Here is a 57,671-nt window from a genome sequence, read left to right as displayed (position 1 = left end):
TTCTGGCTCTCCAGTTCGGCCAGTTCCCTGAGTAGTGCCTCATGCCGCTGCTCGAGCGAGGTGTCACCTTTCTTCTTTGTCATGGGTTTTAGGGGCACTTTGCCAAGTAATCGATGCTGCCAGTTATACAACGTTGGTCGCGATACACCGACAGTGTCGGCCACATCCTTTGCCGAACCTACGCGCAGGTTCAGTGCAATGACGGCTTGCTGCTTCTCGAGGCGAGAGCGGGCGACTGTGGGAGCGCTGCTGCCGACGACCGTCCTAGCGAATTCAGGGCGTAAATCACGGATCCAGGCACGCAAGGCCTCGCGGCTTGGGTAGCCCAGGCTTCGGATTGTGTGACTCAGGCAGTAGCCTTGTTCGATATAGTGATCTACTGCCCGTTGCTTTTGCTCATCGGTGTACTGCCGTTTTATCCGTTGATAGCCTCGGCGAAGATCCTGATTCCGTTCGAATTCTGCCAACCAGGCCTTCAGCGAGTTCTTGGTGGGGTATCCCAGCTGCCGTAGTGTGGCGCTCATCCGGCGCCCAAGCTTCAGGTACAACCTCACGGCTCGAAGGCGATCTTCATACGAATACATGAACTACTCCTAAAGTAGTCCAAGATTTTGTCCGCACCCCAACTTAGGGTAAAGATTTGCGTCGAAATTTGACCCACGTATGACACTGTTTCCCGTCTGGATATGGCGGGAGAAATCAAGGAGTGATAAACGTGGCGATATTGAGCGCAATTCGACGCTGGCATTTTCGCGATGGTGCGTCGATTCGGGAAATAGCCCGACGAAGCGGCCTGTCCAGGAACACCGTTCGCAAGTATTTGCAAAGCAAGGTGGTTGAACCGCAGTACCCAGCGCGAGACAGCGTTGGCAAGTTAAGTCCTTTTGAGCCCAAGTTAAGGCAGTGGCTCTCCACCGAGCACAAAAAGACAAAGAAGCTGCGCAGAAACCTGCGCAGCATGTACCGGGATTTGGTCGCTTTGGGCTTTACCGGGTCTTATGACCGAGTGTGTGCCTTTGCCCGACAGTGGAAAGATTCCGAACAGTTCAAGGCGCAAACCTCGGGCAAGGGTTGTTTCATCCCCTTGCGCTTTGCTTGTGGCGAAGCCTTCCAATTCGATTGGAGTGAGGACTTTGCCCGCATAGCGGGCAAACAGGTCAAACTTCAGATTGCCCAGTTTAAGTTGGCCCACAGCCGGGCCTTTGTGCTTCGGGCTTACTACCAGCAAAAACATGAAATGCTGTTTGATGCCCACTGGCATGCCTTTCAAATCTTCGGTGGCATTCCCAAGCGCGGCATCTACGACAACATGAAGACCGCTGTGGATTCGGTGGGGCGTGGCAAAGAGCGCAGGGTCAATCAGCGGTTCACTGCCATGGTCAGCCACTACCTGTTTGATGCGCAGTTCTGTAATCCAGCATCGGGTTGGGAGAAAGGCCAGATTGAGAAGAACGTGCAGGATTCCCGCCAACGCCTGTGGCAAGGGGCACCAGACTTTCAAAGCCTTGCTGATTTGAATGTGTGGCTTGAGCATCGCTGCAAAGCGCTGTGGTCTGAGCTGCGCCACCCCGAATTGGACCAAACCGTGCAAGAGGCCTTTGCCGATGAACAAGGCGAGTTGATGGCGCTACCCAATGCCTTTGATGCATTCGTGGAGCAAACCAAGCGAGTCACTTCAACCTGCCTTGTTCACCACGAGGGCAATCGCTACAGCGTTCCTGCCAGTTACGCCAACAGGGCCATCAGCCTTCGGATTTATGCAGACAAGCTGGTGATGGCTGCCGAAGGCCAACACATTGCCGAGCATCCAAGATTGTTTGGCAGTGGCCACGCTCGGCGTGGCCACACACAATACGACTGGCACCATTACTTGTCTGTGCTTCAGAAGAAACCTGGGGCGTTGCGCAATGGTGCGCCATTTGCTGAATTGCCACCCGCGTTCAAGAAGCTTCAATCCATCTTGCTGCAACGCCCCGGCGGTGACCGTGACATGGTGGAAATTCTGGCCCTTGTATTGCACCACGATGAAGGTGCGGTACTCAGTGCTGTGGAATTGGCATTGGAGTGTGGCAAGCCATCGAAGGAGCATGTGCTTAATCTGTTGGGACGTTTGACCGAAGAACCTCCACCCAAACCGATTCCAATTCCCAAGGGGTTAAGGCTGACATTGGAACCACAGGCCAACGTGAACCGCTATGACAGTTTAAGGAGAGCCCATGATGCAGCATGAAGGCCATGTGAGAATCCTCAAATCCTTGAAACTCTTTGGCATGGCACACGCCATTGAGGAGTTGGGCAATCAGAATTCACCAGCATTTAATCAAGCCTTGCCCATGCTGGACAGCTTGATTAAAGCTGAAGTGGCAGAGCGTGAAGTACGTTCGGTGAACTATCAATTGCGGGTGGCCAAGTTCCCCGTGTATCGGGACTTGGTGGGCTTTGACTTCAGTCAAAGCCTGGTTAATGAGGCCACGGTCAAACAATTGCACCGGTGCGACTTCATGGAACAAGCCCAGAACGTGGTGCTGATTGGTGGGCCAGGCACAGGCAAGACTCACCTGGCCACAGCCATTGGTACACAAGCAGTGATGCACTTGAACCGACGGGTGCGTTTCTTCTCCACCGTGGATTTGGTCAATGCACTGGAGCAAGAGAAATCATCTGGGCGTCAGGGACAAATCGCAAACCGTCTGTTGTATGCCGATTTGGTGATTCTGGATGAGCTGGGATATTTGCCTTTTAGCCAAACCGGTGGGGCACTGCTGTTTCACCTGCTCTCAAAGCTGTACGAAAAAACCAGCGTGATACTGACCACCAACTTGAGCTTCTCGGAATGGAGCCGAGTGTTTGGCGATGAAAAGATGACAACAGCGTTGTTGGACCGACTAACCCACCACTGCCACATCCTGGAAACCGGCAATGAAAGTTACCGCTTCAAACACAGTTCAACTCAGAATAAGCAGGAGGAAAAACAGACCCGCAAACTGAAAATCGAGACATAATTCTGACAACAAGGGGTGGGTCAAAATTCAATGCAAATCCCGGGTCAAATTTGGGTGCAAATCAACAGATATCGACAACCTCTCGCGCAACCAAGACATCGCGGTCGGACTGCAAGTGATCTTGAAGCCACGGGCCCGTCCCACCCCGACATGGACCTCGATGCCCGAACGGACGTTAGATTTCGAGTTCTAGGCGTTCTGCGATGAAGGTTGGATCCCAGCCGGGATTGAAAGTGTCGACGTGGGTGAATCCGAGCCGCTCGTATAGGCCACGCAGGTTCGGGTGGCAGTCGAGCCGCAGCTTGGCGCACCCCTGCGTTCGCGCGGCATGGCGGCAAGCCTCGATCAGCGCGGAGCTGACACCCCGGCCCGCATGTGTCCGTCGCACCGCGAGCTTGTGCAGATATGCGGCCTCCCCCTTGAGGGCGTCGGGCCAGAACTCGGGATCCTCGGCCGACAAGGTGCAACAGCCGACGATGCCGTCGCTGCAACTCGCGACTAGGAGCTCGGATCTCAGGACGAAGGTCTCCGCGAATGTCCGGTCGATCCGCGCGACGTCCCAGGCGGGCGTTCCCTTGGCGGACATCCACGCCGCAGCGTCGTGCATCAGCCGCACAACCTCGTCGATATCACCCGAGCAGGCGACCCGAACGTTCGGAGGCTCCTCGCTGTCCATTCGCTCCCCTGGCGCGGTATGAACCGCCGCCTCATAGTGCAGTTTGATCCTGACGAGCCCAGCATGTCTGCGCCCACCTTCGCGGAACCTGACCAGGGTCCGCTAGCGGGCGGCCGGAAGGTGAATGCTAGGCATGATCTAACCCTCGGTCTCTGGCGTCGCGACTGCGAAATTTCGCGAGGGTTTCCGAGAAGGTGATTGCGCTTCGCAGATCTCCAGGCGCGTGGGTGCGGACGTAGTCAGCGCCATTGCCGATCGCGTGAAGTTCCGCCGCAAGGCTCGCTGGACCCAGATCCTTTACAGGAAGGCCAACGGTGGCGCCCAAGAAGGATTTCCGCGACACCGAGACCAATAGCGGAAGCCCCAACGCCGACTTCAGCTTTTGAAGGTTCGACAGCACGTGCAGCGATGTTTCCGGTGCGGGGCTCAAGAAAAATCCCATCCCCGGATCGAGGATGAGCCGGTCGGCAGCGACCCCGCTCCGTCGCAAGGCGGAAACCCGCGCCTCGAAGAACCGCACAATCTCGTCGAGCGCGTCTTCGGGTCGAAGGTGACCGGTGCGGGTGGCGATGCCATCCCGCTGCGCTGAGTGCATAACCACCAGCCTGCAGTCCGCCTCAGCAATATCGGGATAGAGCGCAGGGTCAGGAAATCCTTGGATATCGTTCAGGTAGCCCACGCCGCGCTTGAGCGCATAGCGCTGGGTTTCCGGTTGGAAGCTGTCGATTGAAACACGGTGCATCTGATCGGACAGGGCGTCTAAGAGCGGCGCAATACGTCTGATCTCATCGGCCGGCGATACAGGCCTCGCGTCCGGATGGCTGGCGGCCGGTCCGACATCCACGACGTCTGATCCGACTCGCAGCATTTCGATCGCCGCGGTGACAGCGCCGGCGGGGTCTAGCCGCCGGCTCTCATCGAAGAAGGAGTCCTCGGTGAGATTCAGAATGCCGAACACCGTCACCATGGCGTCGGCCTCCGCAGCGACTTCCACGATGGGGATCGGGCGAGCAAAAAGGCAGCAATTATGAGCCCCATACCTACAAAGCCCCACGCATCAAGCTTTTGCCCATGAAGCAACCAGGCAATGGCTGTAATTATGACGACGCCGAGTCCCGACCAGACTGCATAAGCAACACCGACAGGGATGGATTTCAGAACCAGAGAAAGAAAATAAAATGCGATGCCATAACCGATTATGACAACGGCGGAAGGGGCAAGCTTAGTAAAGCCCTCGGTACATTTGTTTTCTGATTTAGTGACAATGGTAAGGAACAGTTATGCAAATCAACTTAAATACTCCGGGCACAGCGGCTACATCAACAATACAAACTGTTGCTCCTGCTGCTCAGGCTAAAACCACCACTACAACAGCACCCTCTACTGCAGACACTGTCACCTTATCTGCTGAAGCAAAGGCGAAGCTGGCTGCAGAGCAGCAAGAATCTAAAGCAATAAATCCAACACTGACTACATTAGGTGGTGGCTGGGGTAATGAACCACCAAAATAAGAGGTAGTTTGTGGGGACATTTATTACGACTCTTGCTGAGTACTTATGGGTGTTGTGCATAGGTTCTCTACTGCTGTCCTTAGTCTGGTCGGCCAGTAAATCTGCACGAATAACCATATTGATACTCACTTTATCGGGATTAGCTCAAGACAGGATTGCTCCTTTGCTGATGGGGATATCTGAAACATCTCCTGAGCTCGCTCGCTTACTTTGGTACCCAAGTTGGGTGATATGTCAAACATTGACGCTTGGTATCATCTGGGTTATTCATAGAAAATTCGTATGGGCGGTTGAACAAATCACTCAATTCATTTGTTTAAGCATCTTGATGCACTCTGTTCTGCAGGTAGCGAGATTCACAGACAGAGTCATATTTGGCACTGATCTATTGGGTGGTATATACAAATATGGAATACCAGCTATAAATATCGCAGCAATTTTAGCGATATTTTTATGGTCCATATCAGGAGCCGTCAAGCACAGAAAGGAACTTCAGGAATGCTGACTTTTGTTATGTCTGCAATTACGTTTGGCTTTTTACTGTTAAGTCTGTTTTTCTACAAGAAGTTGATTGGAATGTCAGATGCATTAAACATTATCGAAAAGCAGGTGGCCGCTGATATGGAGATCCGGGCGCATAGATTATGCCTGCTTGCATACGAAGCGCAACGGTTCGGTAACTCTGTGGATAGACGTGCTTTGGATGAAGAGTTTAAAGATTTTTTGCACCTGTACATTGAAGACTACCAAGCAGAAGTCGCAAAAAAGATCAGAGAACATAAGCTCAGCGAGATTTCTGCCTACGGATTTATTAAATTAGATAAGTAGTCATAACAACAAAGCTGTGGACAAGATCTGTCTTGTCTTATTTTAAATGCCCCCCACTGCTTCTCATAGTGATGCACGCCAGCTTTGGCCACCTTTAGATTTGACTGATGCTGCTTGTTAAGAAAATTCTGAATATCTTGCTGAACCTGATGCACAGCATCCAGTAATTGGGCTAAAGCAAACTCCTCGGCATGAAACACAAAGGTTTTACTGGCAGGTTCAAGCCAGCAAAACATGGCTTCATTATCCATCCAGGTGATCACCTGATTAAAACCGGTTAAATGATGCGCTTGATAACGACGCAGAGCAGTATTATCCCGCACTGAATGATCCAGCTCATCTGCATGACGCCATAACGCCTCATTCCGCAGTGGATGGTTTAGATCAGGCAGGTTGATTTCACTTCGCAGCGCCATGGCTCTATGACACAAATCCAGCCCCAGTTCTCCGCAACACTTGGCGGGCCAGAAAATCCGGGATAATTGATAGCTATGGATCAGAATTAAATGCACGGCATCGTACATATCTTCACAAGCCCGGCGCTGACAATCCCAGTCTTCAGACCAGTCATGTAATTGTTTGATGGCTCTGTCCAGTTGCTGACCAGCCTCAACGACTAACTCAGCTTGCAGTTCTGCCTGCTTCATGTAGACCAATAATTCTTTGGCATCCATTTCAACACTCCTGTAAGACGAGACAACACCCTGATTCGGGTACTCTGTATTTTCAGTGTAGAAAGCAAAAAGTCCTTTGCAAGCTGACAAAACAGAAGCTAAGTTATAGATTTTCCAGTTATTACCTATTAACGGTCCTTCAATAAATCTAAGCTGCTGAGTTCATGTGATATAGCATCTTTTGGATTTTTCAGATTTTTTGTATTTATTTTCAACAATCTGCTGTTCTGTTCAGCAAAAAAGCGAGTCACAAGCTATCGGTTATAAAATAAGATGGCCGTTCTAAACCGGGCTTTCATCAAATAGTTACATCTGTTTTTTAAACTTTGACGTACAATAACTGCCTTTTTCGTTGCTGCAGAGGAATTTTATGCTGGGCTTTTTTGAACGCTTAACCAACCCTTTCCCTGATAAAGAGCCAACTCAGCCACCTCAAGGCCTGTTTGCATTTTGTTTGCATTACAGTCAAGGCATGGTGTTGCCTCTGATCCTGATGTCTATTGCGACAGCCTTACTGGCCGCATTAGAAGTGTCCTTATTTGGCTATATGGGGCAATTAGTCGATTGGTTGGTAACCAAGAATCCGGCTACTTTCTGGCAGGAAGAGCAGGATACCTTGATCACTATGGCCATAGTGATGTTGCTGGTGTTGCCTGGTTTGGTATTTTTTCACTCAGCCCTGATCCACCAAACTATATTGGGTAACTACCCTATGTCGATCCGCTGGCTGGCGCATCGTTATTTACTGAAACAAAGTTTGGGTTTCTACCAGAATGAATTCGCTGGTCGCATCGCCACTAAAGTGATGCAAACGGCTTTGGCAGTGCGCGAAACGGCCACCAAGCTGCTGGATGTGATGGTGTATGTGGTGGTGTATTTTGGCTCTATGTTGTATCTGATCGCCGATGCAGATTGGCGCTTGGTACTGCCGATGATTGCCTGGTTAGTCATATACACCGGCTTGCAGTTTTATTTTGTGCCGAGACTGAAACAAGTTGCAACAGAACAAGCCGATGCCCGTTCAGAAATGACAGGCCGTATTGTCGACAGCTACACCAATATCAGCACTATTAAACTGTTTTCACACACGGCTCGTGAGTCAGAATACGCCCGCGATAGCATGCAGCTGTTTCTGGTGCCTGTGTACAGACAAATGCGACTGGCTACCTGGCTCAATATTTGTGTGCAGGGTCTGAACTATCTGTTGGTGTTCTCTATTGCCACGCTGGCGATATGGCTTTGGTCTGTCAATGCCGTCACTGTGGGCTCTATTGCCATCGCAGTCAGTCTGGCGCTGCGTTTAAATGGTATGTCGCAGTGGATCATGTGGGAAGTCAGTGCACTGTTTGAAAACATAGGTACTGTGGCAGATGGTATTGCGACTTTGTCTCAGCCTCAGCAAATCATCGACAAAGCTGATGCGAAGCCGCTTGAAGTGCCACAAGGTCAGATTGAGTTTAAGCAACTGAACTTTAACTACGGCAAAGCAGCAGGTGAACATGGTCCTGTGATTGATGGTCTGGACTTGTCGATTAAACCCGGTGAAAAAGTAGGTTTAGTCGGCCGTTCTGGTGCTGGTAAATCCACGCTGGTGAACTTACTGCTGCGCTTTTATGATGTCAATTCAGGCCAGATTTTGATAGACGGTCAGGACATCAAAACTGTATCACAGGAAAGTCTTCGCGCTCATATAGCTATGGTGACCCAGGATACCTCCCTGCTACACCGTACTGTAAGGGAAAATATTTTATATGGTCGTCCTGGCGCTACCGAAGCGGAAATGATTGAAGCAGCCCGTTTAGCCGAAGCCGATGCTTTTATTCAGGAGCTTACCGATCCTAAAGGCAACAGTGGCTACGACGCTCAGGTGGGCGAACGTGGAGTCAAGCTTTCTGGTGGTCAACGTCAACGTATTGCAATAGCTCGGGTTTTACTGAAAAACGCCCCTATTCTGATTTTGGATGAAGCCACCTCAGCGCTGGACTCCGAAGTAGAATCAGCTATTCAGCATAGTCTGACTCAGTTGATGATAGGCAAAACGGTTATAGCCATTGCACACCGTTTATCTACCATAGCAGCTATGGACAGGCTGATCGTTCTGGATCAAGGTCGTATTGTGGAACAAGGCAGTCATCAGGAACTGATCGCCAAAGGCGGTATTTACGCTCAATTATGGGCGCATCAAACCGGCGGCTTTATTGGTGTGGAATAAATAATAAAGGTCAGAGTCTTGGCTCTGACCTGTTGTTTTTAGCTTAAACGCGGGTCGGTTTCAGCGACCATCGGCCGGTTTAAATGCGCATTTCTGAACTGTAATAATACAGGGAAGGGTTTTAAGTCGACTAAATCGCGGAACAATATCCAGTCGATTAAAGTGAACAGACTGATACCAGGATAGTCCCAGTCACCGAAATGCCCTGCCCTGATTTGTTGCTCAAGTGCCTCTAGCGTCGCCTGAATTCGCTCATGCTGAAGATTAAAAAACAATTTATCTTCAGTCACGTCAAAACCTGAGCGCTTACAAAGCAGTAATTCAACCAAGGAGTCTGTGCAGGCATTGATGGTCGTCAGACCGTTTTCCTGATCCCAGCTCAATGGTTTGAATTTCAGTTTCGAAGCCAAATAACGATAAATTACGCCTGAATCAAAAATAACCTGCTCTCCATCCACTAACACAGGCACTTTGCGTGCCGGATTATGTTGTACCAACACTGAACGGCCTTCAGACTCAAAAATATTAAGCGCTACAAACTGATAAGGTTGCCCTGCCAGTACTAAACGTAAACGACGAACAAAAGGGGAAGCCACTGAACCTAATAACTGCATAACCTACTCCAATTTCAAACCATAGCTTTAGTGTACAACCAGAGTCAGCGGCTTAGATAGTGCTGATAGTCTGTTAATTTGGGCTTAGGGCAGAAAGCTTTTTCAATTCAAATTGATACGCAGTCTGAGCAACCTGCGCAATGATAGCTTCATTGGTTCGGCTTGACTCGGCTGAGTCTTTCACAAAAACAGCAACCAGCAAGGGCCGTCCATCAGGCAACAGAATGATACCTAAATCATTAGTGGCCGCAGTTTTTCCGGCTTTGATACCCGAAGTACCAGTTTTATGTGCGACCACAGTACCAGCTGGTAACAAACCTTTTAACCGCTCTGGTCCTGTGGTGGTTTCGACCATCCACTTCCATAACAAAGCCTGCGAGGTTTCAGACAGCTGTGTTTTTTGCTCAAACTTTTTCAGGATCTCTGCAGCACCTTTCATCGAGGTCCAGTTTTGATACTGCACCTGATCATCGGCGTGCATCTGCGCTTCATTTGCGACCACAGCGGTCTCCTTTATACCCATAGACTGGATATAGTCATGCAAAGCAGCTGGTCCACCAACCAGTTCAAATAACAAATCACAGGCCACGTTATCGCTGTGCGAGACCGAGTATTGCAGCAGTTGCTGCACTGGAACACTAAACTCGTCTCCCTGATACGCTTTCATTATCGGAGCCCAGGTATTCTGTAAAACCTTAGCCCTGTTTACGATAACGGTCTGATTTAAATCCAACTTTCCCTGATCAACCTGATGCAGTACCAACATAGCTAAATGCAATTTAAATACACTTTGCATTGGGAATTTTTCAAAAGGATTAATCAGTAAAGGTTCCAGATCGTCAGGCCCCCACACTGCAACGCCTACAGTGGCTTTTTTTCCAATGACTATGGATTCAATTTGCTCTTTTAACAGTGGGGATTGCGCTGAGGTTTCGAATGAACTAAAAGATACCATCAGTAGCGTCGAGGCAGTAACTACAGCTTTTATAATGACATTCATCGGATTGTCCTTTTGATAAGTCGATATGAATTATACAAAAGGCAGCCAAAGCTGCCTTTTTAGGGTATAGGAAGTATAAACCGGGTATAGGGGGTATAGGAAGTATAAACCACCTTTTTGCTCCTCATCCGAAGTATCTTACCTGAAATTCCCTCACTCGTTTACCGCTCAAGCCCCAATTTTAACTGCCGGTCCAGCCTAAACCGCTCTAATAAGGTTCGATTTGGCGGTAAAATCTCTAGCCTGATAGCTCGAGAGATACAAACTGCCCCACCGCCCCGTTTAAAAGTTGGCAGTGTTGAGCAGTGTTGGATTTGGGGTCGTCAGTCAAAGAGACGACTCTGTGATGGATCGAACAGGCTGGGAGTCAGTGGCGGCGCTCGTTCTGGTGGCAGCTCACGCTGCTTGGCGGCATTCGCCTTGGCTGTTTTCTGTTTCAGATGCTTGAGAATCTGCTCAATGACCTTCGGATCTTCGATGCTGGCAATCACTTTGACGTGACCGCCGCAGTGTTCGCAGACTTCAATATCAATATTGAAGACTCGCTTGAGGCGTTGCATCCAGGTCATGGCGCGGTGGCGCTCTGCAGGACTCTTGTCACGCCAGTTAGTATCGAGACCTTCCGATTTGTCGGGCTTCTTGCCCCGCTTGGCGGGTGTTACTTGAACTCGGTGTTTGCTGTTCGGTGCAAAGACGCCGTGGAAGCGTGTGAGGTTGACTCGCGGCTTAGGTACCAACGCAGCGAGTTTGGCGATGAAGTCCAGCGGCTCGAAGATCACATGGGTGGTGCCATTGCGGTACGGAGTTTTGAGCTCGTAACGCACCTGCCCATTGGCGGTTAATGCCAGACGTTTTTCTGAAACCGCTGGCCGACTAATGTAGCGACACAAGCGCTCAAGCTTATCCCGCTGATGCGCTTCGGCCATCACACCGGCGTGTAGCGAGAAACCAGCATGGTTGGCTACTCGACTGCTTGAGTCGGCTTTATCCTCACGCCCTGGCAAGGTTTGCAGGGTGAAGACTTTGCGCCCTTGCTGGGGGCCGACGGCAATGCGATACGTAACCGAAGCACCATGTAATTGAGTCAGCGTATCGTCTTCGCCCTCTTCCAGTGTCAACCACGTATTCTCGGCATCACGCTCCAAAATCCCACGCTTTTCCATGCAGCGAGCGATGCGATGGCTGAGGGTGTGAGCGAGCGTATTCAGCTCATCGTAAGTGGGTGCCTTGACACGATGGAAGCGTTGCTTGCCATAGTCATCTTCGGCATAGACACCATCGAGAAACAGCATGTGGTAGTGGACATTGAGATTTAGCGCGGACCAAAGCGTTGGATAAGAGTCACTGAGCCAGTTTGTGCAGAGGCTTTGGTGTAACCGGCTTTTTTGATCAGATGAGTTGAGAGTGTACGATAGACGATACTCAAGACCTGGCCCATCAGCTGGGGATGGCGAGCCAGCAAAAAGCGTAGCTGGAAAGGAAAGCTGAGCACCCACTGGCGAATGGGCTCCTTGGGGAAGACTTCGTCTATCAGCAGCGCCGCACTCTCGGCCATCCGGCGGGCACCGCAGCTAGGGCAAAAGCCGCGTCGTTTACAGCTGAAGGCGACCAGACGCTCGTGATGACAATCCTCGCAGCGAACCCGCATGAAACCATACTCCAGACGGCCACATTGGAGGAGGTCGTTGAATTCTTGTTGGATGTAGCGAGGCAGGTGTTGACCTTGGGCTTCGAGTGAGGCTTTGAAGGCTGGGTAGTGCTGCTCAACCAGCTGGTAGAGCAGCGTCTGGTCGGGTTGGTGGCGTTCGTAACCGTTTGTTTGAGTGGGCGATTGACTCGCCGTGGCGTTCCTTGCCAGCGACATGGGTATCCTCCGCTGATACTGTGGTTATGTACAGTATCAGCGGCTTGCGTTCAGACGTCCAGTCTGGCCCTAGACATCGCTAAATGCTTAACCCGCAATAGCCCTCACGAGTTGTTATCAGCCACTACCGGTTGAGCGAGAAGGTTTTGGGTTCAGGGTGCTATTGCTCCACCAATCACAATACTGAAGCCCCAACTGTTATCAGTTGGGGCTTTTTCTTGTCTGTTTGCGGCGGTTGCGTTTTATCGGTAGTCGTCGAGCTCTGCACCATCCCACATAAGAGCTTAACGGTGCGATCTTCAACGCCATCACACAAAACTTTCTTTTTCACGCACAGTCAACTTATTGGATGTTTTATTAACAACCCAAAAGGAGATATTTAGCGGGCGGCCGGAAGGTGAATGCTAGGCATGATCTAACCCTCGGTCTCTGGCGTCGCGACTGCGAAATTTCGCGAGGGTTTCCGAGAAGGTGATTGCGCTTCGCAGATCTCCAGGCGCGTGGGTGCGGACGTAGTCAGCGCCATTGCCGATCGCGTGAAGTTCCGCCGCAAGGCTCGCTGGACCCAGATCCTTTACAGGAAGGCCAACGGTGGCGCCCAAGAAGGATTTCCGCGACACCGAGACCAATAGCGGAAGCCCCAACGCCGACTTCAGCTTTTGAAGGTTCGACAGCACGTGCAGCGATGTTTCCGGTGCGGGGCTCAAGAAAAATCCCATCCCCGGATCGAGGATGAGCCGGTCGGCAGCGACCCCGCTCCGTCGCAAGGCGGAAACCCGCGCCTCGAAGAACCGCACAATCTCGTCGAGCGCGTCTTCGGGTCGAAGGTGACCGGTGCGGGTGGCGATGCCATCCCGCTGCGCTGAGTGCATAACCACCAGCCTGCAGTCCGCCTCAGCAATATCGGGATAGAGCGCAGGGTCAGGAAATCCTTGGATATCGTTCAGGTAGCCCACGCCGCGCTTGAGCGCATAGCGCTGGGTTTCCGGTTGGAAGCTGTCGATTGAAACACGGTGCATCTGATCGGACAGGGCGTCTAAGAGCGGCGCAATACGTCTGATCTCATCGGCCGGCGATACAGGCCTCGCGTCCGGATGGCTGGCGGCCGGTCCGACATCCACGACGTCTGATCCGACTCGCAGCATTTCGATCGCCGCGGTGACAGCGCCGGCGGGGTCTAGCCGCCGGCTCTCATCGAAGAAGGAGTCCTCGGTGAGATTCAGAATGCCGAACACCGTCACCATGGCGTCGGCCTCCGCAGCGACTTCCACGATGGGGATCGGGCGAGCAAAAAGGCAGCAATTATGAGCCCCATACCTACAAAGCCCCACGCATCAAGCTTTTGCCCATGAAGCAACCAGGCAATGGCTGTAATTATGACGACGCCGAGTCCCGACCAGACTGCATAAGCAACACCGACAGGGATGGATTTCAGAACCAGAGAAAGAAAATAAAATGCGATGCCATAACCGATTATGACAACGGCGGAAGGGGCAAGCTTAGTAAAGCCCTCGCTAGATTTTAATGCGGATGTTGCGATTACTTCGCCAACTATTGCGATAACAAGAAAAAGCCAGCCTTTCATGATATATCTCCCAATTTGTGTAGGGCTTATTATGCACGCTTAAAAATAATAAAAGCAGACTTGACCTGATAGTTTGGCTGTGAGCAATTATGTGCTTAGTGCATCTAACGCTTGAGTTAAGCCGCGCCGCGAAGCGGCGTCGGCTTGAACGAATTGTTAGACATTATTTGCCGACTACCTTGGTGATCTCGTCTTTCACGTAGTGAACAAATTCTTCCAACTGATCTGCGCGCGAGGCCAAGCGATCTTCTTCTTGTCCAAGATAAGCCTGTCTAGCTTCAAGTATGACGGGCTGATACTGGGCCGGCAGGCGCTCCATTGCCCAGTCGGCAGCGACATCCTTCGGCGCGATTTTGCCGGTTACTGCGCTGTACCAAATGCGGGACAACGTAAGCACTACATTTCGCTCATCGCCAGCCCAGTCGGGCGGCGAGTTCCATAGCGTTAAGGTTTCATTTAGCGCCTCAAATAGATCCTGTTCAGGAACCGGATCAAAGAGTTCCTCCGCCGCTGGACCTACCAAGGCAACGCTATGTTCTCTTGCTTTTGTCAGCAAGATAGCCAGATCAATGTCGATCGTGGCTGGCTCGAAGATACCTGCAAGAATGTCATTGCGCTGCCATTCTCCAAATTGCAGTTCGCGCTTAGCTGGATAACGCCACGGAATGATGTCGTCGTGCACAACAATGGTGACTTCTACAGCGCGGAGAATCTCGCTCTCTCCAGGGGAAGCCGAAGTTTCCAAAAGGTCGTTGATCAAAGCTCGCCGCGTTGTTTCATCAAGCCTTACGGTCACCGTAACCAGCAAATCAATATCACTGTGTGGCTTCAGGCCGCCATCCACTGCGGAGCCGTACAAATGTACGGCCAGCAACGTCGGTTCGAGATGGCGCTCGATGACGCCAACTACCTCTGATAGTTGAGTCGATACTTCGGCGATCACCACTTCCCTCATGATGTTTAACTTTGTTTTAGCCACCAATGATGCCCTCACTTTCCATGATTTTGGTGGGAATGGATTTTCTTAGCGGCAACTTACTTTCGTTGTCTATATCCATGTTAAAGGCGAAAAAGTAAACCTCTGTCTCCTTCTCAACCCACCCAACCCACCATGCGACACCAGGATTTGACTCAGTTCCCACACCAGAAAAACCAGTTTTTGAATGCACTAGATATTCAGGTGCCGCCTCCGTTACCAAAGCCTCTTTTACTATTAGCTGGTTTTCTTTAGATGCTGACAATTTATTTAAATATAGAGACTCTAGAAACTCCACTTGATTAACTGCGGAAATTCTAAGCTGGCCTTCCAACCAGAATTTGTCAATGCCACCACTGATATTCTGGTTGCCATAGGAAAATTTTTTAAGGTATTTCTGCATTCTTACTTCGCCAACTTCTCTGGCGATTTGTTGAAATACGGGAACAGCTGAAACTTGTATTGCCCCTCTTAAGGTCAAGTCTCTTTCCCATTGCTTCATGGCTCTTGGCTTTCCGTCCCATTTGAAAACCTGATGCTCATTCTTTATGACACCAGTTTCTAGGCCGATAATTGCGTTGGGGATCTTAAATGTTGATGCTGGAAGATATTCCTTTGATGCACGAGCTAAGTCATTGGTAGCGCAGGATTTACTGCTACTTTTACAAAGCACGAAGACACCATTGACGGCTTCGGCAGAGAACTCTTTGTTCCAAGACGTATTTTCTGTAATTGAACCAGCTAATGCCGTACTCGAAAGACACGCGATAATTACATATGCGGCAAATGTTTTCATGGCACCTTCTTGGTGGCTAACGTTAATTCGACCTCAGAGGCGTTTAAGTCAAAATACCTCTGACGTCTAACATGATTAATCAAAGTCTGATTTTTTAACAAAATCAGAAAGATAGACGCGAAACTTTAAAACAAAGGCGTCAACACTTCAAGTAGCGATCTTTCGCTTCGGCGAGGCCTAACGCCGCCATAAACGGCGACAGGGTGGCGCGCCTATTGCGCATAAAATGGCGAAGCCATGCGCAACAGGCGCGGAATCTCTGGCGTCCGGTTTGATGGCTTTGTTATGCAAAGGACTAGTCTTCAATGACGTGTAAACCACGGCGCTTTAAGTCCTCTAACGAATCCAACATTCCCCTTATTAATTCAACAGGATGCCCCTCCCAGTCTTCAACAACGCCAACAATTCTCAAGGGTTCGCAGGTTCTATAGGACTGTGTTGGATTACCGGGAAATTTTTTGTTCGTAAGATTCGGATCGTCTTCGAACGGTCCTGTTGGCTCAACTATGTATATGTAGCCGCGACCCTCGAGGCCAGACAGTGACATAGCAAGTTCAGCTCCCCAAACTGCTGGCTCCATCAAGGCTGAAAAGTAGATGTGCTTAAGAATACGACCGTCCTCGAAATGAGAGATGAACCCTGTGGTTAGCAAGTCACCAATCGCCAAATTGGCTTTGGTTCCATGATAGAACGGTCCTTGCACCTGCTTGTAATTATCATGAGAGATGGGAATCCAATCTTTTACCATTTTAAGACCCTTAATTGTTGGGATTTGGCTGCATAACGTCGCTATCAATCGCGGAAAAGGCGTAGTGCGCGAAGCGAACGAAGCTTTTTGCCGTCGATTGCATAGCTTTGTTAACCCTTTTTCCAAATTTGATAGCAATAGTTAATGTTTGAAGTAAAGTGTTGCTCAAAAACAACTTCGAAGGTATTTGGAATACTCGGGAAGAAAACATCCCCCTCTGGCTCGATGTCGATCGTCGATAAGTGGAGCGTAGAGGCCATGGGTAATGTTTCTCGGTAAATTTCTCCGCCACCAGACACTATAACGTGACCGGTGAATTCAGCTAGCCTGTCCATGGCCTCTTCGATTGACTGAAATACAACTACATTGTCATCATTTGATGTCCAACCTGAGCGGGTAACGACCGCGTATTTCCTATTGGGGAGTGCGCCCATAGATTCAAACGTCTTGCGACCCACCAGAAGCCACTGATTGTAGGTCAATGCTTTAAAAAGTAGCTGCTCCCCTTTCGCGGACCAGGGTATGTCTGGACCGCAACCAATCACGCCGTTTTTCGCTTTCGCAGCCATCAATGATACTTTCAAGGTTCTCATCCTGGGTTAACTTTGTTTTAGGGCGACTGCCCTGCTGCGTAACATCGTTGCTGCTCCATAACATCAAACATCGACCCACGGCGTAACGCGCTTGCTGCTTGGATGCCCGAGGCATAGACTGTACAAAAAAACAGTCATAACAAGCCATGAAAACCGCCACTGCGCCGTTACCACCGCTGCGTTCGGTCAAGGTTCTGGACCAGTTGCGTGAGCGCATACGCTACTTGCATTACAGCTTACCAACCGAACAGGCTTATGTCCACTGGGTTCGTGCCTTCATCCGTTTCCACGGTGTGCGTCACCCGGCAACCTTGGGCAGCAGCGAAGTCGAGGCATTTCTGTCCTGGCTGGCGAACGAGCGCAAGGTTTCGGTCTCCACGCATCGTCAGGCATTGGCGGCCTTGCTGTTCTTCTACGGCAAGGTGCTGTGCACGGATCTGCCCTGGCTTCAGGAGATCGGAAGACCTCGGCCGTCGCGGCGCTTGCCGGTGGTGCTGACCCCGGATGAAGTGGTTCGCATCCTCGGTTTTCTGGAAGGCGAGCATCGTTTGTTCGCCCAGCTTCTGTATGGAACGGGCATGCGGATCAGTGAGGGTTTGCAACTGCGGGTCAAGGATCTGGATTTCGATCACGGCACGATCATCGTGCGGGAGGGCAAGGGCTCCAAGGATCGGGCCTTGATGTTACCCGAGAGCTTGGCACCCAGCCTGCGCGAGCAGCTGTCGCGTGCACGGGCATGGTGGCTGAAGGACCAGGCCGAGGGCCGCAGCGGCGTTGCGCTTCCCGACGCCCTTGAGCGGAAGTATCCGCGCGCCGGGCATTCCTGGCCGTGGTTCTGGGTTTTTGCGCAGCACACGCATTCGACCGATCCACGGAGCGGTGTCGTGCGTCGCCATCACATGTATGACCAGACCTTTCAGCGCGCCTTCAAACGTGCCGTAGAACAAGCAGGCATCACGAAGCCCGCCACACCGCACACCCTCCGCCACTCGTTCGCGACGGCCTTGCTCCGCAGCGGTTACGACATTCGAACCGTGCAGGATCTGCTCGGCCATTCCGACGTCTCTACGACGATGATTTACACGCATGTGCTGAAAGTTGGCGGTGCCGGAGTGCGCTCACCGCTTGATGCGCTGCCGCCCCTCACTAGTGAGAGGTAGGGCAGCGCAAGTCAATCCTGGCGGATTCACTACCCCTGCGCGAAGGCCATCGGTGCCGCATCGAACGGCCGGTTGCGGAAAGTCCTCCCTGCGTCCGCTGATGGCCGGCAGCAGCCCGTCGTTGCCTGATGGATCCAACCCCTCCGCTGCTATAGTGCAGTCGGCTTCTGACGTTCAGTGCAGCCGTCTTCTGAAAACGACACCATGTGCAAACGATGTCAGAATAGAGTTAAATTTCCTATTGATTGACATATTCCGTCAAAGGTAATAGATTTCATCCTGACACTTTTGCCTTTGGAGGCATCTTGCAAGGTCAACGCATCGGCTATGTCCGCGTCAGCAGCTTCGACCAGAACCCGGAACGGCAATTGGAGGGTGTTCAGGTGGCGCGGGTGTTCACCGACAAGGCTTCTGGCAAGGACACCCAGCGTCCCGAGCTGGAAAGGCTGCTGGCCTTCGTCCGCGAGGGCGACACCGTGGTGGTGCATAGCATGGACAGGCTGGCACGCAACCTTGATGACCTGCGCCGCATCGTCCAAGGGCTGACACAACGGGGCGTGCGCATGGAGTTCGTCAAAGAAGGGCTGAAGTTCACCGGCGAGGACTCACCGATGGCCAATCTGATGCTGTCGGTCATGGGAGCCTTCGCTGAGTTCGAGCGCGCCCTGATCCGCGAACGTCAGCGCGAGGGAATCGTGCTGGCCAAGCAGCGCGGTGCCTACCGGGGACGAAAGAAATCGCTGAACAGCGAACAAATTGCCGAGTTGAAACGGCGAGTTGCGGCAGGCGACCAAAAAACCTTGGTGGCCCGTGACTTCGGCATCAGCCGCGAAACCTTGTACCAGTACCTGCGGGAAGACTGACCATGCCACGCCGCTCAATCCTGTCCGCCACCGAGCGCGAAAGCCTGCTGGCACTGCCAGATGCCAAAGACGAACTGATACGGCACTACACGTTCAACGAAACCGACCTGTCGGTGATCCGTCAGCGTCGCGGCGCCGCGAATCGATTGGGCTTCGCTGTGCAGCTTTGCTACTTGCGATTCCCTGGCACCTTTTTGGGCGTCGATGAGCCTCCGTTTCCGCCCCTGTTGCGCATGGTGGCCGCGCAACTCAAGATGCCAGTGGAAAGTTGGAGCGAGTACGGCCAGCGCGAACAGACACGGCGGGAGCACTTGGTCGAGCTGCAAACGGTTTTTGGGTTCAAGCCCTTCACCATGAGCCACTATCGGCAAGCCGTGCATACATTGACCGAGCTGGCCTTGCAGACCGACAAAGGCATCGTGCTGGCGAGCGCACTTGTCGAGAATCTGCGGCGGCAGAGCATTATCCTGCCCGCCATGAATGCCATCGAGCGCGCAAGCGCCGAGGCCATCACCCGTGCCAACCGACGCATTTACGCGGCGCTGACCGATTCTTTGTTATCACCCCACCGTCAGCGCCTGGACGAACTTCTCAAGCGCAAGGACGGCAGTAAAGTGACGTGGCTGGCATGGCTGCGCAAGTCGCCTGCCAAACCGAACTCTCGCCACATGCTCGAACATATTGAGCGCCTGAAATCCTGGCAAGCACTTGATCTGCCCGCAGGCATCGAGCGGCAGGTTCACCAGAACCGCCTGCTCAAAATCGCTCGTGAAGGTGGCCAGATGACGCCTGCTGATCTGGCAAAGTTCGAGGTGCAACGACGCTATGCCACGCTGGTAGCGCTGGCCATCGAAGGCATGGCCACCGTCACCGATGAAATCATCGACCTTCACGATCGCATCATCGGCAAGCTGTTCAACGCGGCCAAGAACAAGCATCAGCAGCAGTTCCAGGCTTCCGGCAAGGCGATCAACGACAAGGTGCGGATGTATGGGCGCATCGGTCAAGCGTTGATTGAGGCCAAGCAAAGCGGCAGCGATCCGTTCGCCGCCATCGAGGCCGTTATGCCCTGGGACACCTTCGCCGCCAGCGTCACCGAAGCGCAAACATTGGCGCGGCCTGCCGACTTTGATTTCCTGCACCACATCGGTGAAAGCTATGCCACGCTACGCCGCTACGCGCCGCAGTTCCTGGGCGTGCTCAAATTGCGGGCTGCGCCCGCCGCCAAGGGTGTGCTCGATGCCATCGACATGCTGCGCGGCATGAACAGCGACAGCGCGCGCAAGGTGCCCGCCGATGCGCCAACCGCATTCATCAAGCCGCGCTGGGCAAAGCTGGTTCTGACCGACGACGGCATCGACCGGCGTTACTACGAGTTATGCGCCCTGTCGGAGCTGAAGAACGCGCTGCGCTCCGGTGATGTCTGGGTGCAGGGTTCTCGCCAGTTCAAGGACTTCGACGAATACCTGGTGCCGGTCGAGAAGTTCGCCACTTTGAAGCTGGCCAGCGAATTGCCGCTGGCAGTGGCCACCGACTGCGACCAATACCTGCATGACCGGTTGGAATTGTTGGAGGCGCAACTCGCCACAGTCAACCGCATGGCTGCGGCCAACGACTTACCGGATGCCATCATCACCACCGCGTCAGGCCTGAAGATCACGCCGCTGGACGCGGCAGTACCAGACGCCGCGCAAGCCATGATCGACCAGACAGCTATGCTGCTGCCGCACCTCAAAATCACCGAGTTGCTGATGGAGGTCGATGAATGGACGGGCTTCACCCGCCACTTCACACACCTGAAGACCAGCGACACGGCCAAGGACAAAACCTTGCTGTTGACGACGATCCTGGCCGACGCGATCAACCTGGGTCTGACCAAAATGGCCGAGTCCTGCCCTGGCACCACCTACGCCAAGCTGTCTTGGCTGCAAGCCTGGCACATCCGCGATGAAACCTATTCGACGGCGCTGGCCGAGCTGGTGAATGCGCAGTTTCGGCAACCCTTCGCCGGCAACTGGGGTGACGGCACCACGTCATCGTCGGACGGCCAGAACTTCAGAACCGGCAGCAAAGCAGAAAGCACTGGTCATATCAACCCGAAGTATGGAAGCAGTCCAGGACGGACTTTCTACACCCATATCTCCGACCAGTACGCGCCCTTCAGTGCCAAGGTGGTCAACGTGGGCATTCGTGATTCAACTTACGTGCTTGATGGCCTGCTGTACCACGAGTCGGACTTGCGCATCGAGGAACACTACACCGACACGGCAGGCTTCACCGATCACGTGTTTGGCTTGATGCATTTGCTGGGATTTCGCTTCGCGCCGCGTATCCGTGACTTGGGCGAAACCAAGCTATTCATCCCCAAGGGCGATGCCGCCTATGACGCGCTCAAGCCGATGATTAGCAGCGACAGGCTGAACATCAAGCAAATACGCGCCCATTGGGATGAAATTCTGCGGCTGGCCACCTCCATCAAGCAAGGCACGGTAACGGCTTCGCTGATGCTGCGCAAACTCGGCAGCTACCCGCGCCAGAACGGCTTGGCCGTGGCGTTGCGCGAGCTGGGGCGCATCGAGCGCACGCTGTTCATTTTGGATTGGCTGCAAAGCGTGGAGCTGCGCCGCCGCGTCCATGCGGGGCTGAATAAGGGCGAGGCGCGCAACGCGCTGGCCAGGGCGGTCTTCTTCTACCGATTGGGTGAAATCCGCGACCGCAGTTTTGAGCAGCAGCGCTACCGGGCCAGCGGCCTCAATCTGGTGACGGCGGCCATCGTGTTGTGGAACACGGTATATCTGGAGCGTGCCACCAGTGCTTTGCGTGGCAACGGCACGGCGCTGGACGACACATTGTTGCAATATCTGTCGCCGCTGGGGTGGGAGCACATCAACCTGACCGGCGATTACCTATGGCGCAGCAGCGCCAAGGTCGGTGCGGGGAAGTTTAGGCCATTGCGACCGCTGCCACCGGCTTAGCGTGCTTTATTTTCCGTTTTCTGAGACGACCCCTAATTTCATACGAACCTCAATGCTGTATAAAAATACAGTATTGTATACATCCGAGTTAGGAAATTGCAAGCTATGTATTAGATATTAAAATGACTGGATAACGGCATTTACTGTTTAGCTGCTCACAAATCACGATATAGATAATTATTGTACTGTAAGCCTATTATTGAACTGAATGCGCGATGGGGGAGAGCACATTTTCCCCCAATCATAATTGAGTCTAAGACGAAACTACGCGAGATGCCCGTTACGATATTTCAGCCAGACTACCAGCGTTTTCATGAGATGATTTCGAGAACGAAAATAGAGGCTATTTCTAATTAACTGATCTGTTTTCTAAACCAAGCCTTGAACTGATTGCGTTTTGAGTGAGTGTACAGGTCGTAATCAATAGGATACTTTTTACGGAACTCGCTGATAGCTCGTTCGCATGTTTTTTTATCTTTTACTTGTTCTGATGAAAAACCTAGTGAAGCAATTTTTTGTGTAATTTGAGGGTCGGTGTGGTGTGGTGGTCTTTTCGGTTGAGCACCGACATCGAGTCCGAAACGAACAAGTTTATCATGAGCCAACTTTTGTACTTCAAAGATATGATCGTTGTTCATAGTATTAACTAGCATATCTATACATTCTGTACACTTATATTTACCAAGTAAGTGAATCGCCAGTAGCCTTTTCTCAAAGGAGTAAACAACACTTATATTTCTTTTAATATCTTTCCATACTTTTTCTGATGGTTCTGACTCACTATATTTCTCTTTTGGCTCCTCAAGAGATAATAAGAAATCCTTAGCGGTAATAGATTCTTTTAATAGCTTTCTTTTAAAACTATTAAAAGCAGTCTTCATGTATTGCAAAGGCTCTGCCATAGGATGTGATTTACCCGGCTTTGTTAATCTCTCATGCTCTTGGTAACGCTTATTAACTCTTTCCCAATCCTTTGGATAGATACGTTTAAACTCAGAAAAGAAGGAATCAAAATCACAATCAACAGCAAGGAGAGACAGCACCGTTGCTATTTTGAATTCTTTTTTTGGTATAACACTGCCTTTTGATACCCGTTGTCTACTCATATTAACCCTCTACATACCAAAGTTGGTTACAAACCCCACTTTTATGTGAGGTTACAATTTGAATTGTATGAAATTTTTTGGGGAAGAGAAAGCTGAAAATAGGGCTTGAATTGCCGATAAACTCTGAGGTGTATACCTTTTTATGAGGTAAGCTCAATGGGATCTAATGAGCATTTTTCGCATCCAGCATCTTGCCAACTACCTCATCTAAAGGAATAGTAACCTTGCCTTTCATAATGATTTTTACATAATTAATAGTGGAAATTTGAACGACCTGCATGTTTATTTAAACCGTTTAATTTTATTAGTAACGGTAAATAATTCTGGTTCTTCAGATATGCTTTTGCTTTAAGCGCGAGATAGTAACTCTCAATCCCCGCAATCACCACAAACAAAGCAGTAGCAGACTCATACCCTATCCCATATGCATAGTTTTTACAGTCGGGCAATATATCGTCACTGTGGCTATGTATTGCGGAATGAGGCTCACCGGTCAAAGTATTGATGATAATAGGCAGGGGGTTTTCGAGTAGTTCAAGCAGATCCGATGGTGACAGTTCATTAATGAATGTTTCATCACCTGCACTAATTTTATCAAATGCCGGTTTCACAGGAACTCCTGAATGGGCTATAAATTCAGAGGCTATGTGCTGTAACAACGCTGTGTTGTTCATCATTTTTTATAGGTCCTCCCATACTGTTTGAAATATTCATTGAGCTCTTTGTCTCGCTCATACGTAGCCGCATCTGCCGCTTGTCTGGCTTCATCAACCTGCTTTCTTTGTAGTTCTTCAGCCAGCTTCAGATAAGATTGAATATTCTCTTGGTTTGGTTCATTTGTTACGAGTTCAAACGCAGCTCTTTCACGTTCTTCCAATGAGCTGCACCCCATCAACGAAAACATGGCAACTGAAGCACAAAAGTAAAAACGGGCGGTTGAGAATTCCCGTTGTGTTTTTTTCTTCATCATTTTTCCAACTTAATTATCTGTTGCCCCCTAAACACGCCAAGGAGAGTCGTTTTGTGTTTGTCAGAACGCTCCTGTCTGTCTGCTTCAGCAGTAAACAATGGCAGGGGACTTACTTTAAAATCCTGATCCTGCACTATCAAAAACGGCACAGGAGCGTTTATGCAGCGTTTTTTCCCACTGGCAAAGGTTAGGTTGCAGATCGGCTGCGGCGTAACGCTACGCTTTATTCTGAGCCTATTAGCAGGGCACTCTTGGATTTTATCCATTAAGTCCTGTAACTCAGCGTTGCCTTTTGCTATGTCAGCTATGAGCTGATAAAGCTTAACAGGGTCTGTTTTCTGCATGAGTCCTTTTAAGCCCCACGTATATGAAGCATGAGTGATCACATCGTCAGAGTTAAATACAGGAATGTTCCGGTACAAATGCAGTGTCATTACGTTACTCAGATGTTTACGCAAAATTCTGAAACGCTCAGATTTTGGCAGTGCGACAACCGAGCTTCTGATATTGTTTTTTACGGTATTGATTTTGATTAGATGATCAGCAAGTTCCATAGCCGCAGTTGATAACTGTACATATCCGGCTGTTCGCCTCGCAAACTTTTGTGAGTACAACGGAGAAATGTATAAGTCCTGCCAACATGAGATAACCGATGTATAGGCATGAGGACCCCAATTCACAACCGGCTCAATGCATTTACCGATATCATCACAACCATTTTCTACCGGTGGAATGACACAGGTAAGGGCTGAAATTACCTTTGTATCTCGAAAAAGAGAGTCAAGCTGGTGGAGGTACTTCAGCAATGAACCAATATAGCTATCAAGCATCACATGAAACTCCTGTTCTTAGAAAGAAAGAATCATAACCAAATATGCCAACATACAAATAGGTGTCTAACAAAAACAGGAGCGAAACTTACACATCTGCGCCCCTGACTCGCGCTTTTTTCTCTCTTTTTCTCTTTTTTTCTCCCCTTTTCTCTAGGCACGGCTGTTCAGGTTGAACGCCCATATTACTACCTCCTCTTTTGTATGTTGGCATATTTCATGGTGACTTTTACAAAATGAAATATGACCGATCATGCTATTATTCTTGTTCTCTGGATTTCTTCAAAAATTTTTTAAAACTGCTATCACTGACCATCAAGCCGTAAGCCGGTAAAGCATCCATAATCGCATTCCAAGACATGCCTGATGATTTCATTTCAAATAAATCATCCTGAATATGGTTCAACATAGCATTTTTTTTATAATTCTGGTTCTGCAAACTGAACTGAGTAATTTTTTCTTGTAATCGTTTATTTTTATACATCATTACTATAATAAACCTATCTGCTTTTCGAGCTCGTCCAGTTCCTTATCGGTAGGTATAGAACTACCCACTTTTTCATTGTGAATAACATAGGATATGCGTAACACAGAAGCCTTGCGTCCTTTACGTGACTCAATCGCAATTGAAACATCCTTGATATTCGTTTGTTCACCCAAACTAACCGCCAGCCGCTTTAAAAACTGACCAAAATACTTATAGCTTTGATAGAGATATTCCTTATTGCCTTTCTTATCTATATTGAACAGCCACATTTCGTCCTTAAGTTCGTCAACTCCAATTGTGAAAGACGTTTTATATTCGGCAATAGTATTACGTTTAGAGTAACGTTTCATAATTAGCTGATATAGATTTGCCAAACTAGCATCCGATAATCTAGCTACATAAAAAAGGTTTTGTGTCGTGAATTTTTTTGATAATTCAAAGAAATAGGGAAATACCCTACGGTTAAAGAATATTTTGCAGTAGCCTTCGTCAAAGTAATATGTAGCACTCGTTGTAATGTTGGTTTTTGAAGCTCGTTTAAAACCTTCCTCACTTAGATCTTCATATATGTGAGAGCTCAACAGAGTATCTACGGCGAGTGGAAGGGATTTATACGCAGTTGAAAGGTCCACGTCACAAATTTCAGCATACTCCTTAGCTTTAACCTCAAAGCATATTTCATCTTCATCAACAGATTCTCTAGGATCAGATATCTGAGCGAGAATAAGAAACAGCACTCTTTTCGCCGGTATAGGTAAGCTGGCGAGAGAAAGATTGAAATCATCAGAATGACGAACATTAGTATAAAGTGTTAAGTTACTGATTTGCTTCTTTTTCATTACAAAAGACTCAATTCCAACATGATAGGTATATATTCTAAAGGTTGTTTTGTCTAAAAGCAAAGTGACCTTTAAAGTAATACGTAGCTGGTGGAGTATTGAACACCAGACGAAAATAGCCTTAACGTTGTGATAATAAATACATAAAGTATGTTACCTCTCACATTAGCAATACTTCCATGACGACTTATTGCCAAGTCAGTTAACGAAATTTCCATATGACAAACTGCATATGTCACGACCTTTCGTTAACATACTGATAAACAGTAAGTTAATGAAGTCCACCATACTACTCTATACTGCATCAACGACGACCTTTTACCTTAAACAGAAAAGTAACTTTTTTTTATGATCATACTGCACCAATGACGACCTTTAGCATAGCTGATTGATATACAAAGATTATATATACATACTTACACCATTCTATACTGCATTAGCGGCGACCTTTAGCCACCAGCAGAAAAATACCTTTTTTTTATGACCGTACTGCATCAACGGCGACCTTTAGCGTAACAATATGATATATAAGGATTTATTTTAAGCATTTACACCGTTATATACTGCACAAGTGGCGACCTTTAGCCTTTAATAGAAAAGTACCTTTTTTTATGACTATACTGCACCAACGGCGACCTTTTGTATAACATGTTGATATATATGAATTAAATTATGATAGAAGTATATATTTATACTGCATCAGAGGCGACCTTTAGCCACCAGCAGAAAAATACTTTTTTATTGATTAACTGCATCAACGGCGACCTTTTGCAGCAAATCAAAAATATACTTTTTCGGTAGTGGAATATTACAAAACATTTAAGAAAATCGTACTTATCCACAACAAAATTAGAAAATAAACTAATATTAATTAATAGGATATGATTTTTTTGATTAAATAACGAGCCTTGATTAATAATTAACCGCATATACTTTACAAGTGACGACCTTTCACTGCATCAACGGCGACCTTTCACTGCATCAACGGCGACCTTTCACTGCATCAACGGCGACCTTTTACTGCATCAGCGACGACCTTTCACTGCATCAGCGACGACCTTTAATATCGTAACTAAATGATTATTATGAATATATCCCCATATCTAAGGTTTTAATGTTTTAAGATCTAAAAAGAAAGAAAAGATCTTAATATGCTAAGATGTGCTTCACTGTGGACAATTTTCTTATGCTTTCTAACGCACTCGCTTTGCTCGTTTGTTCAACAGCGACACCGACACGAAAACAAGTTTTCATGTCTCTCGCTGTTCAGAGCTAAAAATGTAAATTCATTTATGATTGAAAAAAAAAGCCCAAACAAATGTTTAGGCTTCTCAGTTAATGAGTGTCGATCAAATACAGACTTTTTAGCGTTACAACAGTACATGCATAACTTATTTTTAACGCTGCGGATAGCTGCTGTACGATGAACACAGCAAGTTCCAAACGTTGGTATTGATCTATACCGTGTTCTAGCGTCTGTCCTGCTTCAGAGATCAAGAAAATCATTCCTGACTTGCCATTATCAAAGACAGACAACCCTTTGTTTCTATGACCCCCATGATATCGGGCATCTAGATTATCAATATACTTCTTTGATAGAAGAACTAATGCAGTGAGTTGAGTCAATTCTTTTAAGGATAACTGAATAGTCATTTTCTGTTCCCATCTTGCAGTTCCATCCTTTTCAAGAGGTGCTATCTCGATGTTAAGGGTAGGAACGCCAGATCTGGAAACTACCTTTTGAAAGTTAAGACAGGAACGTTTCTTTTCGTGTTTCTGCCAATCGGCGAAGAACTTTAAAGTCTCACCATACACTTGTTCGGACATACACCACCCATCAATCTGGTAATGAACCTTTCAAATTCTGTGCTGCCTGACTTGGGGGCTCCTTCTCTATTTTTACTTTATCAGTCAGTAACGCCCGTTTTGCCTGACTCAAATTTACTTTATTGTGAGCATGAGTGCCGTCACTATCAACAGTTAGAAAGGAATCTAACATTACTTTGAAGGTATCAGCCTTTGTCCTGTCTGATAGAATTGAAGCCAGCAAAGAAGGCAATCTATCATCAATTTCCCCTAATGCGATCCCTGCCAGTAACGCTGTACGTACTGCTTCAGTTTGAACCGGCGATTCTTCAATCTTTTTAATTGCGAATTTATCAGCCTCGCTGAGTTCGGGACGAAGATACAAAATTATCTTTTTACGCTCTTGTTTCATAACGTTATCCTAATAATTTCAGACCCCGAACCAAAGCAAACTGAGGTTCTTCAGCCACGTAGAAACGTTCTGGTTGGATTGCTATTTTCTTTCTGATTGCATCAGCGGAAAGCGCAGCTCCACCACCAATAACCATGACATGTGTATAGCCCTTAAAGGTGCTGACCGCATCGAGCACACGGGTATTTAGTCGTTCAATACTGCTATTCATGGCATCTTTCACCATCTGAATATCATCAACGCTGTTGATGTTATCTAACAGATAGTTTTCATCGTGCCGGTTAATAATGAGTTGATCTGCGTTATAGCTGGATGTTTCTGTTGAAGCGTTCGCCAAAGCTCTTTTGACTTCGTTAGTCACCAATGATACGCCAAGCGTAGGATCACCAAAAATGCGTGATACAGACGTCATTTGACCAGAAACCATTGAGATATCAGTTGTGGTGCCTCCAATATCAATAATCAGTACAGAATGATTGGGTCTTAATTCATCACACAAAGATATACCCGCAGGAATTGACTCAGGACGAACGGTTACTTTTTTGATTTTGAAAGGTTCATTCCGGCTTACTTGAACTTCGCGCATTAAGTTATCTTTTTTGCGTTGGATGTTATCCATTCGATATTGCGCATCCTGATCGTAAAATTCTGCCAATGGTAGAGTGACAACGATTTCAACCTCTTGGGGAGGTAAACCGCTAATCTGAAGTGCATGTTGCACTGCAACTGCGTTTAGAGGGCTATACTGCCAAGCTACGTTGTTAGTTGGCAAATTGTCAGGATCAATAATATCGAATGAATACTTCTCGTTATCAACGGTATAGTTGAATGGTTTGCCAGTACCAAAAGCCGTACCCCAACCGCGTTTGAAGCTGTTAGGACTAATTTTAATTACTTCACCTTCCTGATCCTGTTCCCACAGCATTTTTATGTTAGTAGAACCATCATCTATATAAATACGCATTTGAAGCCTCTAATTGTTAATGTGATGCATCTGAGATTTATTTGATGCGATATTGAGTATGTTTGTAATTTTAACAGTGGGAGTTGAGTGTCGCAAGAGGTTGATGTGAGATTAATTTGAGAAATATCAGGGTGTAAAAATCATAATGAAAATGAAAATATATCATTTAGATGTGGGTGTGATGCATAACTGAGGTTTATATGAGGCTTATTCTATGTGGTATTACTGTGTGAGGATTAATTGAGGTATATCTGATGTGTGTAGATATACCTCGATACCTTGACTGTGAATGTGTATCACAAAGGCGGCAATGCTGAGGGGAAAAGTTTTGCGATCAAATCATTAGTATTATTTATCAAACTTTCACTTTTAAATAATAGATGCATTGTGCCTTTTTTGTACCACTTAACGATGAAAAATTCAGTTTCAAAATTTTTATTATTAGTTCGCACATTATCAGATATATATAGCCCTACACTATTTTGAAATTCGTGAATTGGTTTTTTTTGTAAGATGCAAAATATTCTAACTAGATCGTTAACGGTGTCAGTCTTATTAAATCTAGTTGAATACTTACGAACTGAAACAGCATTATCCATTATTATTTTTTTGCCAAGATAGCGAGGATTATTACTCTTGTAATCCCATGAGACAGATTGCAACGCATCCATCAATCCATTCTTAAATGAATCAGCTTTGTTAGCGCTTAAACTTGTAAAAGTGCTTAATGCATTCTCAAAGTTGAATATAGGCGATTTCATATCGTAAAGGTCGTAATGTAACTTTTCTATTTGTTTATTGCTCATGATTGTTTTGATACCAGATTTATCAATAAACATTTTCCATATCTTTCTGTCTAACCAAAGTTCAAACCGTGTTCTGTTATCATCATCATTAGTATTTCTAGGGTATTGCAAATCAATTAAATCGTCCTCTATGCATTGGTGAGGAAAATGATTGTTGGTATTGGGAATTGTTTTTAATATTTCGATAGCCTCTGCTGCTTTAGAGAGTGATTCTTTATATAGGCTAATAGCATGTTCTCGGATTGCAATTACTCTGTCTATCTCAATTGATTCGATGATATTAGTATTGGTATTAAGGTTCATTAATAAAATCCAATTTAATTTTTTATATGGCATACGTTAGGCGAGAAAAAATAGAAGTAGTACCATATCAAGCAAATAACAATAAAGATATATATTTGTCAAAGTGAAAACTTCATTATTTAATTAAAGATGAATAATTAAGATTTAATTTAATTCTGTTAATTTGGTAATTAATTGTATAATGAATTGTTGTGTTTATATAAGTGGTGATATTGTATTTATCATTTTTACAAAAATATTGCTTTCAGCATTGTACGAATATATTATTAATTCTCAAATATAATTAATTACCACAGCTAATAATAATTAAACGAGGATGAGTCATGAATACCTATAATGTATCGTATAAGGTTAATCTTAATAACAATAACTATGCACTAGCTTCATTTGATGTACAAGCAAAGTCTGAAAAGGAAGCGCGTAGAATAATAAGCAAGTCGAATATAGGTGTTGAAGAATATACTGTTACTGGGAAAGACTTTTTCTCGGTAACGTGGTGTGTTGAAGATATTCATGCAAGTATTGTTTCCGGTTGGGATAGTGAAACAGAATTAGATGAATTTAATAAAACTGATCTTGATGTTTTCTATTTTAATTTAAGTGATGATGATAAAAAGAATTTTTGTTTAGATGTATTGGAGTCACTTAAAAACAACCATGATTGTAATTACGGTATTAATTGGGATGTAATTAAAATATCAGCAGATTCAAGTATGGATATATGGAAAAGATTAATTAATTAAGATTCAATATTAAATTACAGAAAAATAGTCAGAGCTTATTGTGTCTGGCTATCTTCACCAAAGGGAAAGCCTCTACTTATTCGTAAAATACTGCACAAAATGGCTGAAAAAAGTGAATGGATGCAAGTAGTGGCTTTTTAATATCATATATGCTTCGTCTAAGCGATTCTGAGTCACTTTAGCCTGTGCGCCAATGCTTACCCACGATGATGTGTGTAAGACCTCTCAAAATCGCCCCTACGCTGTTTTTAAAGACAGGGAAAGGATCGCCTACGGCTCACAGTACCCCCTAAAAGATCGCCTACGGCTCACAGTAAACAAAAAAAACATAAAAATCAGCGAGTAACACCGATAACCGTTTTTCTTGTGCCCTTTTTCAAATGTGTAATTCTCATTTTCAATGATTTAGTAATATTTTTGGTTTGCTTAATGTCAGCCCTGATAATTTTAAACTTATCCTCGTATTTTTGAATAAGTTGGCGTACTTCATCTGACCGAATAGAAAAATAGCGTATGTCAAAATCGCCATTACCTGTGGTTGGAGCATTACGCATAGAGCCAACTTTTTTAGTCGCCTTGTTCATCACGACCATTCCCCATCGAATCCGTACTGAGCCCCTGTCGTTATGAATTACTGGCAGGTATGGGGAGAATAGCTGTTTGTTATTTATTTCTTGCATAAACTGTTGGATCAGATTTACCGCATTATCAGCGCATACAGTTATTGCTTCCTCACAGTCAGCAAGGATTGCTTCCAGCTTTAGCAATAACGCATCTTCATATGATACTGACATGTATTTCAGCACTCCAGAAAAGGTTCAGAAAAAGTCATTTTAACATAAACTAATTATACCGTAACCACCCTATTGGTGACTTAATGTCTCGATTACAATAAGTCGTAACTACTGTTTTGGTGACTTAATATGTGAGATACATTAAGTCACCAAAACCCCCTTGGTGACTTAATGTTTTTTGAAAATGTGCCGATAACAATTTTGGTGCAGAAGAAAGAATTGTCTTTCGTAAGCCATAAAACACCTATTTTCGACTTAATGCGAATGTTATTAATTTCTTTGGATAATAAGTATCATGCTACTAATTATTTTTGTTATGTAACATGTTGAATATAAGTGAAATTTTACTCCCTCTCTGTTTACGTATACTGTAAATAAATGTATAATAAATTGCATTAGTCGTAGATAGTGTGTTGACGACTAATGTATGTCTTACTATAATTTATACTGATATATACGTATATGCTCAGAATAAGTGAGGGGAGGATGAAACGCTTTCTTCTGTTTTTAAGCATTTTTAATGCTGCGATTTGCGAGGCTGCTGTTGTAGATTTAACTAATACCTCGTGGGAAAAGCACGCTAAACAATGTAACCTCGATCCGCTTTTACTCTATGCTATTGCTCTTAAAGAGAGCTCCCATAGAACAGCCGATAAATCCTTTGTTGCACCCCATCGCTATGCTTTAAATAACCCAATTATGGGCTCTTATTATCCGGTGAACCGAGATGATGCTGTCCGAAAAGTGCGGGAATATGTAAGCGTTTCAGCATTGACTGATATCGGTATTACACAAATTAATTGGCGTTGGAACGGTAGTAATTATGTTTCTGACCCTGCTGAGTTATTAGATGTAGATAAGAACATTGAGGTATCAGCGAAGGTCTTGTGTCGAGCGATTGAACTATCTCCAAATGATATAGCGCAAGCCATCGGTAATTATCACACACCAAATCCAGCGTTAAAGAACAAAGCTAAAGAATATGGTGAATCAGTTCTGCTCATATGGAAAAGATTGAAAGAAAATGAACAATAAAATAAATTGCTACAACACTGAAATGACTGATGTACTTTTCAGTTTATTAAGTAATTCTGAAAGAGTTGATAATAATCCATTTGTGGTCGTCAATTCTGACAAAACCTGTTTTGTTGAAGATTTTTCCATTATGAGAGATTTTTTCAGTGGATTGAAAGTGCCTGCTTATATATTAAGCTATAAAGAGGATTCTCAGTCTTTATATACTAAGAAAGACCCAAATTTTAAAAAATCTCTGTTGGATGTTTCATTTTTGCGTTTAACAATGCTAATTGAATCAGCAATTATTAATAGCATGTCTGGCACAGATACTAATCATTTCTTTTGGTTTAATGATTGTCAGTCATACAATACAATTAATAAGTTTTCTTTTAAGGAAATACTGTTTTCTTTGTATTCAAAGCAAATAAATATTTCTCCAATTTACAGACCTTCGATTATATCAACTAGATTAGTCGATAGTGATGGTTATCATAAAAAATATGATGATGTATTATTCTATCTTAAATCTAGAGCGCGCTTATGTGGAAAGGTGTTTAAATGAAATTAACTATTGCGCCAGAAGATTATCAATTAGCAATTGATATGATAAAACTTGGATTTAGAAAGAATGTAATATTGTCTGAGATTCCAGCAATATCTCCACGTATGTATGGATGTTTACGAAATGATTCAGGAATTGATAATGAGGATAATGATTTTACGTTAGGACGACTAAGAAAAATTAGCACTATATTAGCTAATCAACATGATAAACGATCTGCTACTGATTTTTTACATGTATATTTAATGACTGCACAAGATCCAGAAAATAGATTGCAAATAGAAGAATTGGTTGGTGCTTATAAAGCATACCGCCATTTATTTAATGTTCATTGTGGTTTCTTTGATGATCCATTAAAGAAACACATAATTGATCCGAACTTGGCATGGCAAATTGCAACCAATTACCGAAATGGAATAATTGGTTTAACTGGCTGTTTTGAGTGTCGGCAGAAATATATCTATCTTACACACGAATCAGAGGATTCCTGCAATATGAAATGTCCTTATTGCTCTGAATCTAAAGAAAATGAATTCATTAATAATAAGGGTGAATAATGAAAAGTTGTAAAATGATTACAGGAATTCTATTTTCATTAGTGTTATCCGGCTGTGCTAATAATGAAAATAGTAATTGGATATATAATAATGAGGCTTCAAAACCAGTGGTTGAAAATGGAAGTGAAGCTCTCAAAATTGCTAAATCAATAGGGTTGAATAATCTAGATGATGATGCGGATAATTACACAATCTTTGCTGTGTTAGTACCAAGTCAGAAAGGAAATTCATTAAAAAAAATTAAGGAACCTATTGTTGTAAGCGATACAAAAGGGATGGATCAGTTAAGAGAAATCATCTCACAAAGTAAGAATGCAGTAAATGTAGTGGATCTTACCCTTGCTGCAACAGTAAACCCTGTTTTTGGGCTCTTAGCTTTTGATACAAGCACACCAGAAGAACGAGCGCCTATGATGGAAGGTCGTTTACTAGTAACCGAATGGGGATCTACACCGCTGAGTTTCAGTGACCAACTTTTGAAAACGAAGCGTATTAACTCTGTCTTTGATAAATACTTATCAAATGCAATTAAAGCTGAAGTGGCTGGAAATGTTTTAGCATGTAACGCTGCTAAATTTGTATCTGTTACTGAAAATAGAAATATTTCCGATCAGAATCTATATGTAAATGTGCATCAAGCACCATTCACTAATCTGAAGTATTCATATAATTATACGGATCATGAGTGTGTTCATTATTTACACGATACTGGTAGGTATGAGGAAGAATTCAAGAAAATTAGTGTTGAGTTAGGTCCTGAAACCGTACTGTTTTTGCCGAGCAATTTGAAAAGTGAGCCAAAAATAATACGGAATGGTCAGGTATATAAATTTAGATAAAAAAAATCCCGCTAATAAGCGGGATTTTTTTTATCTATTCATCTTTAACACTTAACCTTGTTTTCGCTCTTTGTCTAACTTCTTCTAAATCTGTACCTTCAACCCCTCTGGTAAATCGCTCGACAGAGTTTACTCGCTTTCCATCAGCATTGAGTGTACTTCCAGAACCCGTATATTTATCGAGGTCAAATTCTTTGAAATCAGGAAGCATGTCGGCTTCTTTAAGAGTTGCGGTCCATTCAGAAAAGTCTATTTTGGTGAAGTCTACTTTATCCATATCTGCTAATGTAATTCCTTCACAATTCGGATTTTTTGTATCACCGTATCCTATTGTTCCTCTAACGTGCTCAGTGATTATTCTGGCTACCTGAGAGTTATACGCACAGTAGCTACTTTTCTTTTCGATACATGCGCCAAGGACCTTCTTAGAACACCAACTGTCTACCTTTGTCGCTAACTTAGTTTCTTTTTTGATTGCCAGTTTGAATTCTTCATCGGTACAAGCCCATATAATATTCACCAATAGGTTTGCCATTTGGTATGCCAAGTATGCATATCCGACAACTGACATGGCTGTTGTGATCGTTGATGAAAGTTGCACTACTGAAGCACCTGAGCTAGCCCCTCCGTTTTCTGCTAATGATTGAGTTGCAGTTTTTCCGCCTTCAGTAGCTGCGGATTGGAAAATAGCGTTTGTAACAGCCTCACCGAAGGTGTTTGCAGTCCATTCGGCAACTTTGGTTGTTAGGTTGTTAAGCGCTGCTGTTGTCATCGAGACAACGCCTTTTTCAGCGACTCCTTGAGCTACTTCAGCACCGGCATTTCCAACAAAAGAGTTAAAAGCGGAAATAGCAGGTTTTGTAATAGCTTCCACCGCATCCATAGCTGCTGTGCTTGCCATATCAAATAAGCCTACACCACCATCAAACAACCCTGCTTCTATCGCTAAGGCATCTGCCGCTCTCATAGTCATCATTGAAAGCTGTACGTATTCTATCCAGCTCACACCGACCGGTTGATCACAACAATCTACCCATCCTCCCATTGCCGTTCGGCATGTCAGAGCTTCACCTTTGAAAATGACACATTGCTCTTTATTCAAAGAAGATTCACCGTTGTTTGCTTCTTCTGCATCAGCACAATTCGTATCTGCCAATGCAAAAGATGCCGCATTCAACATAGCAGCCGCTGTTGCAAAATCACCATTCTCTTGAGATGAAGGACGTAAACATGATCCATTTAGACATTGTACAGCGCCGTCACAAATTAGCTTTTCATGGACTGCGCCATTATTAAAGGTAACATCTTTTCCACAATCCCATGTTTCACTAGATTGCCAGCAACCAGCAATATCACCTTCTTTTCCTGTTAAACATTGAGATTTTATAAACGAACAACCTTGCTTCTCGTATTTCTTGCATGTGTTGTTTACCCCATGCTCTTTACCGCAATGCGTGATCACTTCTGCTCTCTTACAGAATGGTGATATTTTATCTAACGGAGGTGGTACGAAGTCCTCTTTACAGAGTTTGACACCATCTATGACAGCACAACCGTCTTTATCGGGGATTATTGTGTCATGACAAACAACAGTGTAATCCTGACAAAATCCTTCTTTAATGGCTTTTACAGCCTTGTTAAATTCACTTTGCTGTGGCGAGCTCCAGACATCATTAGTAAGTGCTTTTTTCTTATCAAATTGAATGCGTAATTGTGCAAAGCCTTCACCTGCACCGGTTACTGATACTCTGTTTTTAAAAAATACCTCATCATTCGGTTGGACTTTACTAAATTTTTCAGTCACATCAACATTTAACTGCTGATCCCAACTCGTTGAAAGTTCGCACCGACCAGGAGTTTCAGGTGGAAAAACATCTTTTCCGTGTGGTCCACCCCATACCTGTTCAAGATCAGTGCTTGTACCAGCATAGATTTGCATGTAATCATCCCATTTAGCGCGGGTTATTTTTGCGCTAATAACAGCGGTTGGGTTAATAACATTCACAGACATATAATCTTCAAATATTCGGCAGTTACCTTTCCAATAGTCATCACCTACTTTTCCTAACCAGATATCAACACATGTCTCACCACAGGTTTTAATATTTGCAGGACCTGAATTATGAGATACCAAACCTGCTAAATATGGATGATTAACTATGTAACCACCTGTCACATCGACTGTTTTTGTGCATTCCTTATAATCAGGTATGTGCTTTTTATCTACATAATCCTCAAATACCTGTTTTGTTTCGCATTTTGAAATAGCATCGGAATATTTTTTTTCATTTGAGAGAAAATCGTTATGAACATTAAAAACATCATCATCTTTGTTAATGTCAATTGAGGAGTGACGGGATGCCCCTACTAAAGTTCGGTATGCCTCTCCTTTGGGGCTTTGTTCTGTTTTCAGTTTTTTTGATTCATGAAACCCAATTTCATTTGTTTTGCTATCATTGCCATAGACGTTTGATACATCATCTACCCCCATAGCAAAGCTGTCTTTATAATAAATATTGTTAAAATTGACAGATTCACCTTTACCAAATTGTGAAGTACCTTTCGAATCTACATTTAGGCTTGGTAATGTTTTATAAAAATTTAAAGCCTCTTTAGCTGTGTCATGACCAGCAGTAACTCCCTCCAGATTATTTTTATCTGTCTGATATTTACCTGTGTTTTCTGGAGGTTTTGTCGAAACTTCAGCAAATGAGTTAACGGGTGTTATCATCACTGAGAGATAGGCTATTAGTGATAAATGTGTCACCACCGAAGAAAAATTTCTTCTCCTAAAATTTTGAATCATTTTCTTTCCTCATGGTTTTCAGATCATCACATGATAAACACCTTACATTTTTGTTTTTCAGGATAAATACTTAGAAAAGGGTTCTATTTAGCATGTAATTTTTTATCAAATAAGGTATGATTTGATGGTATATAAATTAATCAGTTGAGGGGGGCGATATGTCTTTTAATCACGGTTTCATATACAGACGACCGCGTTATTATCACTTCACCCGTTCGTGTAAGTGTCATGCGGAGAGAATGCAAAAAACAGAACAACAAGCCGCAGAACAGCGTCAACATGATATTGATTTATATGGCTCTGCTTATGTTAGGAAGCGTGAAAACGGTTCTGGTTTCGGTAGTTTTTTAGAAGATTATGGATTAGGTATTGCTATCGTCGTTTTTCTGGTGTTTTTTTTAATGCCAATTTGAGTAACGCTGATCATAAAGATAAGGCAAAAACACAATGTTTTTGCCTTTTTTATATCCGTTATCGTGGTTTAATTTGTTCTACTCTTGGCATTGGATTACCTTTTGTAATAATTGCTTTATCTTCACCAGAACCTTCTGATTTTTCTGGTTTTTCTGGTATAGAACTAGGTGAGAGATCAGTACCGGTAATTATATCTCGACGACTTCTTTGAGGAATTTGATTGCCGTTACCACCAGCTAATGTGTTGTTGGTAATGTTTAATTGAGTATTTCCAGACCCAGTTCTTGCTTCAATTTGCACATTATTAAGTGCGCTGTAAAGTTGGTCACGGCTAGCATTACCACCATTTTCATAATATGTATTTGCGAAATTTGTTGCTGCTTCATTAATTTGATTAATAGAGGTGGAATTTTTAGCAATAGCTGCATATTTTGCCAGACCGTCAGTAATATTGTTGGACTGCTCATACGGCATAGTTGCAGCGTTTACTGACTTCATAGAATTTAAATTTGCTGTTGTATCTGATTCTATATTGTTTTGGTCTGCACCCACGTTACTAACTGAATTGGTCAATGCATTCATGCTAGTAGCAACACTTGTACCTTCATTTGAAATTATTCGAGAACTATTTTCTGATACCGAGCTACCATGTAATTGCTCTCTAGCTCTCCTAGATTCTGAATAATGCTCAGCCATACCTAGTCCTGCATTATTTTTGGCTGACTCATCTTCTATATTAGCCTGTTGGCTGTTTAGGTACTGTTGGGCTTGAGCAGTTGTATTAACGAACTTGGTATTAACAGCCCCCTGATTATTCACAATATTTTCTTGAACTTTTGTCTCTGTATTTTGTGCAACATTCATGTTTCTACTTTCTTCGCCATTCATTGCACCGGTAGGGTTTGTTGCAGGACCGAACAATTCGCCAAAGTGATTAGCTAAACCACCAGTATCATTTGCCGCATATATTGTCGCAGCGCTTTCTGCATCTGAAGCTCCCATAATGGAACTAAGCTGCTGTTGGTATTCTTTTTTTCTGTTTTGAAATTCATCATTACTTAGGTTTTCGTTATTGATTTTGTCTATAACATTACTGTTTTCATTTGCTAAAGTTGCCACCTGACCTGCGGTATAAGACTGTTTGGTAGATACTGAATTATTCGCAGAAACAGTATCACTATATGATTCTTGTGCTGTTTCTGCTTGTGAAGCGGCTTGTCGGATGCTTTGAGCAAGTTGTGCTGTTTCTTGAGTACCACCATGTTTATCAAGCTGATCCGCAATGTGTTCAGCAAATTGAATGTTATTAGATACACTAGTTGCGTCATTCGTTGCAACAGAGTCATTTGTCATTATGCCGGTTGTTTGAGCTCCGGAATTACGGTGAATATCGGAGGATTGAGCGCTAACGGCAGTGCTACCACCAATAGAAACTCCTTTACCACCAGCACCACCCGTTTCTGGAGAACCTACACCCATACCACCTGATACGCTTGCGTCACCGGATAAAGCCGTAATTTTGGCACTCTCATCAATAGTGGAAGATGTATTACCAGTTGTGAGCATCGAACCACTATTGGATGAATTGCTAACTGTATTGCTCAAACCTGTATCACTATTGATGGTAGATCCGTAGTTATGAGATGTATTTATCCCCATAGAACTCAAAGAACTAACACCTTTATCAATAGCAGAAGTTAAAGTTTCTTGAGCTGTAATATTTCTGCTGGAAGCAGATTGTATAGCTTGTTGTCGCGTATTTGATAAGTCCAGTTTTGGAGCAGTGCTATTCCCGCCAGTTATCGTTGATACTGCATTATGTGCTGATTGTTCAGTAACTGCTGATTGCTTGTGTAAAGCAGGAGAATCAGTAGCATCTGGAGTCATTGGTGACGTATCAGGAGCACCAGTTGTTGATAGACCTTTTGTTAATCCCGTGAAAGCATAAGAGGAACCAAACACCACAAATGCGCCCAACATCGGTACTGATGCCATCATGTGCCCTGCTATGGCGATATTTTTCTGTGTAACAAATAACAAATGGTATAAATCGGAGAAACTAGAAGCACCAGAAACCAGCACTGAGATATCAGACTGTGTTTTAGTTAACATAATAGCGTTCATGATCGCCAGCAACGGTTGCCATGTTTGAATCCACAAAAGCACCAGAACGTATTTAAGGCTCAAACCTACGCCCATTAATCCGAATGCTAAAGCGAAGGCAACAAATGGCACCAGACCGTATACAGCCGCCTGTATAAAAGACTGAAGATACTGAATCCAAATTAGAAATGACGAACCTTCAGACGCCCATTTGAATGATTGTTGAATTTGCGACTGTGATTTAGCAACTGCCGCATATGAGTGATAGGCGTTTTCATTAGCGGTTTGTGGCATATTAACAACGAATGGGTACATTAATAGCTGTGCTTGAAAATCCCGTAGGTTTTTCCCAGTTGCTCCAAAAAATGTCATTGCTTCAGTCATGGTTTTGTTTGCAAAAGGCAGTGAACACTGGTTCTTTGAGCCATATGTTTTACATTTTTCACTAAACCCATTTCTTACACTGAGCACACCTTTACCGATTGAGTCAGCTTGTCCGCCAACCATAAGCCTGATACTTTTCATTGCCTCAAGACAGGACACATCATCAACTTTACCGTTTACTTCAATGGCAATAGTTCTGTTCGGGCTTGTTGCTAGTTGATCATCAAATGGCTTATTCATGATCCCCATGAAACTTTGAGCCCCTCTTGCAATATCAAATGCAAGACATTGATTTGTGTAAACCTTTATAGCTTCCTCTAAGTGAGCACTTTTGCTATCGCCACTGGACCAAATTAACGGATCTCGCATTGCATCAAACATTGATGCAAGGGTATACAATGGGTCAACGGGACCGTTTTCAGTCATGCTTGGCATTGAAAATGCCTGTTCCATTTTTCGTGTAAACTGATAACCAGTATTGCTGATAATTGATGCTGTAAAACCAACACCGAAAGGTACATTATCAACAGCCCGTACTTCGCCGGTTGTAACATCTTCAATCGTGACTCTTGTTGTAACTTGAAAGAAGCATAAAAATAGAACTACTGATACGGCAGCTTGTTGAAATGCTATGGTTTTACCACCATCAGCGGCAGATTTTATTACATATCCGATGATAGATAACAAAAAAGCGATTTTAAATGATCCTGCCAAGACACCATCGTTACTGAGCATACTAAGCCCGTTAAACACCATTGAAAGCGCCGAAGCTCCACCAGATGATGTGTATACGTGAAAATCCATTACTGATTACTCCGATTGATTATTGGGCGTTCACACCATCTGGAACGTGAATTGGTTTCGTACCGACCATGAATGTATTAAATATTTCGTTTATTCTGACTAAACCACCATGCTTAACAATGTAACCATCATGTATTTGTCGAAGGGTTACTTTTGCATCTCGTATCATTTCACGCTGTTTTTTGATATGAGCAAAAATAGGTTCCTCATTGTTTTCTATAATTCTATCTGCACTGCTTTCTGCGACAGTTAACATATCGTTTAAATATACGAAGGCTGCTTCATAACTAATTATTTCAGATATATTTCTGTAATAGTGCATTGCTCTAGTAGTATCTTGACCTTCTATTAATTTGTAACCATTAGTGACAGCCCCATTAACATTGAAAAACAATACTTTTTGCTTTATGTTTTCAGCAGGTTTCTCATTGCTTATATATTTTTGAAGATAGTTATATTTTTCAAATATATCTAAGAATTGAGTCTGAAGCCCATCAACCTTAATTTTCTTCGGTGCTGGAGCTATGCAGGTGTCTTTTGATGTACCACAGCCATAGATTTGAACATTTTCTTTTTCTTTTGAGCCTTTCATCAACAGTTCATAGACTTCCTCAATAGGGATGGGGGCAATTGTTTGGTGCAATATGGGAGTGGATTTGTCATTAGATTGTGTGGCTTCTTTTACAATAACCATACCAGTCAAACTCATAACTAATTCTTTTTGTTCGTCAGTAGAATTTAAAAATCCACTATTAAATCCACCTTTACTTAATAAACACCACATTACATTACCGTAGTGAGTACACGGTTTTGTTAAACCGGCTTTTTGTGCTGCCATCATTGGCGGTTGTTTACCTAACACCTCGGATTTATAGCTATTGAATGAATCCTGAATACCTTTTGACGAAAGCTGTGCAGACACTGACGTTTTCATTTCTTCGCTAATTGCACCTGCCATATCTACCATTAAACCTTTTGATAATTGACATGAGTTGGCGGTGTATTCATTCAGCTTTTGTATGATGGATTGTAGTTTTGATAATTCCCCTCCCAGTACGGCATCCATAGCGTTAATAGCCAACTGAAATGCCAGACCGACAGAATTAGCCGCGATATTTCGGAGCAATTGAATAAATTCTTCCGTGTTAATGAAACTGAATGACCCTGCAAAGAAATCAATACCGGCACACCCACCAGACGCTTTAGGTAACGTTACGTTAACGGGTGTAAGGGTTCGTAGTTGATTACGGACCACGAAGCCCCCTCCTACGTACCCCTCGCGAGTAACACTCTTATAAGAACCACCGCTGGTTGTGTTCGACATAGAGCCAAACATCTTATTTAATTGCTCGTTTACATCAGCGGATTGACTAATAGGAGTAAATCCGAAAAGAGCTGTAACAACCAAACTTAATAATGTCTTTTTCATTACGAAATTAGCCTTTTAAGGTTTTGTAACTTGAGATCGTTTTTGGATATATTCAACAAATAGAATTGGGTCATTTAAAATATCGTCTGGCATATCTTTGATTATGTCGCTGTCAATATATCCATTGTGATTAAGGGGAAGTGTGCTTGTGTAATCTTGTTCAGAAATTAGTTTTGCATCTTTAGCAATCAACACAGTGCGTTCCTTCAGAGAATCACTACTGATAGCGCTAAATGAAATGATTCTGATATCTTTAGGGGGTATGGCTAATGCAATCGCTGGTACATTAGTAATTCCAAGTTTTTTGGCTTGACCGGTATCAATTTTCATATTGTTAAATTCATTTTGAGGTAGAGGGAGACCATCAACAGAAATAGGAATTACATTTATGCTAGTTTCATGACTAAATGTTTTTAAAACAAAGGCTTGCTTCTCACATAAAGGACAGTCCTTTCCTTTAAAAAAGAAAAAGATACCTGCTTTACTTGAAATGCTATTCAAAACACGTCCTCTATTTTCGTCAGCTACTCGTGTTTGCTCCATAGCCGCAAATGAGGATGTGGATCGGCGATTGTTTTCATCAATGAAAGGATCAGTAGTAGTTACCAGTCTCGCCATATCTGCATAACGGCTGGCTTTGTCCAGCATGATCCGTTGCACGTAATAGTATCGCCTTACATTCTCTTTAGTCGGATTGTCAATTGCCTCATCTCGTAACTTCTGAATGTTTTCCCGATACCATTTAACAGTAAATTTCGGCTCTGGTGCAGGAGCTGGCGCTGGTATTAGTTTTGGTTCAACTGGCTTAGGTTTTGGTGTATCTGGTTTTGGTTTAGTTGGAATGATTGGCTTTGGTTTCGTGACTTGCTTTTCATTATAGAAAAACCACCCTTCATCTTTTTTTTCCAAGTCTTGTACACTTCCACCAATTACCTGCTCAGAATCATCGTATGCTTTCTTGGGCTCCTGATTTGCCAAAGAATAACCTGTTCCTGAAAATGAGATAGCTACAATTACAGCCATAGATAAATATTTATGTTTTCTCATTGAAATTCACTTATGTTTGATGACAGCGACCTAATAAAAATGTTTTGCATTAGGAAAACACTGTTTTTATTCATTTTTTACATGGAAAATATTTGTATTTTATAATTGCAATAATTATTTTTTCTTGTATTAGGGTGATAAATTTCAAGCAAAAAAAAGCCCCCGACGAAGGAGGCTTTATAGTTGTTGTAAGTGAAAACAAACTTTGTGTAACAACGCGAAAAGTAACCTTTTACTATCGTGCTGTGACTATTAAATTTGCACACATTTGAAGTATGGATTGCTCAATTTCATTGAAATTATTGATAAATATTGTATTTTTACCAAATATCCCCTTGAAATAGGCTTCGTTTGCACCATCTTCGTTCAATACAAAGGTACAGACTTCTATCCCTTCGATTGTTGCTGAATTGATGATTTCTTTTGTCTTTTTATCATCATTAGGTTCCCCGTCAGTGATAATAAAAATCATCTTTTTCTTTTCCCTTGATAGAGCGATTTCGCTTATTACGGGAATCAAACTTTCAGCCAATGGAGTAGAGCCTAAACATCCTTTGTGCGTAAAAACACCTTGAGAAATACTTGCGCGAAGCGGTGTGTATCTTGGCTTCATCGTTTGTACTAGTAGTGAATTGGATTCTTCAACGTAAAACGGAAATGCATAGCAAGCGGTTGAAACACCTGAGATATTTAACCCTTCCAATACTGCAATGACGGAAGATAATGCAGCTCGAATACGAGATGTATCAAAGTGGTATTCATGCATTGAGGAACTAGTATCAAGTAAAATAGAACAAGCACAATTTGGGCTTTGGATAACATTTTTAGTCTTAAAAATGTTAGTGTTTCCCGTTTTAACACCTGCTAATTTACTAGATTTAATTCTTGCGCCTTGCTCCCTTAACCGTGAAGTGGATGTAGTATTATCATGGACTAATTTTTCAAATGACCGGCGTAATCTACTTCCTGTTGTCAAACTTCTTTTAATATCAAGAGAAGTTATTGTTTGAGTGGCTTGATCAAAATTCTTCTTCCACTCTGTGTTAATAATAGCAACGTTAAAAAAATCATTAACTATTCCCTTGGAACTCATATCCTTTTTAAGTTGTTCCTTATTCGAGATTGTAGATGTTATATCTTGAATAACATTGGCATTTATAGTATCGAATGAAACATCCTTAAAAATATCGCTAAAACTCTCTGGATCTGAATCTAAATCGTCAATATCAGTTTCGGTTGAAAAATTGGCGTCATTAGGTCCATTTGAAGTTTTACCCATACCAGAGCAGTCAGAGTTGCCAGAACCGTCAGAGTCATTCCCCTCAGAGTTACCGTAATTATCAGAGCTCCCATTAGAAGGAGGTAACGTATCTTGTGGTTTGAGTTGAAGGGCTGTTGCTAGAACAATGAATAATTTTTTTGCGATCAGATTATTATCGACAGTAGTTGTGGATAAAAGCACCATTTCTAATAATCTATCAACCTTGTCAGAAATTGTTTTGGTAAAGATTGAAATGAATTGAAGTTTTAGATCGTTAATGTTGTTAACAACGACTCCGTTATATTTACTTCTACCATGCAGTAAAACGTAGTTGATGAAAAACGTAATTTTTTCCTCAATTGAAATAACGGAGTTAATAGGCTTTTCGGTAAAAACATGTTGTCTTACGGCATCCAAGTAATACTTGGCACCACCATAAACATGCTCTAACTTTGATTCAATCCAGATATCTTCGCAAATGTTTTCTAATACACTAATATATTTGTTGCCTGTTTGAGCAACAAATGAAAAATCAGTGAATTTGGCATGTCCAATTTCATGAAGTAAAAAACCTAACAAAATATTACCGAAAGATGTATCAGTTGTGTAAGGAATCCCTATTTCATATTTACCACTTTCAGATACACCACAATACGCTTCATCAGTAGTAAACTTAATTGAAATGTCAAATTTGCCAGCCAATACATTAGCAACGATTGCTAATGAGGCTGCACTTCTTAATTGTTTCATATATATACCTATTTAAATAAAAACGCCTGAATAAATTCAGGCGTTAGTTTGGTTTCCCATATTATTAGTAGAAAAATGGAACATCCTGATTTTCATCTTCAACACTAAAGGATGAACTTGCAGGTAGATCCGAAGAAACTACTTCAGGTTCTGATTGAACATCAATTGGTGTCGGAGTTGGTGTCGTATTTTCTACAACATCTTGACTCACATTCGGCACTGTAACCGTTTGTGAGTTTTCGGCGACATTCACAATGTTTAAATCGTTTTCTGTTGGTTCAGCAAGATCATCTTCATCGACTACAATTTCAATGAAATCACTATCAGTATTACCCGTTACAGGTACTGAAGTTGGTATGGCAATTGATACATCAATGTTGTTTGTAGTTTGTGGTAAAACAGTTAATTCCACATCTGATACATTGTTCACATTGGTGGAGTTTATTAACTGCTTCAAAGTTTTAATGTCTGATAACGTAATAAAAAGTGTTGTTACGGCAATTGATTCGTCATTAGACAATCTCCCAACGCTTGGCAACGTTGAAATAAAGTTACTCAAATAATCACTTAAACTGCCAGCATCTGGATTTAATACAGCTAATCCTTTCAGCTTACTTGCAACTTCTCGTAACGTATTGAGTGTAGTTTGAGATATGTTTGATGCATTGTATGAGCCACGTTCCCGTAACTCAGAAATTCTATCAACAACATCAAGCAGGACAGATTCTTTAAGGCTTTGTACTTTTTCTTCTGACTCGCCTTCACCAAAGGGTGAAATATTGAAAGAAGAAAAACCAAATTGTAGCTTTTCATCTAACCGCTTGACGTCAATCACTTCGGACTCAAACAGTTTTTTTACAGTTTCATCTTCTTTATCTAACCATGAAAGAAAATCAGTTGATATAGCGGATAAAAACTCATTTTTGAATATATAGAATTGGTCCTTTAAATCATTCAACTGCTGTCTTACGTGACTTGCAAGTGAAGTCGGCACTGCATACCCGTTCAAGAATGGAACACCATATTTTGAACAGATTGCATCAGCACCAGTACGAAAGGTACGCATTTTGTTGATTTTTGCAGGGTCAATAACCTTTTTGGTTCCGAGGCTGGCTATTGTTTCGGGAGGCAGAACTATATCTCCAGTGTTAATAACCTTAATATCTTTACCTTTAAGTGTTTTTCTTCCAGTAGTTAAACGGATACCTTCCAGAGAAAAAATTACTACGTTTTCAAGAATGTTTGGGCTCATAAATTCACCTACATATTTATATATTTAAAAAAGGCAAATAGATAAATCTATTTACCTTGTCGATTTATTAATAATTAAAATTAAAAATAAGATTTGAATTAAGATTTAAAATAAACATTAAACATATCGTTCAATGCTATTTTTTCATCTTCAGGAGCTCTGTTAGAGATATGTAATTGCCATGCATCTAACAGAATATCTACCGGTGGTTGTTTAGAACGAAGCATAAAATCGAAACGGCGAACAACATTCACAAGGCTTCTAGTTGAAATAGCGGTACTACTGAAGTTAGTGACTGTCGCAGATGTACTTTTACGTACATCGTTAGCCAGCTTTATTAGTCCATCCGTCAGTAACTGATGTGATTCAGGATCAGACAAAAATGAAGCAAGTAGCTTACGTTCTTCTTTTTCGGGCATATAGTCAGCCTCAACAAACATAAACCTATCGAGGTTGGCTATATTCTGCGGTTTTACACCACTGTAATTTCCTGTCATATCACCGGTCCCATTACTGTTTGCAGTTACTGCAAATCTAAAGTTTTCATGGTGATGAATGCATTCATTTGTTTCAGGAATGACAAGAGAACCCATCTCTAAGATCCCGTTGAGGGAATTAGCTACGGAAGGTTCTAATTGGTCATACTCATCAATCAGAAAAACCAACCCATGCTTATACGCGATGGTTAGCGGTCCTTCATGAAAGACGGTTTCTTGATCACCCGTTAATTTATCGACTTTTAGCCGAAAACTACCGAGTAAGCTACTCATATCAAGATCAGGACTGGCTGTTACTTTCATCAATCCCCAATTCATACGAGCAGCAATTTGCTCAACTATTGACGATTTTCCACAGCCAGTAGGTCCAGAAATCCAGAGTGATGTATCTAATGGGTTATCAAACCACATTAACACATGCTTTCTGAGTGAAGGTTCAAACACATACTTCTCATTAAATTTCGGGATATACTCTGAAAATTGATGGTCATTAGAAAAACCCTTGATACTATATTTGCCCTTTAAATTCTCAGGCAGAATAATACCTAAAGATTCCATATCGACCGGAGTGTTACGTTTAATATCAAAACTGTTATTTACAGCGTTCATATATTTACCTATTTAAATAATAAACATTCAAATTAATTTGAGGTTTAAGTTTGTTAAATTGAACAATTAATAACACCGCAATGACGTTGACGTTTTAAAACCTCGCCATTCACAAATGTTGTTACTTGTTTTACGTTGGTCATGTAAGTTTCAATGTCTAAATCTCTCATGCTTTTAGTAATAAAAGGAATGAGAAAAGATTTTCCACCAATCAAACATTTATTTGTTTTGTACTTAACACTCAAGAATTCAGCAAATAAAGCAATGCTATTTGCTTGGTTTAATAAATCTTTTCTTTCGGTGTTTGTAACACGTAATAGCATACGAAGTTTTTCATTTTCATCTTGAGTTAAATCAATAACGCCAAAGTTTTTTTGATCCTCGGATGCAGCATAAGTTGTCATATTAATGATATTATTCATTGATAATCCTTAAAACCTGAATTAAAACTCAGGGTTATTATAAATATTTATATATATCTATTATTGAATCACCTTTCTGATTATTATCGTTATCTTGATAATTATCAGAGGATGATATTGAATTGGAAGAATGATATTCATAACTTGTTATTGATGTTCTAATTGACGACTCACCATAACAATCAGGATGATCTTCTTCATTGATACCCAATTTCTCTCTTAGTTTCTTCCAAGAAAATCGTGGAGCGCTTTGAGATTCTAAATATCGAATTCCAAAGCCTTCAAGCCTCAAGGGAGCATTAGGTTGTAACTTTAATACAGATGATAAAACCTTTATTTCATTTCTTATCTGTTCATCAAATGATGCTACTTTTTCTTTAGCTTCATTCAATTGTTTTTGTGCTAATTGAAATGCAGATTGTAATTCAACTAACTTTTTGGTTCGTGATATTAAATTATCAGGATTAATATTACGTTCTTTTAGTACATCATCACTATTTAAATAAATTATATCCTTATTTACATCAAATTCAGGAGGCGTTTTGTTATTAACGCAATTCCAGAATCTTTTGGTGATGGTAACAACCTTATTTATTATTTTGTCATTAATTTTTAATTTAAAGACAATAGGTGTTTCTTTAGCAGACCAGAATACCAAGTACCCGTATGTGCTGCCAGTAACTACCATTTGATGATAAACCTGCCATTTGTAATAGTTGAAAACTGAAGATTTTGCTTTTTCCTCTAATAACATACGGTGATTTTTTGGGGATATATTTTTGAACTCTACAACATCATTATTATCAATAAGTCCATCAAGTGAGGCTATCATGTGCGGATATTTCCTACTACGCACGCAACATGGACTACTGATTTCCCCATACTGATTCTCAAACCAGTGTCGGGCGAACTGTTCGGATAGCTTCCCTACTTCAACTTGCCGTATACATGACAAATCCTTTGGAGGAATAGCACCGATCCATTCTAAATATAAGCTGTAAGGAGTATTGCTGAACTCATTTTTAACCTCGGGATTTAGTGTGGGGGTACACGTAGCTGTTACACCCGTTTTTCTCCAGCTTAACCATTTATCAGAGCCTTGAATGAGATCATATATATCGAAATTATTCATATTAATATCCAAAACCCGTAGATAAACTACGGGTCCGGTTGATATCTATTAATTCCGCTCAATAGTAAGCAAAATATAATCAGATAACGGTTTAAATTCGATAATAGACAACTTATTTATAAGTGGTGTCATATCGCTTTGTTTTTTGCAATCAGAGAATAACTGTCGGCAACAAGCTAAATCAGATTTAACTTGCTCAAGTGTTTTTATAAATGCCACTTGATCTGAACCTGAAACAGTTGAAATGAAATTATCAACATCTTCAAAATTATTATTCTGGATTGCATTAGTTAGTATTTTATTAAATACATTCTTTCTTTCTGCTATTAATTCCTCCTTTGCATATTCAATTTCAGCAGGATTAAACTCAAAGTTATTTGAGATTTCATCAAGCATACTTTCAAATGCATTGGTCTTGCTGCACCGTTCAACCAGCTTGTCAATCCGCCGTTTCACTCCATTACGAATGACATCAACTACAATAGCCTCAGACACGTTTTTAGGCGAGTCTGTTACTACTGCTGAGTCTTGGTCGGTAAATGCGTGTACAGCTTCATAAGTAGTTGTTTCGAGCGAAACAGGACGATTTTGAGTAAAACCCTCACCCCCATCTGTATTCAGATAATCAATTGTTCGCATGATTGCCTGATTAGCGTTAGGAAGTAAGTGTATACTGGATTTGATAGCAGTTTTTCTGATCATCTGTGTAGTAAACAACGACCACGGAGATTTATCAGGACTATACAGCCAACTTGCAGATTTTAAACGGGCGCTTGCAATATCACGTCTGGTTATGAAGTAAATCAAGTGAGTATCGTCATGCAGAAGGTAGTCAACATACACCCCCCTGAAATTACCTCTTTCACCGATTGAGCCTTTGTCGAATTGGTCTATAAGAATATTTCCAACATCAGCAAAAGGGTCATAGTGATGTGTTGGTGGTGTCCGTCTGCCATTGAACTCAAATTTATCTTTTTCAAAAACTAAATCTATAATTAAGTTTTTGCACATTTGAGCTTCAATAGCCATTTTAATTAAACCCAAATACGAGACATCAAGAATAACACGCTCATCTCTGGGTACTAAGTATGCTAATTTTTGAGCAGGGTCTAACGTTAGTGACGTTGTTGCAAGCTGTAAAAAAGCAGTTTTAAAACTAGCGGGATTATTAATAGCAATCGCCATTAGTTTTTTGTTGTTATCAATCTGATTCTTAGCAAAAATTGCTTCATTAAAATACGATGTTTCACTAAGAGAGTTCTCAGTAAATTTCGGTTTTAAACTTGCGATTATGTTAGAAACAGCTTTGCTACCTTGAACTATATTCGATGATGACATATATAAGATACCTATTTAAGAAACAAAAAAACCGCATATAGCGGCTATTGTTTGAATTGGAATTGATGAATATTAGTTCAAATAGATTTTTTACTATCTAATGAATTTAATAATTGGCTTTTTAACAAAAGCTGATTATTATCATATTTATTTTCTTCCAATTTTTTATTTGATTCATCAAGCGAATTTCTGGATTTATTAAAGTTTAATATATCCGTTAACTCTCTGATGCGTTCTAAACTTCTAACGCGCTGTTGTCTTGCTTCCTCATCTATTTCAATCTCTGATTTTGTTTGGTAAGTATTAACGCCATTGATTGATAATATAAATGGAAGAATATAGAATCTTTCTTTAACAATATTGTTAATTACAGATTCTTTTAATTTAACTTCACCCTTTGCAAATATCGTATCATTGCTTTTAGCATTTGATAATATCTCTGCAAGTTTGAGGTCCTTACAAACTATATGAAAGTAAGCACTTTGATCTTCAAGCATGACATCATAAACTATTTTGTCTTTTACTTGAGTCGAGCGAATAATATTTATTTTACCTGAGAATGATAATTCACACATATTTTCACCTATTTATTAAATAAGAGACACATAATTAAAACTATGAGCTCAGAGTTTTTGAATAAAGTATATTCAATGATTGATTATATTTTATTAGGGCGTAGAAAAGCCTTGACTGTTAAGCGTGATGCTAAACAGTTGTGATTAACCAGAAAGATCTCCGTTTGGGAGCTGCCAGTTTCTCACTACCGAGTCGGTTTCCTGACTCATCAATTATACGGGCATATTCAACAACTTCTTCACGCTCTTTTTTGAGTGTGATGAAATCACCTTTCTGCACCGTTGAGTTAGCAATTGCATCTGCCAGACCTAAACCCCAAATGATATCTTCATCAATACGAACGTAATAGGACCGTCTGTTTTGAGGTTTGAACTGGTAGTGCGCTACTCCGAAATCACGTAAAATACCGTGGTATTCTTTGTGAGAGCCCTTTCGACAGTCGTTAGAAGATGAAAGCTGTACTTCATTTCTATGCAATCTATCGCTATTTAAGGCGCAAATTTCCGGATAATTATTGCTTGAGTCGTCTTTTTGCTCACAATCGTGTGCAATCATTAACTCGTGTGAAGTTGGAACTTCAGCGTTTGGATATAGGTTCACATCATCGGCATTGCGAAAATGTGCCTTTCGTCTATTAAGCTGATCTCTATTGCGTTTATTTAGATACATAATCATGAAGATAGTTGTACTGATAGCAATCGAAACCAGATTTTTAGTGCTAAAACTTTCTACGTTTGGTAGTGATCCATCCCACAAAAACACAAGCGCAAACATTATTGAAGCGTATGCAACCGTGAATTTATAGTTCAGGCAGGCGTGAACAAGCACACCAATCACTAGTATTGATATGATTAACATATAATTTACCTTCGTAAACTTGGGTATTATTGGAGAGTTTAAAACCGTTAGTAGTAAAAACTACTTCGGGGGAGAGAGGGATTATTGAGATCTCTCTGAATTGAACTATGAGTTAACATAGCTAGATGTAGTGTCAATCAGACACTTGTAACAGAACCATTCTGTTTCAAAAATAATAAGAATGCAAGTCCCTTTTTTGATTACAACTTTTATTGCTATCATGAAAAGTTCTTTTTTATTGGTACGTATAATGAAGGTCTTTGAAACCGGTTTTGGAGAAAACATGAGTCAGGATAAAGAAGTTTTCGATTCAGTAACTACACGAAAAACAAGACGGAAAAAAGTAACTTCTGTACCGTCGTCTGAATACCAAATGCATTTAGATACCACTATTGCGATTGATGCCTATCATCAACGGTTCTTTGTAGCAAGCCAAGCCGCCTATTTGTTGGAACAGCGCCTTGAACGCTGTCTTATGCATCGAGACAAAATTATGCGTGATCGTGCATCTGCTATCGTAAAATCACTGAGTCAGGCAGTTGACAGCAATTTTTCAGACTTAGAAAATTTTAAACTGACATTGGCACAACTCATATCTGAAGTAGAGACTGAACGCGGTACTAAATATGAGTTATTGAGCTATTCCACACCGCGCTCTATGACGATTGAAAATCGTACTTATCTGGCAACCAGAATGTGTACTGGCTTAGAGACTCTTGATCTTGTAGTTAAGTATCTCGATGTTTGCCGACATTATTCTTTAGTACCATTGGCTGAGATCCTTGAAACTCAAAACACTGCTGACAAACGTATGCGTGGGGTGTTTAGTACAATCATACGTCATGGTGCAACAATGAAGCGGTTGGAAACTGAGCACTCCACACGGAAAGTTACCTCAGATGATAAGTCAGTATCAGATATAAAAATTGAAAATGAATAATTGACTTTCAGTTAAATTATAAAAGATGATCAGATTAATGATCATCTTTTATTTTATATAACTAATGGTTTAGGAATAATGTTATTAATAACATAATCGATATAATCTTCTTTATAAAATTCTATTGGAGAAAAATCTCTTTTTTCATCAAAAAATAAAGAGTAATCCCTCGTATTTAATGTGTTTAACTCGTTTGATATATCATCAATACCCAGTGGTTTTAAAAACATATCATATGCTTTTTTAGAATCAAAAATTCTATTGAAGTTAATTACTTCTGGTGTTGGACCTTCTGTTAGATTTACAGAGCCACTTAATACTTCACAAACACCATTACTTATTCCGCAATAAACTTTCGCATGAAATTTGTTATTTTTCTTTACGGATTCTACTAAGTTTGAACCTAATCCATAGCTTACTAATTCTTTATAGCTTATTTCATTGATTTCTGAATATGCATTTTTGAAGCTATTAACCTCTTTACCCTTAGTGGATATTAAGGTCTTTAATGGGTCTGTTCTATTTATTATTTCAAGCCACGTATCAACCCTTTGGTCTTTTTTAGCAAATTGATAACTTACAAAAGGAGAAATGAGATATATCTTATCGAATAAAAAATTCCATCTTGCAATTAATTTGTAAAGCCAGTTCATTACTGTAGTTTTTGAATGAACTGCAAAAACATGTTCTGTTAACGGTTTAGAACCATATATATCTAATAATGAAAATTCATGATTATCAAAATATGGGTTTTCATGATAACTACTTACAAATTTAGCAATATGTTGGTCACCACAAGGGCAATTTATTGGGAAGTTAATAACAATGTTTTTTGGGGAGCAACCTCCCTTACCAAGTGACCAATTAATATAATTATAATATTTTTTTGATATCGTATGCCATTTTATTTCCAAATCACTATACGCGATAGGTTCTAAATTCCTCTCGCAAGTGTTACAAATATATAATGGGTGATTATCAAAATTATAGTTATCATTTCTATTTTTAAATATGTTGTTAGTATCTATAATTTCTTCCATTGATTTAACAAATTCATATTCATCTATTTTTTTAGTTTCGTTGTCAACATATATGTAATTGTCTTTTTTTGTTGCACCAGAATTGAAACATGATAGGTCGGGATTAAAAACCTCTAATTTAAAGTAGTAACGACAATTATAATTGTGACATTTACCGATCATTATGCCTTTTTCATTTAATTCTGGAACTATAAAATTATTCATAACTTTGGTTTGTGATGTGAAAACCTCTGCAATTTCGATAATGGATTTGCAAAAAGGGCATTTGCCATGATAGTGCTTTGTTTTATTGCTATCACAAAGTAGGTGTTTTATTGAGCGTAAGTACTGGTAAGATAGTTCAAATGACATGATAACTCCGAACGAAACATCAATGGTATTGATTGTATTTTATCATCGTTTATCACACATCATACTATTAGTGTCGAGTTTGTACGCTCAAACCCCCATGTGCATGGGGGAATAACCTTAATTACAATATGATACGGCAACAGTCCATCCATTGAAAAATCATATACGTACTTTCTTGCCCTGAGCCCGTAGGGTATCTGAATGAGCCCCCTTGCCATTTGTACGGAGTTTCACCTAGAACGTGAGAGCTCTTGGTTTCTGGTGTTGGATAGACCATATTGAATTTATACTGCTGTTTGGGGATTGTTGGATAAACACGAGGTTTACATGCCACTTCTCGCCCTACGGTTAGACGTGCAAGCCCTCTGCGATGTTCCAGTGACAATGATTTTGCGGCTGTTAGGCTGGTTGTCCGTGGCGTGTCTCTCGATGATGTAGAACCGGTTAATGGATATTGCCCCCCCCATGATCCAGCGCACCACCACAGCTTATTCATAGGCTTTCCTCCACCAGTAATAGCAACGGATTCCATCGTACATGCTTGATGGGCAATTATATTTGCGACCGCAACAGATTCAGGATGTTGGAAAAAGGCTAGTGTGGCGCTATGCCATGTTGGATCAATCTCTGAAAAGCTGATTATATCAAAGTCACTGTATGCATCTGGTTGGCATCCTTTCGGCAACCACAGATCCAATATACGTAGCAGTGGTGCAGAGTAATAGTGATAGTGATAGAAACTAATACCAGAGTTCGTATCTATCTCATGACCGGTATCTGACACCTGAGTGCCGTAACTATATTTATTTCCTACATTGATTTTCAAACCGCCCATCGTAGAGAAGCAACCAGGAACTCGCGTAACTTCCATGATTTTACGAGGTTCCCACACACCGGTTAACAACCCAGCGTGATAAACCCCTAATCCGTCAGGACAGGCGCAGAATACGCCCTTAGCGGCATCATCTGGCATATCACCGCTAGGTCCAATGTTAGCTCCGGATATTTTTATCGGGAAAATGCAACTCCAGCAAACATCAGTAAACATTTTACCCTTTGTTAAGAATTCATTATCTTTGCATGTAAATGAACCAGTGTTATTATTTTGTACACTTTCTGCATAGCTCAATGAAGTTAACAGGAGTGCAGACGATAATAGCAATTTTACTTTATTCATCAGTAATTCCTTTCTGCATATTCATTAACAATAAATTGCTTACCATGACCGGTTACAATGCTTGGAACATTACGAATCCCAAAACGTTCTTTCATACCTTCCTGTATAAAATATAAAGTGGCATTATCACCATACAAATTGCTATCTGAAAATGTTTCCCAACCATCCCCATATACGTCAGTTGCAATCAATGTAGGAATTAAAGGCACTGTTGCAAAGTTAGCGATGAGGCAGCCTTTTGTCTTATTCAAAGGCCTTACATTTCAAAAACTCTGCTTACCAGGCGCATTTCGCCCAGGGGATCACCATAATAAAATGCTGAGGCCTGGCCTTTGCGTAGTGCACGCATCACCTCAATACCTTTGATGGTGGCGTAAGCCGTCTTCATGGATTTAAATCCCAGCGTGGCGCCGATTATCCGTTTCAGTTTGCCATGATCGCATTCAATCACGTTGTTCCGGTACTTAATCTGTCGGTGTTCAACGTCAGACGGGCACCGGCCTTCGCGTTTGAGCAGAGCAAGCGCGCGACCATAGGCGGGCGCTTTATCCGTGTTGATGAATCGCGGGATCTGCCACTTCTTCACGTTGTTGAGGATTTTACCCAGAAACCGGTATGCAGCTTTGCTGTTACGACGGGAGGAGAGATAAAAATCGACAGTGCGGCCCCGGCTGTCGACGGCCCGGTACAGATACGCCCAGCGGCCATTGACCTTCACGTAGGTTTCATCCATGTGCCACGGGCAAAGATCGGAAGGGTTACGCCAGTACCAGCGCAGCCGTTTTTCCATTTCAGGCGCATAACGCTGAACCCAGCGGTAAATCGTGGAGTGATCGACATTCACTCCGCGTTCAGCCAGCATCTCCTGCAGCTCACGGTAACTGATGCCGTATTTGCAGTACCAGCGTACGGCCCACAGAATGATGTCACGCTGAAAATGCCGGCCTTTGAATGGGTTCATGTGCAGCTCCATCAGCAAAAGGGGATGATAAGTTTATCACCACCGACTATTTGCAACAGTGCCTTCAAACCAGTGACAGCATTACTCATTCAATCTTGGAACTCATCAACAATATGTTGATTGATCTTCTGGCAACAATGGCCCGCCTAGACAATGAGAAACGTATAGAACGTATTAAGCAGGGCCTGGCACGTTCGGGTTACAAACCAACAGGCAAGAAGGCAAATGAGGCTAAACATAAACGAATAAAAGAATTGCTAGTAGTTGGCAATATGACTAAGGAAGAAATTGCCAAAGCAGTGAATTGTGGAGTTGCAACGTAAGCGCCCTTAAATCAGCACCCTTGCAAAACGATTACTCAGCCTAACCCAGTTTCACATTCCAGGGCAGTAGCGCTTCGAGTTTCTC

At 42.8% G+C, this 57,671-nt stretch carries 55 protein-coding genes and 3 pseudogenes (2 of these 58 cut by a window edge); 16 read left to right on the top strand and 42 right to left on the bottom strand.

Features of this window, described 5'->3' with window-relative positions; all coding sequences use genetic code 11:
• Positions 1-584, bottom strand: the 5' portion of a protein-coding gene (locus M1E93_RS20525; protein ID WP_000287615.1) for an IS3 family transposase. Its footprint begins 961 nt before the window's first position; the window shows 584 of its 1,545 coding nt (coding positions 1-584); its start codon is at positions 582-584; its stop codon lies beyond the left edge, outside the window.
• Positions 585-706: 122 nt separating this feature from the next.
• Between M1E93_RS20525 and istA the strand changes: the two genes are divergently transcribed.
• Together istA and istB are read left to right on the top strand one after the other, a co-directional pair.
• On the top strand, positions 707-2,230 hold the full coding sequence (istA, locus tag M1E93_RS20520; RefSeq protein ID WP_001324342.1) for an IS21-like element IS1326 family transposase: 1,524 nt from the start codon (positions 707-709) through the stop codon (positions 2,228-2,230).
• Positions 2,217-3,002 carry an IS21-like element IS1326 family helper ATPase IstB gene (gene istB, locus M1E93_RS20515; protein WP_000983249.1) on the top strand — a complete coding sequence of 262 codons (786 nt, stop codon included), beginning with the start codon at positions 2,217-2,219 and terminating at the stop codon, positions 3,000-3,002. Before istA ends, istB begins: the two co-directional genes overlap by 14 nt.
• Before the next feature lie 175 nt (positions 3,003-3,177).
• Here istB and M1E93_RS20510 read toward each other — a convergent pair whose 3' ends face one another.
• The 3 genes from M1E93_RS20510 to M1E93_RS20500 all read right to left on the bottom strand — a co-directional run bounded on the left by M1E93_RS20510 (position 3,178) and on the right by M1E93_RS20500 (position 4,956).
• Positions 3,178-3,678 carry a GNAT family N-acetyltransferase gene (locus M1E93_RS20510; protein ID WP_000376623.1) on the bottom strand — a complete coding sequence of 167 codons (501 nt, stop codon included), beginning with the start codon at positions 3,676-3,678 and terminating at the stop codon, positions 3,178-3,180.
• A gap of 127 nt (positions 3,679-3,805) precedes the next feature.
• A complete protein-coding gene (gene sul1, locus M1E93_RS20505) occupies positions 3,806-4,645 on the bottom strand; it encodes a sulfonamide-resistant dihydropteroate synthase Sul1 (protein ID WP_000259031.1) in 840 nt (279 codons plus the stop codon).
• Positions 4,639-4,956, bottom strand: coding sequence for a DMT family transporter (locus M1E93_RS20500; RefSeq protein WP_071211019.1), 318 nt, complete (start codon positions 4,954-4,956; stop codon positions 4,639-4,641). The genes sul1 (M1E93_RS20505) and M1E93_RS20500 overlap by 7 nt, the downstream gene beginning before the upstream one ends.
• A gap of 2 nt (positions 4,957-4,958) precedes the next feature.
• On the opposite strand from M1E93_RS20500, the gene M1E93_RS20495 reads away from it, so the two are divergent.
• Both M1E93_RS20495 and M1E93_RS20490 read left to right on the top strand, forming a co-directional pair.
• Positions 4,959-5,189, top strand: a complete 231-nt coding sequence (locus tag M1E93_RS20495; RefSeq protein WP_032495677.1) for a hypothetical protein — start codon at positions 4,959-4,961, stop codon at positions 5,187-5,189.
• A gap of 498 nt (positions 5,190-5,687) precedes the next feature.
• Complete coding sequence (locus M1E93_RS20490; RefSeq protein WP_033917513.1) at positions 5,688-6,017, top strand: hypothetical protein; 330 nt, start codon at positions 5,688-5,690, stop codon at positions 6,015-6,017.
• On the opposite strand, the gene M1E93_RS20485 is transcribed toward M1E93_RS20490, so the two are convergent.
• Positions 5,990-6,691, bottom strand: a complete 702-nt coding sequence (locus M1E93_RS20485) for a hypothetical protein (RefSeq protein WP_032495674.1) — start codon at positions 6,689-6,691, stop codon at positions 5,990-5,992. The genes M1E93_RS20490 and M1E93_RS20485 overlap by 28 nt on opposite strands.
• Before the next feature lie 370 nt (positions 6,692-7,061).
• Here M1E93_RS20485 and M1E93_RS20480 point away from each other — a divergent pair, with 370 nt between their 5' ends.
• Positions 7,062-8,903, top strand: coding sequence for an ABC transporter ATP-binding protein (locus tag M1E93_RS20480; protein ID WP_032495614.1), 1,842 nt, complete (start codon positions 7,062-7,064; stop codon positions 8,901-8,903).
• 38 nt (positions 8,904-8,941) lie between these two features.
• Here M1E93_RS20480 and M1E93_RS20475 read toward each other — a convergent pair whose 3' ends face one another.
• The 9 genes and pseudogenes from M1E93_RS20475 to dfrA14 form a co-directional block, all read right to left on the bottom strand.
• Positions 8,942-9,517, bottom strand: coding sequence for a glutathione S-transferase family protein (locus M1E93_RS20475; RefSeq protein ID WP_001176353.1), 576 nt, complete (start codon positions 9,515-9,517; stop codon positions 8,942-8,944).
• A 73-nt stretch (positions 9,518-9,590) separates the two neighbouring features.
• Positions 9,591-10,517: an inhibitor-resistant extended-spectrum class A beta-lactamase PER-1 gene (locus M1E93_RS20470; protein WP_001100753.1), complete on the bottom strand. Its 927-nt coding sequence runs from the start codon at positions 10,515-10,517 to the stop codon at positions 9,591-9,593.
• Positions 10,518-10,840: 323 nt separating this feature from the next.
• Positions 10,841-12,381: pseudogene (locus tag M1E93_RS20465) on the bottom strand (IS91-like element ISCR1 family transposase).
• A gap of 404 nt (positions 12,382-12,785) precedes the next feature.
• Positions 12,786-13,625 (bottom strand): sulfonamide-resistant dihydropteroate synthase Sul1, encoded by an 840-nt coding sequence (gene sul1, locus M1E93_RS20460; RefSeq protein WP_000259031.1) that lies wholly within the window; start codon positions 13,623-13,625, stop codon positions 12,786-12,788.
• Positions 13,619-13,966 (bottom strand): quaternary ammonium compound efflux SMR transporter QacE delta 1, encoded by a 348-nt coding sequence (locus tag M1E93_RS20455; RefSeq protein ID WP_000679427.1) that lies wholly within the window; start codon positions 13,964-13,966, stop codon positions 13,619-13,621. The genes sul1 (M1E93_RS20460) and M1E93_RS20455 overlap by 7 nt, the downstream gene beginning before the upstream one ends.
• Positions 13,967-14,082: 116 nt before the next feature.
• Positions 14,083-14,921, bottom strand: a pseudogene (aadA1, locus tag M1E93_RS20450) (ANT(3'')-Ia family aminoglycoside nucleotidyltransferase AadA1).
• Between the two features lie 16 nt (positions 14,922-14,937).
• A complete protein-coding gene (locus M1E93_RS20445; protein ID WP_000846390.1) occupies positions 14,938-15,738 on the bottom strand; it encodes an oxacillin-hydrolyzing class D beta-lactamase OXA-10 in 801 nt (266 codons plus the stop codon).
• Between the two features lie 295 nt (positions 15,739-16,033).
• Entirely contained in the window at positions 16,034-16,486 is a 453-nt protein-coding gene (locus M1E93_RS20440) for an NAD(+)--rifampin ADP-ribosyltransferase Arr-2 (protein WP_000237816.1), read from the bottom strand.
• Positions 16,487-16,596: 110 nt separating this feature from the next.
• Positions 16,597-17,070 (bottom strand): trimethoprim-resistant dihydrofolate reductase DfrA14, encoded by a 474-nt coding sequence (dfrA14, locus tag M1E93_RS20435; RefSeq protein ID WP_004201280.1) that lies wholly within the window; start codon positions 17,068-17,070, stop codon positions 16,597-16,599.
• Between the two features lie 155 nt (positions 17,071-17,225).
• Between dfrA14 and intI1 the strand changes: the two genes are divergently transcribed.
• The 3 genes from intI1 to M1E93_RS20420 all read left to right on the top strand — a co-directional run bounded on the left by intI1 (position 17,226) and on the right by M1E93_RS20420 (position 22,077).
• On the top strand, positions 17,226-18,239 hold the full coding sequence (intI1, locus tag M1E93_RS20430) for a class 1 integron integrase IntI1 (protein ID WP_000845039.1): 1,014 nt from the start codon (positions 17,226-17,228) through the stop codon (positions 18,237-18,239).
• 305 nt (positions 18,240-18,544) lie between these two features.
• Positions 18,545-19,102, top strand: a complete 558-nt coding sequence (locus M1E93_RS20425; RefSeq protein ID WP_001162012.1) for a recombinase family protein — start codon at positions 18,545-18,547, stop codon at positions 19,100-19,102.
• A gap of 2 nt (positions 19,103-19,104) precedes the next feature.
• Complete coding sequence (locus M1E93_RS20420) at positions 19,105-22,077, top strand: Tn3 family transposase (RefSeq protein WP_426207302.1); 2,973 nt, start codon at positions 19,105-19,107, stop codon at positions 22,075-22,077.
• 353 nt (positions 22,078-22,430) lie between these two features.
• Here the strand turns inward: M1E93_RS20420 and M1E93_RS20415 are convergent, their stop codons facing one another.
• From M1E93_RS20415 to M1E93_RS20370, 10 genes are all read right to left on the bottom strand, one after another.
• The gene (locus M1E93_RS20415) at positions 22,431-23,183 is read right to left on the bottom strand and encodes a hypothetical protein (protein ID WP_071547970.1); all 753 of its coding nucleotides are present in this window, start codon (positions 23,181-23,183) and stop codon (positions 22,431-22,433) included.
• Positions 23,184-23,434: 251 nt separating this feature from the next.
• Positions 23,435-23,860 (bottom strand): hypothetical protein, encoded by a 426-nt coding sequence (locus M1E93_RS20410; protein ID WP_048609117.1) that lies wholly within the window; start codon positions 23,858-23,860, stop codon positions 23,435-23,437.
• A complete protein-coding gene (locus M1E93_RS20405) occupies positions 23,857-24,150 on the bottom strand; it encodes a hypothetical protein (RefSeq protein ID WP_048609119.1) in 294 nt (97 codons plus the stop codon). The genes M1E93_RS20410 and M1E93_RS20405 overlap by 4 nt, the downstream gene beginning before the upstream one ends.
• On the bottom strand, positions 24,150-24,983 hold the full coding sequence (locus M1E93_RS20400) for a DNA replication terminus site-binding protein (RefSeq protein ID WP_048609121.1): 834 nt from the start codon (positions 24,981-24,983) through the stop codon (positions 24,150-24,152). Before M1E93_RS20400 ends, M1E93_RS20405 begins: the two co-directional genes overlap by 1 nt.
• A 259-nt stretch (positions 24,984-25,242) precedes the next feature.
• Positions 25,243-25,470: a hypothetical protein gene (locus M1E93_RS20395; RefSeq protein WP_159287620.1), complete on the bottom strand. Its 228-nt coding sequence runs from the start codon at positions 25,468-25,470 to the stop codon at positions 25,243-25,245.
• Positions 25,471-25,472: 2 nt separating this feature from the next.
• The gene (locus M1E93_RS20390; RefSeq protein WP_159287621.1) at positions 25,473-26,309 is read right to left on the bottom strand and encodes a replication initiation protein; all 837 of its coding nucleotides are present in this window, start codon (positions 26,307-26,309) and stop codon (positions 25,473-25,475) included.
• Positions 26,310-27,644: 1,335 nt separating this feature from the next.
• Complete coding sequence (locus M1E93_RS20385; RefSeq protein ID WP_159287622.1) at positions 27,645-28,136, bottom strand: hypothetical protein; 492 nt, start codon at positions 28,134-28,136, stop codon at positions 27,645-27,647.
• Between the two features lie 10 nt (positions 28,137-28,146).
• Positions 28,147-28,527, bottom strand: coding sequence for a plasmid partitioning/stability family protein (locus M1E93_RS20380; RefSeq protein WP_072070758.1), 381 nt, complete (start codon positions 28,525-28,527; stop codon positions 28,147-28,149).
• Between the two features lie 4 nt (positions 28,528-28,531).
• Positions 28,532-29,491: a plasmid segregation protein ParM domain-containing protein gene (gene parM, locus M1E93_RS20375; protein WP_071547977.1), complete on the bottom strand. Its 960-nt coding sequence runs from the start codon at positions 29,489-29,491 to the stop codon at positions 28,532-28,534.
• A gap of 296 nt (positions 29,492-29,787) precedes the next feature.
• The gene (locus tag M1E93_RS20370; protein WP_072070759.1) at positions 29,788-30,600 is read right to left on the bottom strand and encodes a DUF4942 domain-containing protein; all 813 of its coding nucleotides are present in this window, start codon (positions 30,598-30,600) and stop codon (positions 29,788-29,790) included.
• Between the two features lie 323 nt (positions 30,601-30,923).
• Between M1E93_RS20370 and M1E93_RS20365 the strand changes: the two genes are divergently transcribed.
• Positions 30,924-31,343, top strand: a complete 420-nt coding sequence (locus M1E93_RS20365) for a hypothetical protein (protein WP_286452078.1) — start codon at positions 30,924-30,926, stop codon at positions 31,341-31,343.
• A gap of 335 nt (positions 31,344-31,678) precedes the next feature.
• On the opposite strand, the gene M1E93_RS20360 is transcribed toward M1E93_RS20365, so the two are convergent.
• Positions 31,679-32,137: a hypothetical protein gene (locus tag M1E93_RS20360; RefSeq protein ID WP_023159980.1), complete on the bottom strand. Its 459-nt coding sequence runs from the start codon at positions 32,135-32,137 to the stop codon at positions 31,679-31,681.
• A gap of 486 nt (positions 32,138-32,623) precedes the next feature.
• Between M1E93_RS20360 and M1E93_RS20355 the strand changes: the two genes are divergently transcribed.
• The 4 genes from M1E93_RS20355 to M1E93_RS20340 are packed head-to-tail and all read left to right on the top strand — an operon-like array spanning position 32,624 to position 35,112.
• Positions 32,624-33,172, top strand: coding sequence for a transglycosylase SLT domain-containing protein (locus tag M1E93_RS20355; RefSeq protein WP_159287624.1), 549 nt, complete (start codon positions 32,624-32,626; stop codon positions 33,170-33,172).
• Positions 33,162-33,716, top strand: a complete 555-nt coding sequence (locus tag M1E93_RS20350; RefSeq protein ID WP_159287625.1) for a hypothetical protein — start codon at positions 33,162-33,164, stop codon at positions 33,714-33,716. The genes M1E93_RS20355 and M1E93_RS20350 overlap by 11 nt, the downstream gene beginning before the upstream one ends.
• Positions 33,713-34,273, top strand: a complete 561-nt coding sequence (locus M1E93_RS20345) for a FlhC family transcriptional regulator (protein WP_023159982.1) — start codon at positions 33,713-33,715, stop codon at positions 34,271-34,273. Before M1E93_RS20350 ends, M1E93_RS20345 begins: the two co-directional genes overlap by 4 nt.
• Complete coding sequence (locus M1E93_RS20340; protein WP_023159983.1) at positions 34,273-35,112, top strand: hypothetical protein; 840 nt, start codon at positions 34,273-34,275, stop codon at positions 35,110-35,112. The genes M1E93_RS20345 and M1E93_RS20340 overlap by 1 nt, the downstream gene beginning before the upstream one ends.
• A 34-nt stretch (positions 35,113-35,146) precedes the next feature.
• On the opposite strand, the gene traN is transcribed toward M1E93_RS20340, so the two are convergent.
• The gene (traN, locus tag M1E93_RS20335) at positions 35,147-37,918 is read right to left on the bottom strand and encodes a conjugal transfer mating pair stabilization protein TraN (protein ID WP_023159916.1); all 2,772 of its coding nucleotides are present in this window, start codon (positions 37,916-37,918) and stop codon (positions 35,147-35,149) included.
• Positions 37,919-38,157: 239 nt separating this feature from the next.
• Between traN and M1E93_RS20330 the strand changes: the two genes are divergently transcribed.
• Positions 38,158-38,331, top strand: a complete 174-nt coding sequence (locus tag M1E93_RS20330; RefSeq protein WP_159242430.1) for a hypothetical protein — start codon at positions 38,158-38,160, stop codon at positions 38,329-38,331.
• A 58-nt stretch (positions 38,332-38,389) separates the two neighbouring features.
• On the opposite strand, the gene M1E93_RS20325 is transcribed toward M1E93_RS20330, so the two are convergent.
• From M1E93_RS20325 to M1E93_RS20275, 11 genes are all read right to left on the bottom strand, one after another.
• Entirely contained in the window at positions 38,390-41,623 is a 3,234-nt protein-coding gene (locus M1E93_RS20325; RefSeq protein ID WP_023159917.1) for a conjugal transfer protein TraG N-terminal domain-containing protein, read from the bottom strand.
• A 19-nt stretch (positions 41,624-41,642) separates the two neighbouring features.
• A complete protein-coding gene (locus M1E93_RS20320; RefSeq protein ID WP_159287626.1) occupies positions 41,643-43,052 on the bottom strand; it encodes a conjugal transfer protein TraH in 1,410 nt (469 codons plus the stop codon).
• Positions 43,053-43,067: 15 nt separating this feature from the next.
• On the bottom strand, positions 43,068-44,099 hold the full coding sequence (traF, locus tag M1E93_RS20315) for a conjugal transfer protein TraF (protein WP_159287627.1): 1,032 nt from the start codon (positions 44,097-44,099) through the stop codon (positions 43,068-43,070).
• 235 nt (positions 44,100-44,334) lie between these two features.
• The gene (locus M1E93_RS20310; RefSeq protein ID WP_159287628.1) at positions 44,335-46,110 is read right to left on the bottom strand and encodes a VWA domain-containing protein; all 1,776 of its coding nucleotides are present in this window, start codon (positions 46,108-46,110) and stop codon (positions 44,335-44,337) included.
• 64 nt (positions 46,111-46,174) lie between these two features.
• Positions 46,175-47,362 carry a DUF3150 domain-containing protein gene (locus M1E93_RS20305; RefSeq protein ID WP_159287629.1) on the bottom strand — a complete coding sequence of 396 codons (1,188 nt, stop codon included), beginning with the start codon at positions 47,360-47,362 and terminating at the stop codon, positions 46,175-46,177.
• A 98-nt stretch (positions 47,363-47,460) separates the two neighbouring features.
• A complete protein-coding gene (locus tag M1E93_RS20300) occupies positions 47,461-48,468 on the bottom strand; it encodes an AAA family ATPase (RefSeq protein ID WP_023159922.1) in 1,008 nt (335 codons plus the stop codon).
• Positions 48,469-48,521: 53 nt separating this feature from the next.
• Positions 48,522-48,890 carry a hypothetical protein gene (locus M1E93_RS20295; RefSeq protein ID WP_072070766.1) on the bottom strand — a complete coding sequence of 123 codons (369 nt, stop codon included), beginning with the start codon at positions 48,888-48,890 and terminating at the stop codon, positions 48,522-48,524.
• Between the two features lie 37 nt (positions 48,891-48,927).
• Positions 48,928-50,022: a lambda-exonuclease family protein gene (locus M1E93_RS20290; protein WP_159287630.1), complete on the bottom strand. Its 1,095-nt coding sequence runs from the start codon at positions 50,020-50,022 to the stop codon at positions 48,928-48,930.
• 48 nt (positions 50,023-50,070) lie between these two features.
• Positions 50,071-51,360: a recombinase RecT gene (locus M1E93_RS20285; protein ID WP_159287631.1), complete on the bottom strand. Its 1,290-nt coding sequence runs from the start codon at positions 51,358-51,360 to the stop codon at positions 50,071-50,073.
• Between the two features lie 77 nt (positions 51,361-51,437).
• Positions 51,438-51,935 carry a hypothetical protein gene (locus M1E93_RS20280; protein ID WP_159287632.1) on the bottom strand — a complete coding sequence of 166 codons (498 nt, stop codon included), beginning with the start codon at positions 51,933-51,935 and terminating at the stop codon, positions 51,438-51,440.
• 130 nt (positions 51,936-52,065) lie between these two features.
• A complete protein-coding gene (locus M1E93_RS20275) occupies positions 52,066-52,794 on the bottom strand; it encodes a hypothetical protein (RefSeq protein ID WP_159287633.1) in 729 nt (242 codons plus the stop codon).
• Between the two features lie 283 nt (positions 52,795-53,077).
• On the opposite strand from M1E93_RS20275, the gene M1E93_RS20270 reads away from it, so the two are divergent.
• The gene (locus M1E93_RS20270) at positions 53,078-53,734 is read left to right on the top strand and encodes a hypothetical protein (protein WP_159287634.1); all 657 of its coding nucleotides are present in this window, start codon (positions 53,078-53,080) and stop codon (positions 53,732-53,734) included.
• A 53-nt stretch (positions 53,735-53,787) separates the two neighbouring features.
• On the opposite strand, the gene M1E93_RS20265 is transcribed toward M1E93_RS20270, so the two are convergent.
• The 4 genes from M1E93_RS20265 to M1E93_RS20250 form a co-directional block, all read right to left on the bottom strand.
• Entirely contained in the window at positions 53,788-55,125 is a 1,338-nt protein-coding gene (locus tag M1E93_RS20265; RefSeq protein WP_159287635.1) for a hypothetical protein, read from the bottom strand.
• Positions 55,126-55,246: 121 nt separating this feature from the next.
• The gene (locus M1E93_RS20260; RefSeq protein WP_147675474.1) at positions 55,247-56,302 is read right to left on the bottom strand and encodes a TraU family protein; all 1,056 of its coding nucleotides are present in this window, start codon (positions 56,300-56,302) and stop codon (positions 55,247-55,249) included.
• A complete protein-coding gene (locus M1E93_RS20255) occupies positions 56,302-56,553 on the bottom strand; it encodes a hypothetical protein (protein WP_426207309.1) in 252 nt (83 codons plus the stop codon). Before M1E93_RS20255 ends, M1E93_RS20260 begins: the two co-directional genes overlap by 1 nt.
• A gap of 5 nt (positions 56,554-56,558) precedes the next feature.
• On the bottom strand, positions 56,559-57,263 hold the full coding sequence (locus M1E93_RS20250; RefSeq protein ID WP_001067855.1) for an IS6-like element IS26 family transposase: 705 nt from the start codon (positions 57,261-57,263) through the stop codon (positions 56,559-56,561).
• A 56-nt stretch (positions 57,264-57,319) separates the two neighbouring features.
• Here M1E93_RS20250 and M1E93_RS20245 point away from each other — a divergent pair.
• Positions 57,320-57,586, top strand: a pseudogene (locus M1E93_RS20245) (recombinase family protein); the annotation flags it as partial.
• 40 nt (positions 57,587-57,626) lie between these two features.
• Here M1E93_RS20245 and tnpC read toward each other — a convergent pair.
• Positions 57,627-57,671 carry the final stretch of an IS66 family transposase gene (gene tnpC, locus M1E93_RS20240; RefSeq protein ID WP_126616202.1) on the bottom strand. It continues 1,575 nt past the right edge of the window, so 45 of the gene's 1,620 nt are visible here — the last part of the coding sequence; its start codon lies off the right edge, out of view; its stop codon occupies positions 57,627-57,629.

The sequence above is a fragment of the Providencia sp. PROV272 genome (assembly GCF_049901975.1).
Classification (GTDB): domain Bacteria; phylum Pseudomonadota; class Gammaproteobacteria; order Enterobacterales; family Enterobacteriaceae; genus Providencia; species Providencia stuartii.
The sequence above is the reverse complement of the archived record's forward strand: the minus strand, read 5'-3'. Positions and strand labels throughout refer to the sequence as shown.

Excerpts from the sequence above, each read along its gene's own strand:
- istB (WP_000983249.1), top strand. The coding sequence starts at position 2,217 with ATGATGCAGCATGAAGGCCATGTGAGAATCCTCAAATCCTTGAAACTC.
- M1E93_RS20510 (WP_000376623.1), bottom strand. The coding sequence starts at position 3,678 with ATGGACAGCGAGGAGCCTCCGAACGTTCGGGTCGCCTGCTCGGGTGAT.
- sul1 (WP_000259031.1), bottom strand. The coding sequence starts at position 4,645 with ATGGTGACGGTGTTCGGCATTCTGAATCTCACCGAGGACTCCTTCTTC.
- M1E93_RS20495 (WP_032495677.1), top strand. The coding sequence starts at position 4,959 with ATGCAAATCAACTTAAATACTCCGGGCACAGCGGCTACATCAACAATA.
- M1E93_RS20490 (WP_033917513.1), top strand. The coding sequence starts at position 5,688 with ATGCTGACTTTTGTTATGTCTGCAATTACGTTTGGCTTTTTACTGTTA.
- M1E93_RS20485 (WP_032495674.1), bottom strand. The coding sequence starts at position 6,691 with ATGGATGCCAAAGAATTATTGGTCTACATGAAGCAGGCAGAACTGCAA.
- M1E93_RS20480 (WP_032495614.1), top strand. The coding sequence starts at position 7,062 with ATGCTGGGCTTTTTTGAACGCTTAACCAACCCTTTCCCTGATAAAGAG.
- M1E93_RS20475 (WP_001176353.1), bottom strand. The coding sequence starts at position 9,517 with ATGCAGTTATTAGGTTCAGTGGCTTCCCCTTTTGTTCGTCGTTTACGT.
- M1E93_RS20470 (WP_001100753.1), bottom strand. The coding sequence starts at position 10,517 with ATGAATGTCATTATAAAAGCTGTAGTTACTGCCTCGACGCTACTGATG.
- sul1 (WP_000259031.1), bottom strand. The coding sequence starts at position 13,625 with ATGGTGACGGTGTTCGGCATTCTGAATCTCACCGAGGACTCCTTCTTC.
- M1E93_RS20455 (WP_000679427.1), bottom strand. The coding sequence starts at position 13,966 with ATGAAAGGCTGGCTTTTTCTTGTTATCGCAATAGTTGGCGAAGTAATC.
- M1E93_RS20445 (WP_000846390.1), bottom strand. The coding sequence starts at position 15,738 with ATGAAAACATTTGCCGCATATGTAATTATCGCGTGTCTTTCGAGTACG.
- M1E93_RS20440 (WP_000237816.1), bottom strand. The coding sequence starts at position 16,486 with ATGGTAAAAGATTGGATTCCCATCTCTCATGATAATTACAAGCAGGTG.
- intI1 (WP_000845039.1), top strand. The coding sequence starts at position 17,226 with ATGAAAACCGCCACTGCGCCGTTACCACCGCTGCGTTCGGTCAAGGTT.
- M1E93_RS20420 (WP_426207302.1), top strand. The coding sequence starts at position 19,105 with ATGCCACGCCGCTCAATCCTGTCCGCCACCGAGCGCGAAAGCCTGCTG.
- M1E93_RS20415 (WP_071547970.1), bottom strand. The coding sequence starts at position 23,183 with ATGAGTAGACAACGGGTATCAAAAGGCAGTGTTATACCAAAAAAAGAA.
- M1E93_RS20410 (WP_048609117.1), bottom strand. The coding sequence starts at position 23,860 with ATGATGAACAACACAGCGTTGTTACAGCACATAGCCTCTGAATTTATA.
- M1E93_RS20405 (WP_048609119.1), bottom strand. The coding sequence starts at position 24,150 with ATGAAGAAAAAAACACAACGGGAATTCTCAACCGCCCGTTTTTACTTT.
- M1E93_RS20400 (WP_048609121.1), bottom strand. The coding sequence starts at position 24,983 with ATGCTTGATAGCTATATTGGTTCATTGCTGAAGTACCTCCACCAGCTT.
- M1E93_RS20395 (WP_159287620.1), bottom strand. The coding sequence starts at position 25,470 with ATGATGTATAAAAATAAACGATTACAAGAAAAAATTACTCAGTTCAGT.
- M1E93_RS20390 (WP_159287621.1), bottom strand. The coding sequence starts at position 26,309 with ATGAAAAAGAAGCAAATCAGTAACTTAACACTTTATACTAATGTTCGT.
- M1E93_RS20385 (WP_159287622.1), bottom strand. The coding sequence starts at position 28,136 with ATGTCCGAACAAGTGTATGGTGAGACTTTAAAGTTCTTCGCCGATTGG.
- M1E93_RS20380 (WP_072070758.1), bottom strand. The coding sequence starts at position 28,527 with ATGAAACAAGAGCGTAAAAAGATAATTTTGTATCTTCGTCCCGAACTC.
- parM (WP_071547977.1), bottom strand. The coding sequence starts at position 29,491 with ATGCGTATTTATATAGATGATGGTTCTACTAACATAAAAATGCTGTGG.
- M1E93_RS20370 (WP_072070759.1), bottom strand. The coding sequence starts at position 30,600 with ATGAACCTTAATACCAATACTAATATCATCGAATCAATTGAGATAGAC.
- M1E93_RS20365 (WP_286452078.1), top strand. The coding sequence starts at position 30,924 with ATGAATACCTATAATGTATCGTATAAGGTTAATCTTAATAACAATAAC.
- M1E93_RS20360 (WP_023159980.1), bottom strand. The coding sequence starts at position 32,137 with ATGTCAGTATCATATGAAGATGCGTTATTGCTAAAGCTGGAAGCAATC.
- M1E93_RS20355 (WP_159287624.1), top strand. The coding sequence starts at position 32,624 with ATGAAACGCTTTCTTCTGTTTTTAAGCATTTTTAATGCTGCGATTTGC.
- M1E93_RS20350 (WP_159287625.1), top strand. The coding sequence starts at position 33,162 with ATGAACAATAAAATAAATTGCTACAACACTGAAATGACTGATGTACTT.
- M1E93_RS20345 (WP_023159982.1), top strand. The coding sequence starts at position 33,713 with ATGAAATTAACTATTGCGCCAGAAGATTATCAATTAGCAATTGATATG.
- M1E93_RS20340 (WP_023159983.1), top strand. The coding sequence starts at position 34,273 with ATGAAAAGTTGTAAAATGATTACAGGAATTCTATTTTCATTAGTGTTA.
- traN (WP_023159916.1), bottom strand. The coding sequence starts at position 37,918 with ATGATTCAAAATTTTAGGAGAAGAAATTTTTCTTCGGTGGTGACACAT.
- M1E93_RS20330 (WP_159242430.1), top strand. The coding sequence starts at position 38,158 with ATGCAAAAAACAGAACAACAAGCCGCAGAACAGCGTCAACATGATATT.
- M1E93_RS20325 (WP_023159917.1), bottom strand. The coding sequence starts at position 41,623 with ATGGATTTTCACGTATACACATCATCTGGTGGAGCTTCGGCGCTTTCA.
- M1E93_RS20320 (WP_159287626.1), bottom strand. The coding sequence starts at position 43,052 with ATGAAAAAGACATTATTAAGTTTGGTTGTTACAGCTCTTTTCGGATTT.
- traF (WP_159287627.1), bottom strand. The coding sequence starts at position 44,099 with ATGAGAAAACATAAATATTTATCTATGGCTGTAATTGTAGCTATCTCA.
- M1E93_RS20310 (WP_159287628.1), bottom strand. The coding sequence starts at position 46,110 with ATGAAACAATTAAGAAGTGCAGCCTCATTAGCAATCGTTGCTAATGTA.
- M1E93_RS20305 (WP_159287629.1), bottom strand. The coding sequence starts at position 47,362 with ATGAGCCCAAACATTCTTGAAAACGTAGTAATTTTTTCTCTGGAAGGT.
- M1E93_RS20300 (WP_023159922.1), bottom strand. The coding sequence starts at position 48,468 with ATGAACGCTGTAAATAACAGTTTTGATATTAAACGTAACACTCCGGTC.
- M1E93_RS20295 (WP_072070766.1), bottom strand. The coding sequence starts at position 48,890 with ATGAATAATATCATTAATATGACAACTTATGCTGCATCCGAGGATCAA.
- M1E93_RS20290 (WP_159287630.1), bottom strand. The coding sequence starts at position 50,022 with ATGAATAATTTCGATATATATGATCTCATTCAAGGCTCTGATAAATGG.
- M1E93_RS20285 (WP_159287631.1), bottom strand. The coding sequence starts at position 51,360 with ATGTCATCATCGAATATAGTTCAAGGTAGCAAAGCTGTTTCTAACATA.
- M1E93_RS20280 (WP_159287632.1), bottom strand. The coding sequence starts at position 51,935 with ATGTGTGAATTATCATTCTCAGGTAAAATAAATATTATTCGCTCGACT.
- M1E93_RS20275 (WP_159287633.1), bottom strand. The coding sequence starts at position 52,794 with ATGTTAATCATATCAATACTAGTGATTGGTGTGCTTGTTCACGCCTGC.
- M1E93_RS20270 (WP_159287634.1), top strand. The coding sequence starts at position 53,078 with ATGAGTCAGGATAAAGAAGTTTTCGATTCAGTAACTACACGAAAAACA.
- M1E93_RS20265 (WP_159287635.1), bottom strand. The coding sequence starts at position 55,125 with ATGTCATTTGAACTATCTTACCAGTACTTACGCTCAATAAAACACCTA.
- M1E93_RS20260 (WP_147675474.1), bottom strand. The coding sequence starts at position 56,302 with ATGAATAAAGTAAAATTGCTATTATCGTCTGCACTCCTGTTAACTTCA.
- M1E93_RS20250 (WP_001067855.1), bottom strand. The coding sequence starts at position 57,263 with ATGAACCCATTCAAAGGCCGGCATTTTCAGCGTGACATCATTCTGTGG.